Source organism: Pseudomonas fluorescens (assembly GCF_001902145.1).
GTDB classification, from domain to species: Bacteria; Pseudomonadota; Gammaproteobacteria; order Pseudomonadales; family Pseudomonadaceae; genus Aquipseudomonas; species Aquipseudomonas fluorescens_BV.
The window spans coordinates 57672-114622 of sequence record NZ_MRST01000016.1; the positions used below are offsets into that span (position 1 = coordinate 57672).

Consider the following 56951-nt stretch of genomic DNA (forward strand, 5'->3'; position numbering starts at 1 on the left):
CTGGCCTCGGCCCCCACGCGCAAGGTGCCGGACGGGTGCCCGAAGCGCACGGCATTGCGCTCTACGCCGCCCGCCGCCAGGTTGACCAAGGTGCCGGAAATCGCCGCCGCGGTGCCAATCGCCACCGCCGCGGTGCCCATCATCGCGTGGTGCAGTTTGCCCATGGACAAGGCGCGCACCAGCAAATCCACATCGCCGGCCTTGATCGCCTTGCCGCTGGAGGCCACGTAATCGGCAGGCTTGGCGACGAACGCCACCTTGGGCGTGTGCTGGCGCTGGGCGGCGTCGTCCAGGTGTTTGATCAGGCCCATGCGCAACGCGCCATACGCCCGTACGGTCTCGAACATCGCCAGGGCCTTGGGGTCGCTGTTGATTGCGCCTTGCAGCTCGGTACCGGTGTAGCCCAGGTCTTGGGCATTGATGAAAATCGTCGGGATACCGGCGTTGATCAACGTGGCCTTGAAGGTACCGACGCCGGGTACCTCCAGGTCGTCGACGAGGTTGCCGGTGGGAAACATCGAACCCCCACCGCCCTCTTCTTCCGCCGCCGGGTCCATGAATTCCAACTGCACTTCGGCGGCCGGGAAGGTCACGCCGTCCAGTTCAAAGTCGCCGGTTTCCTGCACCGCGCCGTCAGTGATCGGCACGTGGGCGATGATGGTCTTGCCGATATTGGCCTGCCACACCCGCACCACGGCCACGCCGTTATGGGGTACGCGGGCCGCATCGACCAGGCCGGCGCTGATGGCGAACGAACCCACCGCCGCCGACAGGTTGCCGCAGTTGCCGCTCCAATCGACAAATGGCTTGTCGATGGAGACCTGGCCGAACAGGTAATCCACGTCGTGATCGGCGCGGCTGCTTTTGGCCAGGATCACGGTCTTGCTGGTGCTCGAGGTGGCCCCACCCATGCCGTCGATCTGCTTGTCATAGGGGTCGGGGCTGCCAATCACCCGCAGCAACAAGGCGTCGCGTGCAGGGCCCGGCACCTGTGCCGCTGCGGGCAGGTCCTGGAGGCTGAAGAACACGCCCTTGCTGGTGCCGCCACGCATGTAGGTGGCGGGGATCTTGATTTGCGCTACGTGTGCCATGGTTATCCTCTTCAGGCGGTCGCCTTTGATTCCAGGAAGTCCTGGGCGAAACGTTGCAACACGCCACCGGCCTCGTAGATCGACACTTCTTCGGCGGTGTCCAGGCGGCAGGTCACTGGCACCTCGACACGTTCGCCATTCTTGCGGTTGATCACCAGGGTCAGTTGCGCACGCGGGGTGCGCTCGCCGACCACGTCATAGGTTTCACTGCCGTCGATCTTGAGGGTGTGGCGGTCGGTGCCTGGCAGGAATTCCAGCGGCAACACGCCCATGCCCACCAGGTTGGTGCGGTGGATGCGCTCGAAGCCTTCGGCGGCAATCGCTTCCACGCCGGCCAGGCGTACGCCCTTGGCCGCCCAGTCACGGGACGAACCTTGGCCATAGTCGGCGCCGGCGATGATGATCAGCGGTTGCTTGCGCTCCATGTAGGTTTCAATGGCTTCCCACATCCGCGTGACCTTGCCTTCCGGCTCGATACGCGCAAGAGAGCCCTGCTTGACCTTGCCGTTTTCCTGCACCATTTCGTTGAACAGTTTCGGGTTGGCGAAGGTGGCGCGCTGCGCCGTCAAATGGTCGCCCCTGTGGGTTGCGTAGGAGTTGAAGTCGACCTCGGGCAAGCCCATTTTCGCCAGGTACTCACCGGCGGCGCTGTCGAGCATGATGGCGTTGGACGGCGACAGGTGGTCGGTGGTGATGTTGTCCGGCAGCACCGCCAGCGGGCGCATGCCCTTGAGTGGCCGTGCTCCGGCCAGCGCGCCTTCCCAGTAAGGTGGGCGGCGGATATAGGTGCTCTGCGGGCGCCAGTCATACAGCGGCGTGACTTTGGGGCCGGTGTCTTCGTGGATGGCGAACATCGGGATATACACCGCACGGAATTGCTCTGGCTTTACCGATGCCTTGACCACCGCGTCGATCTCTTCGTCGCTCGGCCAGATGTCTTGCAGGCGGATTTCCTTGCCGTCGGCGTCCAGGCCGAGCACGTCCTTTTCGATGTCGAAACGAATGGTGCCGGCAATCGCATAGGCCACCACCAGCGGCGGCGACGCCAGGAACGCTTGCTTGGCGTAAGGGTGAATGCGCCCGTCAAAGTTGCGGTTACCCGACAACACTGCGGTGGCGTACAGGTCGCGGTCGATGATCTCTTGCTGGATCACCGGGTCGAGCGCGCCCGACATGCCGTTGCAGGTGGTGCAGGCAAAGGCCACCACGCCGAAGCCGAGTTTTTCCAGCTCATGGCCCAGCCCGGCTTCTTCCAGGTACATGGCCACGGTTTTCGAGCCCGGCGCCAGGGACGACTTGACCCACGGTTTGCGGGTCAGCCCCAGCTTGTTGGCGTTGCGTGCCAACAGGCCGGCGGCGATCACGTTGCGCGGGTTGCTGGTGTTGGTGCAACTGGTGATGGCGGCGATGATCACTGCGCCGTCGGGCATTTGCCCTGGCACGTCATCCCAGTGGCCGGCGATGCCTTTTGACGCCAGGTCGCGGGTGGCCAGACGGGCATGCGGGTTGCTCGGGCCCGCCATGTTGCGCACGACGCTGGAGAGGTCGAAGCTCAGGCTGCGCTCGTACTGCGCGCCTTTCAAGTCGTCGGCCCACAGGCCGGTGTGACGTGCGTATTGCTCGACCAGGGCGACTTGTTCGTCTTCGCGACCGGTGAGTTTGAGGTAGGCAATGGTTTGCGCGTCGATGTAGAACATCGCGGCGGTGGCGCCGTACTCCGGGGCCATGTTGGAGATGGTCGCACGGTCACCCAAGGTCAGTGCCGAAGCCCCTTCGCCGAAGAACTCCAGCCAGGCGCCGACCACCTTCTGCTGGCGCAGGAATTCGGTGAGCGCCAGCACCATATCGGTGGCGGTGATGCCCGGTTGCAGCTTGCCGGTCAATTCCACGCCCACGCTTTCCGGCAGGCGCATCCACGACGCACGGCCGAGCATCACGCTCTCGGCCTCCAGGCCGCCAACGCCGATGGCGATCACACCCAAGGCATCCACGTGGGGCGTATGGCTGTCGGTGCCGACACAGGTATCCGGGAAGGCCACGCCATCACGCACTTGAATCACCGGGGACATTTTCTCCAGGTTGATCTGGTGCATGATGCCGTTGCCCGGCGGGATCACATCGACGTTCTTGAAGGCCTTTTTGGTCCACTCGATAAAGTGGAAACGGTCTTCGTTGCGACGGTCTTCAATGGCGCGGTTTTTTTCGAACGCTTGCGGGTCAAAGCCACCGGCCTCGACGGCCAGGGAATGGTCGACGATCAGTTGGGTGGGCACCACCGGGTTGACCTGCGCCGGGTCGCCGCCCTGCTGGGCGATGGCATCACGCAGGCCGGCAAGGTCGACCAAGGCGGTCTGGCCGAGGATGTCATGGCACACCACGCGGGCCGGGAACCATGGGAAGTCGAGGTCGCGCTTGCGCTCGATCAGTTGGCTCAGGGACGCGTCGAGGGTGGCCGGGTCGCAACGGCGCACCAGGTTCTCCGCGAGGACGCGCGAGGTGTAGGGCAACGTGGCGTAGGCGCCGGGGGTGATTGCCTCGACAGCCGCACGGGCGTCGAAGAAATCCAGGCGGCTGCCGGGGAGTGGTTTGCGAAAATCAGTGTTCATCGTCAGGACTCGGTCACGGTAAGTGCAAAAGAAGCCGGATCCAGAGTTGGAATGAGACCTAAATGTGGGAGCGGGCTTGCTCGCGAAAGCGGCGTGTCATTCAACACACTCGGCGACTGTTACACCGCATTCGCGAGCAAGCCCGCTCCCACACTTTGATCGGGTTTCCAGCCCGAGATAGTAGTTTTTCAGCGACGTTCGATTGGCACGAACTTGCGCTGCTCAACGCCGGTGTACTCGGCGCTCGGACGGATGATGCGGTTGTTGGCGCGCTGCTCGAACACATGCGCAGCCCAGCCGGTCAGGCGCGAGCATACGAAGATCGGCGTGAACAACTTGGTCGGGATGCCCATGAAGTGGTACGCCGAGGCATGGTAGAAATCGGCGTTAGGAAACAGCTTCTTCTGTTCCCACATGGTCTTGTCGATGGCTTCGGAGACCGGGAACAACACGGTGTCGCCCACTTCGTCAGCGAGTTTTTTCGACCAGCCTTTGATCACCTCATTGCGAGGATCGCTGTCTTTATAGATCGCGTGGCCAAAGCCCATGATCTTGTCTTTGCGCGCCAACATGCCAAGGGTGCCTTCAACCGCTTCCTGGGCCGAGGAGAAACGCTCGATCATTTCCATCGCCGCTTCGTTGGCACCGCCATGCAGCGGGCCGCGCAGGGAGCCGATGGCAGCGGTGACGCAGGAATACAGGTCGGACAATGTCGATGCACACACCCGTGCGGTGAAGGTCGAAGCGTTGAATTCGTGTTCGGCGTAGAGGATCAGTGACACGTTCATCACTTTGACGTGCAACTCGCTCGGCTTCTTGCCATGCAGCAGGTGCAGGAAGTGGCCACCGATGCTCGGCTCGTCGGTCACGCAGTCGATGCGCTGGCCGTCGTGGCTGAAGCGATACCAGTAGCACATGATCGCCGGGAACGCGGCGAGCAGGCGGTCGGTGACATCGCGCTGCACGCTGAAGTCTTTCTCCGGCTCGATATTGCCCAGGAACGAGCAACCGGTGCGCATCACGTCCATCGGGTGGGCGTCGGCGGGGATGCGTTCGAGCACTTCTTTCAGGGCCTGGGGCAGGTCACGCAGTTTGCCCAGCTTGTTGCTGTAGGTGGCCAGTTCGGCCTGGGTTGGCAATTCGCCGTACAGCAGCAGGTAGGCGACTTCTTCAAATTGTGCGTCGGCGGCCAGCTCACGCACGTCGTAGCCACGATAGGTCAGGCCGGCGCCGGCCTGGCCCACAGTGGACAGTGCAGTCTGCCCGGCGACCTGGCCACGCAGGCCAGCACCACTCAATACTTTTGCTTGTGCCATGGTTCTTCTCCAATTTTGTAATTATTCAGGGAGCCGTCCAGCTCACACCCTGTAGGAGCGAGCTTGCTCGCGAAAAACGCAAGGGCATCGCGTTTCTCCAGGTTTCCCGCGTTATCGTTGGCGATCTTCGCGAGCAAGCTCGCTCCTACAGTGCAATTACTTTTTCGCGGCGAACAGCGCGTCGAGCTTCTGCTCGAAGGTGTGGTAGTCGATGCGATCGTAAAGCTCCATGCGCGTTTGCATGGTGTCGATCACGTTCTGCTGGGTACCGTCGCGACGAATCGCGGTGTAGACATTCTCGGCAGCCTTGTTCATGGCACGGAAGGCCGAGAGCGGGTACAGCACAATGGAAACATCCGCAGATTTCAACTGTTCGGTGGTGTACAGCGGTGTGGCGCCGAACTCGGTGATGTTCGCCAGGATCGGCGCCTTTACGCGGGAGGCGAACAGCTTGTACATCTCCAGTTCAGTGATAGCTTCCGGGAACACCATGTCGGCACCGGCCTCGATGCACGCAGCGGCACGCTCCAGGGCGGACTCCAGTCCCTCGACCGCCAGGGCGTCGGTGCGCGCCATGATCACGAAGCTGTCATCGGTGCGCGCATCCACGGCGGCCTTGATGCGGTCGACCATTTCCTGCTGGGACACGATTTCTTTGTTCGGGCGATGACCACAGCGCTTGGCGCCGACCTGATCTTCGATATGGATGGCGGCGGCACCGAACTTGATCATCGACTTGACGGTACGCGCCACGTTGAACGCCGAGGAGCCGAAACCGGTGTCCACGTCCACCAGCAGCGGCAGGTCGCATACATCGGTGATGCGGCGCACGTCGGTGAGCACGTCATCCAGGCCGGTGATGCCCAGGTCCGGCACGCCGAGAGAGCCGGCGGCTACACCACCACCTGACAGATAAATCGCCTTGAAGCCGGCGCGCTTGGCCAACAGTGCGTGGTTGGCGTTGATGGCACCCACCACTTGCAGGGGCTGTTCGTTGGCAACGGCGTCACGGAAACGCTGGCCGGGAGTGCTGTTGTTTTTGGAACTCATGACTCACCTCGTGATGAAGGAGCACCGTCCGGGAAGTGACGGGCAATGTTGCGTTTGGAGGCGCCGATATGCCGGCGCATCAACAGTTCGGCCAGTTCACCGTCGCGATCGGCAATCGCGTCCAGAATGCGGTGATGCTCGGCAAAGGCCTGGCGTGGACGATTGGGGGTGGCGGAGAACTGGATGCGGTACATGCGCACCAATTGGTACAGCTCGCCGCAGAGCATTTGGGTGAGGGTGCGGTTACCAGCGCCTTGAATGATGCGGTAATGAAAATCGAAGTCGCCTTCCTGTTGGTAATAGCCGACACCTGCCTGGAACGCCGCGTCCCGTTCGTGGGTGTGCAACACCTGACGCAGCTCCTCGATCTCTGCGTCAGTCATGCGCTCGGCGGCCAGGCGACAGGCCATGCCCTCCAGTGACTCGCGGATCTCATACAGTTCGACCAGCTCGGCGTGGCTCAAAGACACCACCCGCGCGCCGACATGAGGCACCCGCACCAGCAGGCGCTGGCCTTCCAGGCGGTGGATCGCTTCGCGCAGCGGGCCGCGACTGATGCCGTAGGTGCGCGCCAGCTCCGGCTCGGAAATCTTGCTGCCGGGGGCAATTTCGCCTTTGACGATGGCGGCCTGGATACGCCGGAAGACGTTCTCCGACATGGTCTGGGAATCGTCTGATGCCACCGCTGGTTTTTCCAGTTGCCCCAACATATTGTCGACACCTTTAAAATCAATGCCGCAAAAACTAGCCAATAAGCCGCTCGCAGTCAAAGAATAAATACACATTGTCGACAATCGTCTAATAACCCCCTCATTCGCTTGCCAAGGCATGGCCGCCTGCCAGCGCTGGCGCCAAAAAAGCATCATGTTAGAATGCCCGCCGCTTTTGCCTGACATCAGATGATGAAAGGGCGCACCCGAGATTGCGCAGCAATGCCAGTCGCCTTGAAATGAACAGTGCACTGCCCTGCCTCAGGATTTATGAGACTCAAGCCTTACCTACTAGTGATGTGCCTGCTGTGCATACCGAGCCTTGGCGCTGGCGCCGAGAAGACCGTGTACGGCCTGAACGAATACGCCAAGCTTGCGGGTATCGACCTGGAAGTGGCGGCCAAACTCGACACCGGCGCCAAGACCGCCTCGTTGAGTGCCCGCGATATCAAGCGCTTCAAGCGCAATGGCGAATCCTGGGTACGCTTCTACCTGGCCATCGACACCGCCCATTCCCACCCCATCGAACTGCCCCTGGCGCGTGTCAGCAAGATCAAGCGCCGCGCCGGCGACTACGACCCCGATGAGGACAAGAACTACACCGCCCGCCCAGTGATTGCGCTGGATATCTGCATGGGCAGTGCTTTACGCAGCATCGAAGTGAACTTGACTGACCGCAGCGCATTCCAATACCCGCTGCTGATTGGCTCCGAAGCCTTGAAACGCTTTGATGCGCTGGTCGACCCCAGTCTTAAATATGCAGCAGGCAAACCCGCCTGCGCCGCCGACGCTTAATACCGCCGAGTAAACCGAATGCGCTCTCTGACCCTGCACCTGAAAATCCTGATCACCTTGCTGGTGGTGCTGGGCATTTCGGTCACCGCTTATCAGATCTTCGTGCTGGGAATTCCCGTCACCGAAGATGCCACCGACGACTTGTGGAACATCGACGCCAAGGTCGAGTTCGTCGCCAACCCGAAAGACCCGGTCAAGATCCAGATGTTCGTGCCGCCCTTGAGCCGCGACTTCGTCAGCCTCAATGAGAGCTTTATCTCGAACAACTACGGGGTGAGCGTCAACCGCATCGACGGCAACCGCAAGGTCACCTGGTCGGCGCGTCGGGCCAAGGGCAACCAGACCCTCTATTACCGCCTGGTGCTGACCAAGCGCTACAGCGGCGAAAAGGTCAAGATCAAAGGCCCGACCTTCCGCGACAGCATTGCCGTGGAAGGCCCCGAGAAGATCGCCGCCGAAGCCTTGCTGGCCCCGATTCGCCAGCACTCGGCCGACGTCGAGACCTTTATCAGTGAAGCCATCAAGCGCACCAACAACCTCAACGACGACAATGTGAAGTTGCTGCTGGCCGGCGACCCCTCGACGCCGCACAAAGCCAAGATCGTCGAACTGCTGCTGTCCATCGCCCACGTGCCGGTAGAGAAAGTCCACACCATCCGCCTGGTGGCCGACCAACCGCAAACCCCGGAACTGTGGCTGCGCAGTTTCAACGGCAACGACTGGCTGTACTTCAACCCGGAGACTGGCGAACAGGGCCTGCCCGCCGACCGCCTGCTGTGGTGGACCGGCGATGAAAACCTGATCACCGTCGATGGCGGCAAGAAAGCCATGGTGACCTTCAGCCTGAACAACAGCGAGATGAACGCCATCCGCCTGGCCAAGCTGACGGACGAAAACACCGACGCCAACTTCCTCGAATACTCGCTGTACGGCCTGCCGCTGCAAACCCAGCAGACCTTCATGATCATGGTGATGATCCCGATAGGCGTGCTGGTGATCTTGATCCTGCGCAACCTGATCGGCCTGCAGACCCTGGGCACCTTCACGCCGGTGCTGATCGCCCTGGCGTTCCGCGAGACCCAGTTGGGCTTCGGGATCGTGCTGTTCACGGTTATCACGGCCTTGGGCCTCTCGCTCAGGTCGTACCTGGAACACTTGAAACTGCAGATGCTGCCGAGGCTGTCGGTGGTGCTGACCTTCGTGGTGGTGCTGATTGCCGCCATCAGCCTGTTCAGCCACAAGCTGGGGCTGGAACGGGGCTTGTCGGTGGCGCTGTTCCCGATGGTGATCCTGACCATGACCATCGAACGCCTGTCGATCACCTGGGAGGAGCGTGGCGCCAACCATGCGCTGAAAGTGGCGATTGGCACGCTGTTCGCTGCGTCCCTGGCGCACCTGATCATGAGCGTGCCGGAGTTGGTCTACTTCGTGTTCACCTTCCCGGCGATCCTGTTGATCCTGGTGGGCTTCATGCTGGCCATGGGTCGCTACCGCGGCTATCGCCTCACCGAGCTGGTGCGTTTCAAGGCGTTCCTGAAGGCTGACTCTTGATGTTCGGCTTCTGGAAGACCTGGAAGGCCCTGGAAGCGCGGGGGATCATGGGCATTAACCGGCGTAATGCCGACTACGTGCTCAAGTACAACAAGCGCAGCCTGTACCCCATCGTGGATGACAAGATCATCACCAAGGAACGGGCCGTGGCGGCCGGCATCCACGTGCCGGAAATGTACGGGGTGATCTCCACCGAAAAGGAAATCGACAAGCTCGACGAGATTATCGGTGGGCGCAGCGACTTCGTGATCAAGCCCGCCCAGGGTGCAGGTGGTGACGGCATCCTGGTGGTGGCCGACCGGTTCGAGGGGCGCTACCGCACGGTGTCCGGCAAAATCATCAGCCATGAGGAGATCGAGCACCAGATTTCCAGCATCCTCACCGGCCTGTATTCCCTGGGCGGCCACCGCGACCGGGCGTTGATCGAGTACCGCGTGGTACCCGACCAGATCTTCAAGAGCATCAGCTATGAAGGCGTGCCGGACATCCGCATCATCGTGCTGATGGGCTACCCGGTGATGGCGATGTTGCGCTTGCCCACCCGCCAGTCCGGCGGCAAGGCCAACCTGCACCAGGGCGCGATCGGCGTGGGTGTAGACCTGGCCACCGGCCTGACCCTGCGCGGCACCTGGCTGAACAACATCATCACCAAGCACCCCGACACCACCAACGCGGTGGATGGCGTGCAACTGCCCAACTGGGACGGTTTCATGAAGCTCGCCGCCGGCTGCTACGAGCTGTGCGGGCTGGGTTATATCGGCGTGGACATGGTGCTGGACCAGGAAAAAGGCCCTTTGATCCTTGAGCTGAACGCTCGGCCTGGGCTGAACATCCAGATTGCCAACGATTGCGGCCTGACGTTGCGCACCCATGCGGTGGAGGCACGGTTGGAAGAGTTGAAGGCTGCCGGCGTGACAGAAACGCCGGAAGAGCGTGTGAAGTTCGTGCAGGAAATGTTCGGCCATATACCGCCCGTGGAAGGCTGATCCGGTCTTCGAACTGTCTATCCCCGACATCCCCTCTAGGAGCAAATCCTACGGGGGACTACAATCCCCCTCCCCCGCGCCACTGGCTGATCCACCCCCGCATGTCGACCTGCTCCGTATACCCGTTGCCCTACCGGGCCAATCCCGCCGAGTTCTTTGCGGTCATTCGCCACGCCCCTGGTGCGGTACTGCTCGACAGCGGCCGCCCGATGGCTGTTCGCGGCCGGTATGACCTGCTCAGTGCCTGGCCCGAAGCGACCCTGACGGTAGGGCCGGACGAAAGTGGCGGTGATTTCCTGCAACGCTTGCGCAAGAACCTGACGCAGTTGGGTCAAGCGACATTGCCTGACGGCTATGAATTACCGTTTGCCGGTGGTTTGATCGGTTACCTGAGCTATGACTTTGGTCGGCACCTGGAGCAGGTTTCACACCTGGCCGTGGACGATTTGCATCTGCCGGATGCACGCTTCGGGCTCTATGCCTGGGCGCTGGTCAGCGATCACCAAGTGCAAACCAGCCAGTTGGTCTTTCACCCTGCGCTGGCCGACAGCGAGCGGCAACGCTTGATCAACGTGTTCAGTCAGGCAGAAAGCAATGCGCCGACGACCTTCAAGCTTCAAGGCCCCATGATCCCGGACCTCAGCGCCGAGGCTTATCACCAGGCCATCATTCGCATCCAGGATTACATCCAGGCCGGCGACTGCTACCAGGTCAACTTTGCCCAACGCTTTCGTGCGCCGTGCATCGGCGATCCATGGGCAGCCTACTGCGCGCTGCGCGAAGCCTGCCCGACGCCGTTTTCCGGGTTCCAGAACTTGCCCGATAACGGCGCGGTGCTGAGCCTGTCGCCGGAACGCTTTGTGCGCATCAGCGAGCGCCAGGTGGAAACCCGCCCGATCAAGGGCACCCGCCCTCGCGGTTTAACACCGGAAGAGGACGCTGCCAACGCCGCTGAGTTGCTCGCCAGCCCCAAGGACCGCGCAGAAAACCTGATGATCGTTGACCTGCTGCGCAACGACCTCGGCCGCAGTTGCCGAATCGGCTCAGTGAACGTGCCGGAGCTGTTCAGCCTGGAAAGCTACCCCAACGTGCACCACCTGGTGAGCAGTGTCACTGGCATATTGGCCGACGACAAAGACGCCCTCGACCTGATCGCCGGCAGCTTCCCCGGCGGCTCCATCACCGGCGCGCCAAAGATTCGCGCCATGCAGATCATCGACGAGCTTGAGCCCACCCGCCGCGGGTTGTATTGCGGCTCGCTGGTGTACCTGGACGTGCGCGGCGAGATGGACAGCTCCATCGCGATTCGCAGCTTGCTGGTCAAGGACGGGCAAGTGTGTTGCTGGGGCGGCGGCGGGATTGTGGCGGATTCGCAGTGGCAGGCTGAGTATCAGGAGTCGCTGACGAAGGTGCGGGTGTTGTTGCAGACGCTGGAAAATCTGTAGGGCACAGCCCCTTCCTAGCGTTCGAGTAGAACGCCATGCGATAGAAAAAGCCTGAATCAGAACCGCTGTGGACGGGATAGACGCTTGCAGATAGCGTCCGGATCGACCGTCCACCCGCCACCTGTGAAGGATCACATGAAGCGACTACCTCCTCGTCTGGAAATATTTCCGAGATTGCCTATCCACGCAATCGCACCTATGATCTCCCAAAACGGGAGGTCGAAGCGATGCGGATAATCGCTCTATCTACCCTACGAATATTCTGGGAAAGCCATTCAGCTTATAGCGACGCCAGAACACCGCTGGTCGAGTTGTATCGGCACATGGAAAAGGCCAATTATCCAACACCGCAAGCACTCAAGGCCGAACTCAGAACAGCGAGCATTCTTAAGGGCGGCAGGGTCGTGTTCAACGTCGGCGGCAACAAGTATCGAGTGATCATGGCGATCGACTACCAGCGACAACTAGGGTTTATACGGTTCGTGGGGACCCACGCTCAGTACGACCAGATCAACGCGGAGACTGCGTGATGAACATCAAACCTATTCACTCCCAGGAAGACCTGACTGCGGCACTCGTACGAGTCGAGCAGATATGGGGAGCACCACCCGGCTCGCCTGAAGGTGATGAGCTGGAAATCCTGGCAATCCTCATCGAGAAGTACGAAGCCGAGCATTACCCCATGCCCCCTTCGGATCCTGTAGAGGCTATCAAGTTTCGCATGGAGCAATTGGGCATGACCGCCCGCGATCTGGAGCCGTTTATCGGCACCAGTGGGCGGGTGTCAGAGGTGCTGAACCACAAGCGCAAGCTGAGCCTGTCGATGATCAAGCGTCTGCATGAAGGCTTGCGTATTCCTTATGAGCGCTTGCTGGCTGAGGGTTAGGCGGTGACGGCGCCGACGCCATCGCAGGCAAGCTCGGCTCCCACAGTTGACCGCGTCGTTTGACGTTACATGATCGAAGGTGGGAGCTGGCTTGCCTGCGATGAGGCAATCAGCCGCGCCGCATAACTTACAGGCTCAACTGCCGATTCGACGCCTTGATAAACTCTTTCTTCAAGTCTTCAAACGTATGCACCGCCGGGAACTGCGGGAATTGGCGAATCACATTGTCCGGCGCATGGAACAGAATCCCGCGGTCCGCTTCACCCAGCATGCTGGTGTCGTTGTAGGAATCACCGGCAGCGATCACGCGGTAGTAGAGGGTCTTGAATGCCAGCACCGACTGGCGCTTGGGGTCTTTCTGGCGCAGTTGGTAGCTCACCACCCGGTCGTTTTCATCGGTGATCAAGCGGTGGCAAAGCAAGGTCGGGAAGCCCAGCTGACGCATCAGCGGCTGGGAGAACTCATAGAAGGTGTCGGACAGGATCACCACCTGGAAGCGCTCGCGCAGCCAATTGACGAACTCAATGGCGCCGTCCAGCGGCTTGAGCGTGGCGATTACGGCCTGGATATCGGCCAGTTTGAGCCCATGCTCGTCGAGGATGCGCAGGCGCTGTTGCATCAGCACGTCGTAGTCGGGAATGTCACGAGTGGTGGCCCGCAGGGACTCAATGCCGGTTTTCTCGGCAAAGGCGATCCAGATTTCCGGCACCAACACCCCTTCCAGGTCAAGGCAGGCAATTTCCACACGACACTCCTATTAGATGTTGTTGGTTGAGCGAGCAAAAGGACTGCCGACTCTAGCGACTCAAGCACGCCGCCGCAACGCGGGACAGATTTTGATACCATCGCCCCCCTATAGAGCGCTCAGCGCCACTGACCTGTAGGAACCGTCCTGATGAACCAAGCCTTCGACGTCGTTGAACTCGCCACGACTTATGCCAACAAGTCTGCCCAGGACATTCTCAAGCTGGCGTTCAGCCAGTTCGGCGATGACCTGTGGATTTCCTTCAGCGGTGCCGAGGATGTGGTCCTGGTGGACATGGCCTGGAAGCTGAACAAGAACGTCAAGGTGTTCAGCCTCGACACCGGCCGCCTGCACCCGGAGACCTACCGGTTTATCGAGCAGGTACGTGAGTTCTACAAGATCGACATCGAACTGATCTCGCCAGACCCGAGCAAGCTGGAGCCGTTCGTCAAAGAGAAAGGCCTGTTCAGCTTTTATAAGGACGGCCATGGAGAATGCTGCGGCATCCGCAAGATCGAACCGCTGCGCCGCAAACTCGCCGGTGTCAGCGCCTGGGCCACCGGCCAGCGCCGCGACCAGAGCCCCGGCACTCGCAGCCAGGTAGCGGCGCTGGAAATCGACACGGCGTTCTCCACGCCGGAACGCACCCTGTACAAGTTCAACCCGCTGGCGCAGATGACCAGCGAAGAGGTATGGGGCTACATCCGCATGCTGGAGCTGCCGTACAACAGCCTGCATGAGCGCGGTTTTATCAGCATCGGCTGCGAGCCCTGCACTCGGCCGGTACTACCCCGCCAACATGAGCGTGAAGGCCGCTGGTGGTGGGAAGAAGCCACGCAGAAGGAATGTGGGCTGCATGCGGGGAATATCATCAGTAAGGCTTGAGGCCTTTAAGTTCATGTGGCAACAAAAATGTGGGAGGGGGCTTGCCCCCGATAGCGGTAGGTCAGTTGCAGATTTCTTGACTGATACACCGCAATCGGGGGCAAGCCCCCTCCCACATTTGCTTTGTGGTGAGCCGAAAATCTTGTACACAACCATGTAACTATAGGTGCCATTTTTGTGTGCAACTTAAACTATAGCGCACCAAAACGTAACATCCCTCTTTGCTGATTTGCTCGTACGCAAATTGCTCTATTCTCGATTAAAAAATAAATACCTGTTCAAATGGTCAATTTATAGTGCTTTAGATTCAGTAAGTTATTCTAAAACTATATAAAAACAAAATTAGCCAAGATTTTCACATGTCGAAAATTGGCACGCATATGGCTTAGGTAGAAGTACGCTTTGTATACAATCAATACAAAACCTACATACATTTTGCCATCCGCCGTTTTGCTGCAGATGCGCTGGAGCCTGCCGGAATGCGTACAAGCCTCTCGAACACCCTCGCACTGGATCTGCCCTCCTCCCCACTGAACCCTGCGGCCGCAGGCCCCGGCCCGCTGGTGCTCAGCCCGCGCCTGCACAACAAGGACCTGGCGCCCACCAAGGTCGAAGGCCGACGCTGGGGGCGCTATAGCATCTTTGCGTTGTGGACCAATGACGTGCACAACATCGCCAACTATTCATTCGCCATTGGGCTCTATGCACTGGGCTTGGGCGGCTGGCAAATATTGCTGTCCCTGGGGATCGGCGCGGCGTTGGTGTACTTCTTCATGAATTTGTCGGGCTACATGGGGCAGAAGACCGGTGTGCCGTTTCCGGTTATCAGCCGCATCAGTTTTGGCATTCACGGGGCGCAGATTCCGGCGTTGATCAGGGCGGTGATTGCAATTGCCTGGTTTGGGATCCAGACCTACCTGGCCTCGGTGGTTTTCCGCGTACTGCTGACGGCCATTCATCCAGGGTTTGCCGATTATGATCACAACTCGATCCTTGGCCTGTCGACCCTCGGCTGGGCGTGCTTTGTTGCGATCTGGCTGGTGCAGTTGGTGATCCTCGCCTACGGCATGGAAATGGTACGTCGCTATGAAGGCTTCGCCGGGCCGGTGATTCTGCTGACCGTGGCCGCACTGGCCGGGTGGATGTACTTCCAGGCGAACGGGCAGATTGCCTGGTCGATCCGCGAGCCCCTGAGTGGCGGCGAGATGTGGCGCAATATCTTTGCCGGCGGCGCGCTGTGGCTAGCCATCTACGGCACCCTGATCCTTAACTTCTGCGACTTCGCGCGTTCGTCGCCGTGCCGCAAGACCATCCAGGTCGGCAATTTCTGGGGCCTGCCGGTCAATATCCTGGTGTTCGCCGCGATTACCGTGCTGCTATGCGGCGGGCAGTTCCAGCTCAATGGCCGCGTGATCGAAAGCCCGACCGAAATCATCGCGGCGATCCCCAACACATTTTTTCTGGTGCTCGGCTGCCTGGCCTTCCTCATCGTCACCGTGGCGGTGAACATCATGGCCAACTTCGTCGCCCCGGCCTTTGTACTGAGCAACCTGGCGCCCAAGTACCTGAACTTCCGGCGCGCCGGGTTGATCAGCGCCTTCGTTGCCGTGCTGATCCTGCCGTGGAACCTCTATAACAGCCCATTGGTCATCGTGTATTTCCTCTCTGGGCTCGGCGCGCTGCTGGGGCCGTTGTACGGGGTGATCATGGTCGATTACTGGCTGATCCGTAAAAGCCAGGTGGATGTGCCGCAGTTGTACAGCGAAGACCCCCAAGGCATTTATTACTACAGCCGTGGGGTGAATATGCGTGCGGTGGCGGCGTTCATTCCGGCGGCGGTGATCGCCATCCTGCTGGCGCTGTTGCCGGGGTTTGCCAGCGTCTCGCCGTTTTCCTGGTTGTTTGGCGCAGGCATTGCCGGGTTGCTGTACCTGCTGATTGCCAAGCGTCAACCGCACTACGCCGATGTCAGCGGCGAAAGCATTGCCGTCGATAACGTCAGTCATTAAACAAGGACTTTCCATGCGTATCCTCGTGGTTAACGTCAACACCACCGAATCCATCACCGACACCATTGCCCAGCAAGCACGGGCCGTGGCTTCACCGGGCACCGAAATTGTCGGGCTCACCCCGTACTTCGGCGCAGAATCAGTGGAGGGCAATTTTGAAAGCTACCTGGCGGCCATCGCCGTGATGGACCGGGTGATGGCCTACGATCAGCCCTTTGATGCGGTGATCCAGGCCGGCTATGGCGAACATGGCCGTGAAGGCCTGCAGGAACTGCTCAATGTGCCGGTGGTGGATATCACCGAGGCGGCGGCCAGCACCGCGATGTTCCTGGGGCACGCCTACTCGGTGGTGACCACCCTGGACCGCACTGTGCCGCTGATTGAAGACCGGCTGAAACTCGCCGGCCTCTACCAGCGTTGCGCTTCGGTGCGCGCCAGCGGCATGGCGGTGCTGGAGCTGGAAGAAGACCCGCTGGGCGCCATGGAAGCCATCGTGCACCAGGCGGAACTGGCCATTCGCGATGACAAGGCCGAGGTGATCTGCCTGGGCTGCGGCGGCATGGCCGGGCTGGACGAGCAGATTCGCCAGCGCACCGGGGTGCCGGTGGTGGACGGGGTGACGGCGGCGGTGATGGTTGCCGAGTCGTTGGTACGGTTGGGGTTGTCGACGTCGAAGGTCAGGACTTATGCCACACCGCGGCCGAAGAAGGTTATCGGGTGGCCGGGCAAGTTCGGGCGGTAGACCGATGCGCTTGCCCGCGATGGCCACGACTCGATGTAAAGGCGTGCTCAGATAGCACTGAACCGTTGAGCCAGTTTCTGCTCGGCAAACTGCTCAATAATGAAATCCACAAACGCCCGCGTCTTGCCCGGCAGCAATTTATGCTCGGCGTAGTAGATGGAAATATTGCCGTCGTCCACATACCAATCGGGTAACACTCGCACCAACGCACCACTGTCCAGGAACGGCACGGCCATCGGCATGCTCACCAGCGCGATGCCAAGCCCCTGGGCACTGGCGCAGCAAGCGGCTTCGGAGTCGCTCATGGTCATCGCCGGTTTCAGCACTAGAGGGCTGTGCTCGCGCTCACGATTGGTCAGTTGCCATGAACGCACCCGGCCTGTCTGCGGCGAGCGGATCAAAATGCCAAGGCAGTGCGACAGCTCCTCGGGCGCCAGTACCGGCAGGCGGCGCGCCAGGTGATCCGGCGACGCCACCAGCACCCGGTGCGCCGGGGTCAACTTGCGCGCCACCACGCCTTGGGGCAACTCAAACCCGCCGCCGATGGCCGCATCGAAGCCTTGACCGATCAGGTCGACCTGGCGGTTATCGAAATGCCAGTCCGGGCTGATATCCGGACAGCGCCGCATAAATTCGCCCAGCAACGGCACCACGTAGCGGTTACCGAACACTGGCCCCATGCTGACCTTGAGCGTGCCCACCGGCCGCCCTTCGGCACTGGCCAGGTTGGCGACCGCATTCTGAATGGTGGTGAGGCTGCCGCTGACTTCCTCCAAAAACATCTTGCCGGCTTCGGTCAGCGCCAGGCGCCGAGTGCTGCGCTGAAACAGCCGCACACCGAGGCGCGCCTCTAGCTTGGCAACGCTTTTACCCACCGCTGCGGGAGTGAGGCTCAGGTGCCGTGCAGCCTCGGCAAAGCTGCCACCCTCGGCGCTGCGCACAAAGCATTCGATACTGCCAAAGCTTTCCATATCGCCCCACTCTAAACTTTTGGTTTACACAGACTATAGCAACCACGGTCTACCGAGAGGGGCGAGTGAGGTCGATACTCGCTCCATCAACTACCTCGGAGATCGATATGACCACACACAACCTCACCGGCAAAGTCGCCTTGATTCAAGGCGGTTCCCGCGGCATCGGCGCCGCCATCGTCAAGCGCCTCGCCGCCCAGGGGGCAGCGGTTGCCTTTACCTACGTCAGCTCGGCCGCCAAGGCTCGAACACTGCAGAACGAGGTGATCAGCGCAGGTGGTCAGGCTCTGGCGATTCACGCCGACAGCGCCAATGCCACGGCGATTCGCGCTGCGGTCAACGCCACGGTGGAGGCGTTTGGACGCCTGGATATCCTGGTGAACAACGCTGGCGTGCTGGCCATCGCGCCGCTGGAAGAATTCAAGCTGGAAGACTTCGACCAGACCTTGGCGATCAATGTACGCAGCGTATTTATCGCTACCCAGGAAGCGGCCAAGCATATGGGCGAAGGTGGCCGCGTGATCAATATCGGCAGCACCAACGCCGAACGCATGCCCTTTGGCGGCGGCGGGCCCTACGCCATGAGCAAGGCGGCGCTGGTGGGGTTGACCAAGGGATTGGCGCGGGACCTGGGACCACGGGGCATCACCATCAACAACGTGCAGCCTGGGCCGGTGGACACCGACATGAACCCGGCGAACAGTGATTTTGCCGAAAGCCTGATCGGGTTGATGGCGGTAGGTCGGTATGGGCATGTGGAGGAGATTGCCAGTTTTGTGGCCTATCTGGCCGGGCCGGAAGCCGGCTATATCACGGGCGCCAGCCTGACCATCGATGGTGGTTTCAGCGCCTGATTTTGCAACACCGCAAACCAAATGCAGGAGCGGGCTTGCCCGCGGAGGCGGTGTGTCAGTGCCACATCTGTTACTGCACTACCGCTTTCGCAGGCAAGCCAGCTCCCACATTTTTGACCGCGCGGGGTCAGGCCATGGGGGGCAAGCCGTAGGCGGCCAAATCAAAGTCGGCGAGCTTGCGAATAATCTGGTCAGCATGCTGGTACTTGCTGTCAGCCATCGCCTCATCGGGCACCGCAATAGCGGTCATGTGCGCAGCCTTCGCGGCCGTCACGCCGAACGGCGAATCTTCGAACACCAGACAATCCTCAGGGGCTACACCCAACCGGCGCGCGGCAGTGAGGAAGATATCCGGCGCGGGCTTGGCAGCGCCTACTTCCGGGTCGTCCGCGGTGACGATGGTGTCGAACAGGCCAAACCATTCACGGTGCAGGGTGGTCTTGTGGCCAAACGAGTTACGCGATGAACTGGTGCCCACCGCAATCGGAATATTGTGCGCCTTCAAGTGCCGCACCAACGCCTCGGCGCCGGGCATGCCCAGGGCCTTGGGAAAGCGCTCGCTCATCAGCGGTTCGCGTATTTCCAGAAACTCGGCGGGCGTGATCGGCAGGTCCAGCGCCTTGACCACGTAATCGGCCAAATCCTGGGCACCCCGCCCGATGATGTGCTGCTTGATACCCCAGTCGTAGGTACGGCCATAGCGTTCGGCAATGATCTGCGTGACTTCGGTGTAGATGCCTTCGGTATCCAGCAACAACCCGTCCATATCGAAAATCACGGCCTTGATCGGGACAGCGTTACGCGGTGCATTCATCACAACACAACCTTGGGGCGAGGACTAAAAGGATTCAGCACAATAACGGCCACGCTTACCGGCGAGCAACCCTTTAGACTGTCTGCCCCTCTTTTCGAAGTGCTCCCAATGCTCTACCGACTCGCCGCCGACGGCCTCGTGCTGTTTCACCTGACCTTCATCCTGTTCGTGTTGTTCGGTGGCCTGCTCGCCCTGAAATGGCCCCGGATGATATGGCTGCATCTGCCTGCCGTTGCCTGGGGCATTGCGGTAGAGGTGCTGCACCTGCCCTGCCCGCTTACCCGTTGGGAAAACCTGTTTCGCCACTTGGCTGGCCAAGACGGTTATGGCGGCGGGTTTATCGAGCACTACATCCTGACGCTGATCTACCCCGCCGGGCTGACTGCCAATATCCAATTGCTGCTGGGGGCCGTGGTGGTGGTGATCAACCTCGCGGTGTATGGGCGGGTTATCCGGCGTTACGTACAGGCTTGAGACAGCTGCGCTGGTGAAGAATCAGCGCACCTCATTCCGTCGTGGTCGCCCCATGTCCGAAGCCTTCGAAGTCCCCAGCCCCCACGAAAAACACCTTGACACGCCGAAAAGCAAATGTGGGAGCTGTCGAGCCCCAGCGAGGCTGCGATGGGATCACCGCCCAGTACCCGCCAGACTGAGTCATCTGCATCCCTGCCTCGCTGATTGATTTCAATCTGCCAGCTGAGCGCTTAGAGTGTCGCCCCCGAGAATTGAATCTCGAGATTGAATCTATGGAGTTATAAGTGAAATACCTCAGTAAAGTCGTTGCAGCAGCCATACTTGGTTTCACCCTGGCAGGTTGCACCGGCACCGCCATGAAAACCCAGCAATACGACGCCAGCCAATACACCGTGCTGGGCCACAGCGAAGCCAGCGCCACCGGCATCATGCTGCTGGGTGTTATCCCCATCGGCCAGAACAACCGCTTCGTGCGCGCCCAGGATGCGGCCATCAAGGCCAAGGGCGGCGACGCGTTGATCAACACACAAGTGCAGGAAAAGTGGTTCTGGGCTTGGGTATTGAACGGCTACACCACCAAGATCTCCGGTGATGTGATCAAGCTGAAAACCGCGCAGTAAGTATGAAACTGCCAGGGCGCTGACCCCGGCAAGCGGCGTATCATGGGCCTGACCTTCGAGGATGGCCCATGAATCTCAGTATCGCTTACGCACTCGCCGCCGCCGCCCTGTTCGGCGCCAGCACCCCGCTGGCCAAAAGCCTTGGCCTGAGCCTCTCGCCCATCCTGCTCGCCGGCCTGCTCTACCTCGGCAGCGGCATCGGCCTTGCCGGTGTGCGCTTGATCCGTGATCGCGGCTGGAAACCTACCGGGCTAACCCCATCGGAGTGGCCCTGGCTACTCGGCGCCATCGCCTTCGGCGGCATCCTCGGCCCCGTTGCATTGATGTTCGGCCTGACCCGCACCACCAGCGCCAGCGCCTCCCTGATGCTCAACCTTGAGTCGGTACTGACCGCCGTGATCGCCTGGGTCGTGTTCCGCGAAAACGCCGACCGCCGCATCGTCCTCGGCATGCTCGCCATTGTGCTGGGCGGCGTGGTGTTGTCATGGTCCGGTGCTGACGGCAGCCGCCAGGACTGGGTCGGACCGCTCGCCGTTGCGCTGGCATGTTTGTGCTGGGGGATCGATAACAACCTCACGCGCAAGGTGTCCGCGTCTGACGCGTTGTTTATCGCAGGTGCCAAAGGCTTGATTGCGGGGCTGGTCAATTGCAGCCTGGCACTTTACCTCGGAGCGCAGATTCCCGGCATGGCGCAACTGGCGCCGATTCTACTGGTAGGTTTCCTCGGCTATGGCATCAGCCTGGTGATGTTCGTGCTGGCCCTGCGCGGGCTGGGCAGCGCGCGCACCGGCGCTTACTTCTCCACGGCACCTTTTCTCGGTGCCGCAGTGGCGTTGTTGGTATTTGACGAGTCGGTGACCGTGGCGTTCTGGATTGCCTCGGCACTGATGGCCTTGGGCGTGTGGCTGCATCTGACGGAGCGGCATGCCCATGAGCATCTGCATGAGGCAACGGAGCATGGGCATTGGCATGTGCATGATGAGCATCATCAACATGAGCATGGGTTTGAGTGGGACTCGAAAGTGCCTCATAGCCATGTGCATGCACATGGCGTGATGAGGCATAGCCATGCGCATTTTCCGGATGTGCATCATCGGCATAGGCATTGAGGGCGGGCTTACGCATAAGTAGTGATGCGGTGGTGCTGAGTGACTTTGCACTGCTCTGCTCAATTCCGCTGCGGGACGGATGCGATTTGCTCGATGTCATCGGGCGACGAATGGATATGCCGTGCGCATGACCTAACAGCAGGTCTCAAACTCAAAAATTACAAACCTCAGGTTTCTTTCGAAACCTGGGGTTTTGTTTGCTGTGAACGTGGTGAAACGAAAATCAAATCAACCTGTGCCTTTTCCAACTTCTGTTACGAGTGCGATATCGGGCTCAGTTGACGATTCATCGCAACGATATCCGCGTGACTAGGGTTAGGTCCCAGCTTCGCGAAATTCTCTATCATGCGATCCCGAGTTTTTGGCGCCTCACCTTTAACTGCCGCATCAAGGGCCCGGCGCATATCAACGGCGGTGTAGTCGCAGCAGTACGCAGGGGTTGCAGGTTGTTGCCGCCACGACTGCTCAAGTGAACCCGCATTGACTGGATCGAAACCTGATTCGCTCACCAGCTCCATGACTGTCTGCACACCGACCTGATCGTCCCCAGCGACCGCAGCCGCCAATCGTCCGGGCGTGCCCTCGGGCTGGCCGAGTTCAGCGAGCGAATAGGCTAACAAATTGTTGAACGCCTTAATCACCGGCCTCCCAATCTGTTTCGAAACCCAAACGCTTTCGGCCATGCCTTCATCTATTTCCGGAATTTTTGGGTCCCTCAAGCCTGGGTAGTAATTACCGGTATCCACGACAGGGACGTCCAATGGAACAGATACGAACAACTCAGCAGGCAGATCAGCCACTGCAGGTAAAGGGACAGATAAAAATATGACTTCGGCATCTCGGACAACGCCCGAAACATCTGCAGGTACCGCCCCTATCTCGTTGGCGAATGCACGAACCCCCTCAATGCCTTTGGAGTTAGCCACCTGCACTTCATGGCCTGCGGCAATCATCTTCCGGGCAAGGGTTCCGCCAATGTTTCCTGTCCCAATCACTCCAATTTTCATGAGTTCTCGCTCGTATAGTTTCGGGTAGGCGCCTACCTTAGGAGAATAGTGAGATAATGGTAAGTACACACCAAAAGGTAAGTAACGAACCAAATTATGAACAGTGAACGAGAATGGAACTGTGACGACCCAAAAAATCGAGTGAAATGGGCTGAAGCCACCATGGAGACCCTCCGTGTACTGGAGGGAAAATGGAAGATCATCATCCTTTGCCAGTTGTTCGCAGCCAAAGGTCCTCTGCGCTTTTCTGATCTTGAAAAGCTCATAGAGGGCATCAACCAGAAAATGCTTATCCAGCAGCTTAAGCAGCTCGAAAAAGACGCAATTGTTCGCCGCACGGTTTACCCGCAGGTTCCACCGAAAGTTGAGTATGAGTTGACCGAGGATGGATACGCGTTGGGACCGTCGATGCAGGCGTTGATTGAATGGGCCGAACAGAGGCGCAGCCCTTTTGACCAGGCCTGAAACCACAAACCCCCGGCTTCCACGAGCATCAGCATGCACCTCAGTACGCGTGCGCATCACACGTAATAGGGGCTGAAATTATAATCTTCATCGACAACGGCAAGGTCCGCTGCAGCGACCCTCTCTTTTGGATCCAAATTGGGTACCAGGTTCCAAAAGAACAACGCCAGCGAATGGATAGTGCCTGATGACAAGTAAACTCGAAGCCCTTGAGACCGGGGCTTCCGGCCAGCTGGAGCAACTCCAGCCAGGCGCCCGCAATCAGCTTGCGCGCTCCATCGGCCTGGAATTACGACGTAGCCATCGACAGCGGGTTAAAGCCCGAGGCGATAGCAACACCGTGACCGTGGGTTTCACCGGGCGCACTGCCCGAATCGCCAGGGTTCACCAATTCGGTCTAAAGGACCGTGCTGAGCGCAGTGCAGTGCACCAGAGATTCGTTACGAGCAACGTGAATTATTAGATTTCACAGACATGGACCTTGATATAATTCGCGACGCTGCACTGACAAAGTTAACTCAATAAACCCTTTTTGATCGAGAACTAAAATGCAAGGAAAGCAAAACTTGGCAAAGCCAAACTACAAAATGATCGTAGGCTTGTGGGTGGCCGCTTTCATACTAGCGTTTGTATCACCTATCACAGCTGGCATATTCGGCAAACCAGAAATAGCTATATCAACATTAATCCTCGGAGTCTTTTTGACTCTCATCATGATACTTGACCTCAAGCAGGATAGAGTGATCAAGGGGTTATTCATTATAATGTTTGGCGTGTTATTTCAAACTCTATACTTAAAAATAATTTACGTATTTGTTCCTTTTGATACTATTCCGCAAAATTATAAAGATTACCTAGATATCTATTCGCAGGTATTATTATTTGCTTGCTCAGGAGCAGGCGGAAGTATCATTGCAGCTCACGCAGACAAAAGCTCTTTAGATAATGACTCAACAGCCTCCAGCGAAAAACATACCTGTCATGACGTAGAAATCAAAAAACTAACCACCACAATTGAAAAACTCCATAAAAAACTTAATTCTATTATCATGGCGATCGCCTCATTAGGCATGATTACTATAATTCTGGCGGCAGCTATTTTTATTCGATAGTTCGCTATGCTTCACCGCATTAATTTTTTGATAATTTAGCGACTTGTAAAAACGCCCGCTTACAACTCCCACAAGCTGCACCTCCTCACACATGGCGCCCACTTCGGCGCCATGAACGACTTAGCCGCCCTCGCCCGCCCGCTCAAAACCTCATCCGCTCAGTCAGGCGATCATCGACATTCTGACCACACGCATTGGCACGCGTGTAATGCACTGCGAATACGGCAGCCTGGTGCCAGAGCTGGTGGATCACCCCTTCAACGACGTCAACCGTCTGCGCGTACGAATGGATATGCCGTGCGCATAATCTAAGAACAGTAGGTTTTCAAGCTCAAGATTACAAACCCCGGTTTCTTTCGAAACCTGGGATTTTTTTGCTTTGAACGAGGTGGAACGAAAATCAAAAAAAATTCGTCCCCTTCTCCTTGCATTTTCCCGTCTGTAGGCTTGACTGTGAAAGCAGGCAGAACAATATACCCATGCAATAAATTATATTTTACTTGGCGTCCAGCCTTGAGCGCCTCCAGTATCACTTGGATATGGTTTAGCCAGCGAGTTAACCTAACTACGGCTTTTTGTAGCAGTGGCAAGTCTGCAGCTTTATTCTAAATAGGGAGCCAACTCATGGAATTCAAAATCCAAAAGGAATGTACGTATGACTATCACAATCACAAACGGCGCAAGCAGAATTATCAAAGTTGCAGTAAGTTCATGGAAGACTGATAGCAACCCCAGTGAGGACTACTTCCCAATAGAGCAAGGCAGTAGCGACACGTGGTCGCGTAGCGATTCAAGAGGCTATTTAATGCTCGTCCAAGGTCTAGCACAGACGAGCGAGTACTACGTCTCCTCCAGCAGCAAAATCGTTATCGAGGATGACCGTGTCAAAGATCATGGCCAAACTATTAGACCACTAACCTCAATAATTCAGTAATCGGTGTCGGCAATACGTATGTAGAGGCCACTCAAAACAGGGGACAGCCAAGAACATTTATGTCCGGGTCGGAGCTATTGCCAACCCGGAAAAATAGAAAGCATTGGTACGTCCACTTTAGTGTTTTGGTACTTTTATAGTTTCAATCCGGCTATAAAAAACTCCGTAGACGTCAATCTACGGAGTTTTTAAAAGTTGAGGCCAAGGTCGCAATCGAACCGGCATAGGCTTATTTGCAATCCGTTAATCCTTTGCCATTTCATTAGGCCTCAGCCCTCAATACCCGTACCGCCACCAAATCCTTTCGCAGATTTTTCCCTGGTAGCTCATTGGGCTGAAATCAATAGAGATCAGCTCAACGAGCTGCGCACAGACGCCAGCGTGGATTGCTAATACCAAAAAAGCGCCCCATCGAGAGCCACCTGGCGAGGCTACTTTTCCAAAATCCGAATGGAGAACAAATGGTGAGACAAAATCACCAGGCACAAAAAAGCCCCGTAAAACGGGGCTTTTTCATAACAATGTGGCGGTGAAGGAGAGATTCGAACTCTCGATACAATTTCTTGTATACACACTTTCCAGGCGTGCTCCTTAAGCCACTCGGACACTTCACCGTATCTCGTCAAACCAGTTCAGTCTGTCGAGGCGCGCTAATGTAGTCGAAAGCCTTTCTGATGGCAAAGGTTTTTTTCAGAATTTTCATGCGGTTAGACCGTTATGCCATTCCCCGCCCGGCAAGGGGTGGTGATTGTGCCATTCTCAGGCATCGGCGGGACGCGTCTGGAGTGCTTGCTGCGCCCCGCTCCGGGGCGTCTACCCTTGGGCGTGGCGGGAAAGGCTGACTGGGTAGTCAGTCACGGCGCTTTACCCGCGGGGGCGTGGTGAGTAACGTCTGCGCATCTATCTCTATAACAAGCCCTACAAGGAACCGCGTCATGAGTGAGTTGATTGCCTACCACTTCGAAGACGGTATCGCGACCCTGACCCTGAGCAACGGCAAGGTGAATGCCATTTCTCCGGCGGTGGTCAGTGAGTTTAATGCGGCGCTGGATCAGGCCGAGAAGGATCGGGCGGTGGTGATCATCACGGGCACGCCGGGGATTTTGTCGGGTGGTTATGATTTGAAGGTGATGACCGCCGGCCCTAAAGAGGCAATCAGCCTGGTGACCTCGGGTTCGACCCTGGCGCGGCGGATGTTGGCGCATCCGTTCCCGGTGATTGTGGCCTGCCCTGGGCATGCGGTGGCCAAGGGCGCGTTCCTGTTGTTGTCGGCCGATTATCGGATTGGCGTCGAAGGCCCGTTCAGCATTGGCCTGAATGAAGTGGCGATTGGCATGACCATGCACCACGCCGGTATCGAGTTGGCACGGGACCGCCTGCGTAAGTCGGCGTTTCAGCGTTCGGTGATCAATGCCGAGATGTTTGATCCGCAAGGCGCCTTGCACGCCGGTTTCCTCGACAAGGTGGTGGCACCGGAAGAACTGCACGCCGCCGCACTGGAAGCGGCACGGCAGTTGAAGAAGATCAATATGAACGCCCACAAGCACACCAAGTTGAAAGTGCGCCGCGCACTGCTCGAAGCCCTGGACGATGCAATCATCCAGGATCAGGGCCATAGCCTGAGCTAAGTCCTACACTTGCAGTGCCTGAGCCCGATCTTGAGTCGGGCTTTTTCTTACCTATAAATGTGAAATGTCCGTAGCCGCTCTAGCTAGCCGTTATCGGCCCATGTGGAAACATGCGCTTAAACATCGCCTATCTCCCACATCTGTAGGGGCAATTGCCGAATACAGTGCACATCCGTACACTGCGCCACCTTTTGTCCCGATGGGCTGTGTCGATGCTTTTTCTGTTACGTATGTTGTTGATGGGCCTGCATTTTATGATCGCCGGCGTGCTGGGTGTGCTGGTCGGTGTGTGCCGGCCGTTCAATCCGGACAACAGCCGTCTCTGCGCTCGCCTCTATGCGTTGCCGGCCATGCGAATCTTGGGCTTGAACGTGAAGACCAACGTCGACTCGCTACGCAACAAGCCCGGTACCTGCGTGGTGATCGCCAACCATCAGTCCAACTACGATTTGTTTGTGTTCGGCAATGTGGTACCCCGTCGCACAGTCTGCATCGCCAAGAAGAGCCTGAAATGGGTACCGCTGTTCGGCCAGTTGTTCTGGCTGGCGGGCAATGTGCTGATCGACCGCGGCAATGCGCACAAGGCCCGGCGTGCGATGCTGACCACCACGCATACCTTGCAGCATGAGGACACGTCGATCTGGGTGTTCCCGGAAGGTACGCGCAACCTGGGCAAAGGGTTGTTGCCGTTCAAGAAAGGCGCGTTCCATATGGCGATTGCGGCCGGTGTGCCTATCGTGCAGGTGTGTGTCAGCAATTACGTGACGCAGATGAAGCTCAATCGTTGGGACAGTGGCAGTGTGCTGATACGCTCGTTGCCGCCGATTCCTACCTGTGGGTTGACGGTGGATGACATCCCTCAGTTGCTGCTGACGTGTCAGACGCAGATGGATGAGTGTATTGCGCAGATGGACCGTGAACTTGTAGGAGCGAGCTTGCTCGCGAAAAACCTATAAGCGACGCGGGTCACCTGTGGGCGCTGCGTTATCGTTGACGATTTTCGCGAGCAAGCTCGCTCCTACAAGGGGATAGGGCAACATCAGCCCGCAACAACGGAACGCCATTCAGGCTAAGCTGCCCAACATCTGTCCTCTTGATAAGAAGTGATCAGCACCATGGGTAGAGTTGTTGCGGCTGCCGTCTACAGCGCCGGTAAGAAAGTCTCGGATATCACTCTCGATGAAGGCGCGGCCTGGGCCGCCAAACCTGGGCATTTTGTGTGGATCGGCCTGGAAGAACCCAGCGCCCAGGAATTGAACAACCTGCAACGCCAGTTCAACCTGCACGAACTGGCGATCGAAGACGCGATGGAAAAACACAGCCGCCCGAAGCTGGAAACCTTCGGCGACGCGCTGTTTATCGTCACCTACTCACCGGTGCGCGAGAACGGCAAGCTGGAGTTTATCGAAACCCATATCTTTGCCGGTAACGGCTACATCATCACCGCACGCAACGGCCACTCGGCGTCCTACGGTTTTGTGCGCCAGCGTTGTGAGGCGCGCCCGTTGTTGCTGGAGCATGGCGAAGATTTCGTACTCTATGCGTTGCTGGATTTTGTCACCGAAAACTATCAGCCGGTGAGCGAGGCGATCCACGCCGAGATTGATGAGCTGGAGCGTAACGTGCTGTGTAGTTCGCTCAACGAGCGCGATATCCAGCATCTCCATGGCCTGCGCCGCGATGTGTTGCGGCTCAAGCGGCACGTGGCGCCGATGGTGGAGATTAGCCAGGAGTTGCAGAAGCTCAGCTTCCCGTTTATCGACAAGAACATGCGCCCGTATTTTCGTGACGTGCAGATCCATGTCACGCGGCAGATGGAAGACCTGACTACGTTGCGCGATATCGCCAGCCAGACCATCGAGATCGGTGTGCTGCTGGAGGCCTCGCGCCAGAGCGTGGTGCAGCGCAAGTTCGCCGCCTGGGCGGCGATCCTGGCGTTCCCCACGGCGGTGGCGGGGATTTACGGGATGAACTTCCAGAACATGCCCGAGCTGCAATGGCACTACGGCTATTTTGCGGTGCTCGGTTTTATTACCTTGGGCTGTACCGGTTTATGGGCCAGCTTCAAGCGTTCGGGCTGGCTTTAAGCCTTGGCTTCAGGCTGGTGCGCGACAAAGCGCATCATCCACTCCGCCACGGTCACGCCGTGGTGGTCGCGCTCCAGGCTGGCCACGCCGTTGCTGTAGACCTTTTCACCCAGGGTTGTCTGAAGTATTTCCAGCAACTCACGGGAATAGTCGTGAACAAACTCCGGATGGCCCTGGAAGCACAGCACCTGGTCGCCGATGTGGTACGCGGCAAACGGGCAAAATTCGCTGGAGGCGATCACGGTGGCGTTTTCCGGCAAGGTGGTGACTTGGTCCTGGTGGCTGATCAATAGCGTCAGCTGCGGCACCTCAGGGCTCATCCATGGCGTCTTGGCATCCAGCTTGTAAGCGTGGGTGCCCATGCCCCAGCCCTGGCTGGCACGTTCGGCCTTGCCGCCCAGCAGCAGCGCGAGCAACTGATGGCCGAAGCACACACCCAGCAGCTTGTCGCCGCGCTCATAACGCGTGAGCAGGTAGGTCTTGAGCGTCTGGATCCAAGGGTCGGTACCAAACGAATCGGCCTTGCTGCCGGTGATCAGGTACGCGTCAAACACTTCGTCATCCGGCGGGTACTCGCCCTGCACCACGTTGTAGACGACAAACTCGGCGGCAATCGGTTGCTTGGCGAACAGGCGCTTGAACATCTGCCCATAGCCTTGGTACTCATCGATCAAAGCGGGACGCAGAATATCGGTTTCCAGGATGCAGACGCGTAGCGACATAAAAAATACCTGACACGGCGATGGGAATATTGCACACCCCAGAGCCTGCCCTGAAATACACCCCCAAAGCAAGCCCTCAATGGGCGCCCACACTCACTGTAGGAGCGAGCTTGCTCGCGAAGAACGTCAACGATAACGCAGGTATCCTGGATAAAAGCGTTGCCTGTGCGTTTTTCGCGAGCAAGCTCGCTCCTACAGTGAAACGTCTAAAACAGCGCGCCTTTTGCGGCCTTCTCCAGCAACAACGCCGGTGGCGAGAAGCGCTCCCCGTACTCCTCGGCCAGGTAGCGGGCGCGGGCGATGAAGTCGTTCAGCCCGTACTGGTTGATAAACTGCAACGCGCCACCACTCCAAGCGGCAAAACCGATGCCGAAGATTGAACCAACGTTGGCATCCGCCGTGGACATCAACACGCCCTCCTCCACACAGCGCACGGTTTCGATGGCTTGGATAAACAGCAAGCGGTCGCGCACATCCTGAGGGGAGATTTGCTTGCCGGGCTGTTCGAACCGGTTTTTCAGCTCAGGCCACAGGTGCTTCTGGCCGCCAGCGGGATAGTCGTAGAAACCACCGCCGGCCGCCTTGCCCGTGCGCTTGTATTCGTTCACCAACAGATCAATCACCGCCGTCGCCGGATGGTTCGGCATAGCCTTGCCTTCGGCCTGCAGGTCCTTGGCCGTTTGCTGTCGGATATGGCTCATCAGGTTGAGGGACACTTCATCGGACACCGCCAACGGCCCCACTGGCATCCCGGCCTTGCGCGCTTCGGTCTCGATCATCGGCGCCGCCACGCCTTCGCCGAGCATGGCGATGCCTTCGTTGGTAAAGGTGCCGAATACCCGCGAGGTAAAGAAACCGCGACTGTCATTGACCACAATCGGGGTTTTCTTGATTTGCAGTACGAAGTCAAAACCTCGGGCCAGGGTCTCGTCACTGGTGCGCGCCCCCTTGATGATTTCCACCAAGGGCATCTTGTCCACGGGGCTGAAGAAGTGCAGCCCGATGAACCTGGCTTGATCGGGCACCGCCGTGGCCAGGCCGCTGATGGGCAAGGTGGAGGTGTTGGAGGCGATCACCGCGTCAGCGCCCACCACGCTTTGTGCTGCGGCCGAGACCTTGGCCTTGAGTGCGCGGTCTTCGAATACGGCCTCAATGATCAGGTCGCAGCCGGCCAGGTCGGCTTCATCCTGGGTAGGATGAATGCGCGCCAGGGTGATTTCACGCTGTTCGGCGGTCAATTGCCCACGACTGACTTTCTTGTCCAGCAATGCGGCCGAATGGGCTTTGCCTTTTTCGGCGGCAGCCAGAGTGATGTCTTTGAGCACCACCTCGATACCCGCACAGGCACTGACATAGGCGATGCCCGCGCCCATCATCCCGGCGCCGAGCACACCGACCTTACGCGTGACGTAAGGAGCAAAGCCCTGGGGCCGCGAACTGCCGGCGTTGATTTGATTGAGCTGGAACCAGAAGGTGCCGATCATGTTCTTCGCCACTTGCCCGGTTACCAGTTCGGTGAAGTAGCGGGTTTCAATCAGGTGCGCGGTGTCGAAGTCCACCTGGGCGCCCTCGACCGCCGCACACAGGATTTTCTCCGGCGCAGGGAAGCAGCCCTGGGTCTTGCTACGCAAAATCGATGGGGCAATGGCGAGCATCTGCGCGACTTTAGGGTGGGACGGCATGCCGCCGGGAATCGCGTAGCCCTTGTTGTCCCAGGGTTGCCTTACTTCGGGGTTAGCCATAATCCAGGCGCGGGCCTGGGCCAGCAATGCATCGCGGTCTGCCGCCAACTCATCAATCAAGCCGGCCTGCAACGCCTGGGCGGGCCGGACTTTTTTACCTTCGAGCAAATACGGCAAGGCTTTTTCCAGGCCGAGCATGCGCACCATACGCACCACGCCGCCGCCCCCGGGCAACAGGCCAAGGGTGACTTCCGGCAAGCCCAGTTGCACGGACTTGTCGTCCAGCACGACCCGGTGATGGCAGGCCAGGCAAATCTCCCAACCACCGCCCAGGGCCGCACCATTAATCGCGGCCACCACCGGTTTGCCGAGGGTTTCCAGGCGGCGTAATTGCGCTTTCAATACCAAGACACTGTCGTAGAACGCCTTGGCGTGGGCTTTATCGACCTTGATCAGCTCATTGAGGTCGCCCCCGGCAAAAAAGGTTTTCTTGGCCGAGGTGATCACCACGCCGGCGATCTCGTCCTTTTCCGCTTCCAGGCGCGTGAGGGTGGCCGCCATGGCCTCACGGTAGGCGGCGTTCATGGTGTTGGCGCTCTGGCCGGGCATGTCGAGGGTCAGCACCACGATCTGGTCCTGGCCTTTTTCGTAACGAATGGCATCGGTCATGACAAATTCCTTAGGCTCAGAGGCGCTCGATAATGGTGGCGATCCCCATGCCACCGCCGACACACAAGGTGGCCAGGCCGTAGCGTTGCTGGCGCACCTCGAGCTCGTCGAGCAAGGTGCCGAGAATCGCGCAGCCGGTGGCGCCCAAGGGGTGGCCCATGGCGATGGAGCCGCCGTTGACATTGACCCGTGCGGCGTCGATGCCCATGTCCTTGATGAACTTGAGCACGACCGAAGCAAAGGCTTCGTTGACTTCGAACAGATCGATGTCTTCAACCCGCAGGCCGGCTTTGGCCAGTGCTTTGCGAGTGGCCGGCGCGGGGCCGGTGAGCATGATGGTCGGGTCGGTACTAGTCACCGCCGTGGCGACAATACGCGCCCGCGGTTGCAGGCCCAGTTCACGGCCTTTGGCCTCGGAGCCGATCAGCATCAGCGCGGCGCCATCCACGATGCCGGAACTGTTGCCCGGCGTGTGCACATGGTGGATGCGCTCCACGTGGCTATAGACCCGCAACGCGGTGGCGTCGAAGCCCATCTGGCCCATCATTTCGAAGCTGGGCTTGAGCTTGCCCAAGCCCTCGAGGGTTGAGTCGCCGCGGATAAATTCGTCATGGTCCAGCAGCACGATGCCGTTCTGGTCGTGCACCGCGATTAGCGACTTATTGAAGGAACCGTCTGCCCGCGCCCTGGCGGCTTTCTGCTGGGACTGTAGGGCAAAGGTGTCGACATCCTGGCGCGTGAAGCCTTCCAGGGTGGCGATCAGGTCGGCGCCAATGCCTTGCGGCGTGAAGTGGCTGTGCATATTGGTTTGCGGGTCGAGCACCCAGGCGCCGCCATCGCTGCCCATGGGCACGCGGGACATGGACTCGACGCCGCCGACGACCACCAGATCTTCGAAGCCGGAACGCACTTTCATCGCCCCCAGGTTGACCGCTTCCAGGCCCGACGCGCAGAAGCGATTGACCTGCACACCGGCAACACTGACATCCCAGTCGGCCACCAGCGCGGCGGTCTTGGCGATATCGGCGCCCTGGTCGCCCACGGGGGTGACGCAGCCCAGGACGATATCATCCACTTGGCGGGTGTCGAGGTCGCTGCGTTGCGCCAGCGCCGTGAGCAAGCCGGCCACCAGGTTTACCGGCTTGACGCTGTGCAGGGCGCCGTCGGCCTTGCCTTTACCCCGGGGCGTGCGTATCGCATCAAAGATCAAAGCTTGGGTCATGACATCCTCGAACCGCTATGGGTGTGTGCCCCTACCTTAGGCCCGATTGACACGGTTTCAATGACGGATGCGCTCATTGCTTTTGACCCCCTCGCTCGGACGAACGGTAGGTACCTACGGGAAATGCCTGATTAATCGTTTTAGCTGTCTAGCCCTAGGGCTGGCGCCAAGATGGCAATAAGCCTCATGCCGTTTTTAGCGCAAATGCTGATTAGCTGATATGAAATGGATCTAAGCCAAGAAGAATGGGCGCTCTAAGGTTGAATCTGTAAGACGCTGCTGCCGGGTTTTGCTGGAGCAGGTGTAAGAAAAGTGCAACGTCACTTCGCGATACTGAAATAAACCAGCACGCATTTGACGCTTAGGAATAACAACAAAAGAAAGGGCAGTCAGCCATGTTCAAACAATCGAAAGTACGTCAGGCGGGACTTATTCTGTTCGCCACCACACTGATTCTGATCTTGCCCAATTTAACCAAGGTTATCGGGTGACCATCGCGCTCCCAGCTTCCGTGCACACACCGCATCAGGCCTGCAGCTTTTGGCAGCACCTGCCAGGACATTGCGCTTAGCGCTCCTGTTGCAGGGGCTGTCTTTTTACCTGCCGTTTTCCGTTATCGTGTGCGCCCTCACTCTCTCGCAACGGGCCTGTGCCTTGAAACCGATCCTCGCCCTTTTTGCCCTGCTGCTGAGCCTGCCTGCGGCGGCGGCACAGTTGACCATCGAGTTGGACCACACCCACAAAACCTGGGAGACCGCCGAGCTGCTCAAGCATCCCGACGCTCAGACGGTGCAGATCGTTGATGATGTGTCCTACAAGCGCAACATGACCTATCGTGCGGTGCCCCTCGCGGTGCTCTTGCCGGGCCTTAAACCTGCGAACCACCTGCAAGCCGTTGCCCTTGATGGTTTTGCCGCCGAACTTGCCGCCGCTCCGTTGCTGGAAAAAAACGGCGCCCGCGCCTGGCTGGCCGTGGAAGACCCGGCCCATCCATGGCCACCACTGGCACAGGGCAAGCCCAGCGCCGGACCGTTCTATCTGGTCTGGAGCAACCCTCAAGCCGGACGTATCAGCCCGGAACAGTGGCCGTTCCAGGTCTCCAGGTTCAAACAGTTGCAGACGGTTGGCGAGCGTTTCCCGGCGTTATTGCCCGACCCGAAGCTGGCGGCGAACGACCCGATCAACCAAGGCTTCGCGTTGTTCCAGAAGAACTGCCTGGCGTGCCATCGCCTCAATGGCGGCGGTGATGCCCAGATGGGGCCGGACTTGAATGTGCCCTACAACCCCACCGAGTATTTCAGCGGCGATTTCCTCAAGCGTTACATCCGCGACCCGCAAAGCCTGAGGCATTGGCCACAGGCGAAGATGCCGGCGTTTACAGCCAGTGTATTGCCAGACAATGAGTTGGATTTGCTGTTGGATTATCTGCGGCATATGGCAGGCCGCAAGCTGTAGGAGCGAGCTTGCTCGCGAAAACCCTGAGAGCACCGTTGGGTATCAGGCTCCCCGCGTAATCGTTAACGTTTTTCGCGAGCAAACTCGCTCCTCCCGTTATCGGTCATTGCTGCGGCGCCACGAATACCTTGGCATGCATCTGCTCATGCCCACCGCCACGGCGCATGCCGCGTACCGGGCAGGCGTCGAGGTAGTCCAGGCCGACGGCCAGCTTCAAGTGCCTCTCCGGCCGCGCCAGTTGGTTGGTCACGTCAAAGCTGTACCAGGCGTCATCCAGCCAGGCTTCGGCCCAGGCATGGCTGGCCAGGTGCGCGCTGTCTTCGGTGTACAAATACCCCGACACATACCGCGCCGGGATCCCCAGGCTGCGTGCGCAGGCCAGGAACGCATGGGTATGGTCCTGGCACACGCCAGCGGCACCTACGAAGGCTTGGGCGGCGCAGGTATCGACGTCGGTCGCGCCGGGTGTGTAGACCATGGTGTGGTTGAGCGCCTGCATCAAGTCGATAAGCGCCGTGCGGTCGCGACGCTGATGGCAGTGTTGCTCGGCAAACCCGCGCAGGGCGTCGTCGGGCTCGGTGAGGCGCGTGGAGCGCAGGAACGGAAAGGCAGACTGGCTTTCGTGTTCGGCCTCGCGCAATTCATCGATCTCCACCACGCCCCGGGCGCCAATGATGATGGCGTCATGGGGTTCGTCCAGCGTGAGCACATGCAGGATGTTGCCGAAGGGGTCCACCTGCGCCCGCACCGGGCGCGGCAGGTCGAGTTGCCAGCTCAGCACGTGCTGGCGCTCGCTGTCATGGGGCGTCAGGCGCAGGTACTGGATGCTGGCCCGCACCTGGTCTTCGTAGTGGTAGGTGGTGTCGTAGCTGATGGAGAGTCTCATGCCGCCTCCAGGTAGGAACTGTAGATGGCGTCGCCCAACTGGCGGACCAAGGGGATAAAGTCGGTCAGCCAGGCATGCAGGCCTTCCTCGAGGATTTCATCGATGGCGGTAAAGCGCAGGCGCGCATCCATTTCGGCGGCCAGACGCTGGGCCGGGCGGCCATTGAGGCCTGGCAGGCTCGCGAGGATCTGGTCGATCTCTTCGCTGCAAGCGCGCAGCGAACGCGGCACATCCGCACGTAACAGCAGCAGCTCGGCCACTTGCCGAGCGCCTGGCGCATCGCGATAAATCTCGGTGTACGCCTCGAACGACGACAGTGCGCGCAGCAACGCACTCCATTGGTAATACGCGTGAGCCGTGCCATCGCTGACCGCCGCCGCCTGTTCGCCGGCCATTTCGTAGCGGGCATCCAGCAGGCGCAGGGTGTTATCGGCGCGCTCGATAAAGGTGCCCAGGCGAATAAAGCGGAAGGCATCGTTGCGCATGATGGTGCCGTACGTGGCGCCCCGAAACAGATGGGAACGCTCCTTGACCCACTCACAAAACCGGCTCATGCCGTAATGGCCGAGCCCCTGCTGGGCGATATCGCGTATGTCCAGCCAGGTGGCATTGATGTTTTCCCACATGTCGGCGGTGATTCGCCCACGCACCGCGTGAGCGCTGGCCCGCGCCGCACCCAGGCAGCTGTAGATGCTCGCCGGGTTGGCAGCGTCCAGGGCAAAAAAGTGCAGCAAGCGTTCAGCGTGCAATGGGCCATGGCGCTCGTGGTAATCGTCCAGGGTGCCGGTGATCAGCAGCGGCATGGCCAATTCGTGCAGGCCATCGCCGCGCCCGTCCTGGGGCATCAGCGACAGCGAGTAGCTGACATCGAGCATGCGCGCGAGGTTTTCGGCGCGCTCCAGGTAGCGCGACATCCAGTACAAATCCGAGGCAGTTCTACTCAACATGGCATCAGTCCTCGACCACCCAGGTGTCTTTGGTTCCGCCACCCTGGGACGAGTTGACCACCAGCGAGCCTTCGCGCAGCGCCACACGGGTCAGGCCACCCGGCACCACGCGGGTCTCCTTGCCGGACAACACGAAGGGGCGCAGGTCGATATGGCGCGGGGCAATGCCGTTTTCGACAAAGGTCGGGCAGGTAGACAAGCACAGGGTCGGCTGCGCGATATAGGCCTGTGGCTTGGCCTTGATACGCGCCCGGAACGCTTCGATTTCTGCGGTTGTAGACGCCGGGCCAACCAACATGCCGTAACCACCGGAGCCCTGGGTTTCCTTGACCACAAGGTCAGGCAGGTTGGCCAGTACGTGGGACAACTCGTCAGGCTTACGGCATTGAAAAGTCGGAACGTTCTGCAGGATCGGCTCTTCATCGAGGTAGAAGCGGATCATCTCGGTGACGAACGGGTAAACCGATTTGTCGTCCGCGACTCCGGTGCCAATGGCGTTGGCCAGCACCACATTGCCGCAACGGTAGGCGGCGAGCAGGCCGGGTACACCAAGCATCGAGTCGGGGTTGAATGCCAAGGGATCGAGAAATGCATCATCGAGGCGACGGTAGATCACATCGACAGCCTTGGGCCCGTCGGTGGTGCGCATGAACACACGGTCATCGCGCACGAACAAATCCGCGCCTTCCACCAATTCCACACCCATTTCCCGAGCCAGGAAGGCATGCTCGAAGAACGCGCTGTTGAAACGCCCGGGCGTCAGTACCACCACACTGGGGTTATCCAGGGGGCTGGCGCTTTTCAGGGTGTCGAGCAGCAGGTTGGGGTAATGGTCGATGGGCGCGATGCGTTGGGCCGCGAACAGTTCAGGGAACAGACGCATCATCATTTTGCGGTCTTCAAGCATGTAGCTGACACCGCTGGGCGTGCGCAGGTTGTCTTCGAGCACGTAGTACGTGCCGTCGCCATCGCGCACGAGGTCCACCCCGGAGATGTGCGAATAGATATCGCGGTGCAAATCCAGGCCCTGCATTGCCAGTTGGTATTGCTCGTTGGCCAGTACCTGCTCGGCGGGGATGATGCCGGCCTTGATGATGCGTTGGTCGTGGTACAGGTCGGTGAGGAACAGGTTCAGCGCCTTGACCCGCTGGATGCAACCGCGCTCGACAACCCGCCATTCACTCGCCGGAATGCTGCGGGGGATGGTGTCGAAGGGGATCAGGCGCTCGGTGCCTTGTTCGTCCCCGTAGAGGGTGAAGGTGATGCCGGCGCGATGGAACAGCAAATCGGCTTCACGCCGGCGCTGGGCCAGCAGTTCGGCAGGGGTGTCGGCCAGCCAACGGGCGAACTCGCGATAATGGGGGCGAACCTGCCCTGCCCCATCGTACATTTCATCGTAATAAGTGCGGATCATGCCGTACTCCTTGTCACCCGGACGCAAGAACCTTCGCAAGGCCCGTGCCAGCGGCATAAACACTTAATAATCAATCAGTTGAATAACCAAAGCGCATTTGCCGCACCGTCCTGGTGCGTGCAATTGCCCAAGTCACGCCGTGCGCCTCATTGCAATGCGGTCTTTGGCTATCAACAGCATAGTCAGAGTTGATTTCACTGCCCGCCTGCACATGCGGATAATCGCCCACATCGGTTGAACAGGACACGTCCTACAGCCAAACCCTTTGCACATTCAGTAACGTATTGACTCGTGTACTGATGACTCCTCGGTCTTCCCTTTCCGCCACCCTATTCGGGTGGCTTTTTTTTGCGCCCAAACAAAATCGGCCGACCCAAAGGTCAGCCGATACGCTGTGCTGCTCATAAATACCAACTACATGGGTAACCCACGCACCTCCTGCTTGACGCCCCATCCTTCGATGATTCCTCCCAGGGGCTCGACCACTGCTTCAAAGTCTTGCTCGAAGTCTCCTATGCCGTCGTAGGTTGCGAACATGATTTTGCTCAGTTCCAGGTACCAGGCGCCATCGTCGCGCGCGCTGACCTGAGCGTTGAGGGACTCCCCACGAAAACGACCCGCAGCCCTGCGCGCCCGTTCCTCATCCGGGAAAATGGCGTAGAACTCGATGGGGTGAAAACGCGAGAAATCAAAGCCGCCTTCTTTCATGCGGCGCAGTACGTTGGTGCTGATGTCTTCTTGATAGGCTGTGCTCATGAAACGTCCTCCTCACACCGATGGATAGACTTTCCGTGCTTCCTGAAGCCCCGCGCCCTGCTGGCGCGGGCACCACGGCATAGCAACACCGCAGGAAAACAAGCATGTAGCTGACAAGACCAGACCTTAGCGATTCATTCGCTGATCTCGATTGCAGAGTAGCGCGAAGCTATCATCGCCACCAGAGGGGCGTGAAGGGTCTATAGAAAATGTTCAGGCCGCGGGTTCGACCTTGAGTTCCTTGATACCATTTTGATCGTGCAGGCTCTTGACCGTAGGATCGGGGACACGGTCGGCAAGATCGTTAAGGTCCAGCTTTTCTAACACCGGCGACACACGCACGCGCACCATTTGTGCGGCTTCTTCCAGCGTCGGCTCATGCTCGCAGTCGAATTGCTCGACTACCGGCTCGCCGCGGTCATTGATGAAAGAAACATTCCACTTCGGCATCGGTGCCTCCTCGATAAAACCCATAGGTGGGCTTACTTGTATCTGGACCGTGAGGGCTCGCCAAACGTTCCGCTCAAGCCCGGAGGCACCGGATCAACTGCACTTATTTTTCAGCGTGATCTTTCAAGGCTTTCAAGGTGTTGAACGGGGCGTCCACCACGAACTTGTTGGCCAGCCACGAGGGTACGCTGCCACCTGGCTCGGTGTGTACCTGGTAGGTGACTTCGGTCTGGTTATCACCCTTTGGCACCAGCTTCCAGAAACCCTCCACCTGGGCGACCCGCACGTAGCCTTTTGCTTCAGGCTTGTAGGTCGGCACACCTTCCAGCTTGCGCGTGACGGTGCCGTCAGCCGCTTTGGTGGTGGTGACGTGAATGTACGAGTCACGGTCCGTCACGGGGAATGGGGCCTTGAACTGGGTGTAGGTCCAAGCCTCATCGCCTTTCTTGTCGACGAGTTTCTGGGATTTGCATTCATGGATCCATGCGCAAGCACCGACCACATCTTCCTGCAGCGCCTGGACCTTGGCCAAAGGCGCCTTGATCACGGTCACGCCGCGATACGCCTTGTACTTGGAACCGGCAATCTCGCTCAGGGACACCTTGATACCGTCTTCGTCCTTGGCGACTTGCCAATCCTCAGCCTGGGCAGTGGCCGCAAACAACAGCGTAAAACCGCACAGCACAGCCACTCGTTTCAGCGAACCCATCGTTGTATTCCTTATTGTTGAAGTTCCGATAGTAAAGCCCATCAAGCCGCCGTCATCTGTTCCCACCAGCCGATCAGGCGGATGGCATCGGCCTGGTCGTTGCCACAGACTTCGATATCTGCCTTGAAATCACTGCACACGGCTGGCCGCTGCGGTTGACCGAACAACTGGCACAGTTGTTCCACCGACAGGTGCACGCAGCGAACGCCAGCGGGTTTGCCCTGAGGCATTCCCGGTAATGGCGAACTGATGGAGGGGGCAATGCAGCAGGCGCCACAGCCTTCACGGCATTTCATGACCAGCAGGTCCTCGACGACTCAATAGGGATGGCCGGGCTAGAGTACGCCCTTAAACAGCCGTTTTAAAATGGGCCAACAGGGGGTTTTTCGCACAAAACAAAAATGACCGACCAGTCTGCGACAGATGGTCGGCAACCTGGGTCACCTGTGGCCCGAAAGTTTATTGCTTGAATTCGAAATCCAGCGCAGCGCCTTCAACATCACGGCGCTCTTCGTTACGCAGTTGCAGCTTCATCTCATTGCTGAGCAAGCGGCCATTGATCTGGAACGCGCTGTTGTCGGTGGGCTTTTCGCCAAACATCGGCGGCAACAGAGGCACGCTCTTGGGTTTGGGCATGGTGCCGATGGGTTGCAAGTGCCTGACCATCTCCGAAGGCAGGGACAGGTCCAACTGTGCCGGTGGCAGTTTGGTCTGGGCGACCTCATGGGCCGACTTGGACTTGCTCGCCACGGGTGCACGCTTTTTGGTCGAAGCGGCTTTCTTTTGCGCGGCGGGGGATTTTTTCGCAGGCGTTGGCTGCTTGGCTGAGGTCTTTTGCTCGGCACCGACAACAGGCTTGCCTTCAGCCACCGGCGCTGCAGCCAGCACGCTACCGGCATTGCACAGGCTCAGCAGACCAAGCATCAACGTAACGCGAAAAATAGAAGTCATATCGCCAACAGCATTAACGGCAGAAGGCCATATGCTCGCTTGTTGTGCGCGGCATGACAAGGGCACAGATCAGTCTTGTCCCCTTTGCTCGCCTCAAAAACCCGCTGCGGCCTCCTGGCACAGCTGGCTGGCAAGCATTCCCAGGGTCATCAACGCCCGCTCCGCCTCGCGGTTCCACGGCGTGCCGCAATTGAGGCGAATACAGTGGTTGAACTGTTCGGTATTACTGAAAATCAGCCCTGGCGCAATGCTGATGCCTTGTTGCAGGGCACGCACATGCAGTTCCTGAGTATTGACCCGCCCCGGCAAACTGACCCACAAGATAAAGCCGCCGGTCGGGCGGGTCATCTGGGTGCCCTCGGGGAAATACTGCTGCACCGCCAATTGGAAGGCGCTGAGGTTCTTGCGGTATTCCTGGCGGATGTAGCGCAAATGACGGTCGTAGCCACCGTTTTCCAGATAGGCCGCGACGCCCATCTGGGTGACGCTGCATGCCGAGTGCGTACTGAACATCTGCAGGCGCTGGATTTCCTGCTGGTATTTACCGGCAATCATCCAGCCAATGCGCACGCCCGGCGACAAGGTCTTGGAAAAGCTTGAGCAATAGATCACCCGGTCGAGGCGGTCATAGGCCTTGAGGGCTTTGGTGCGGCCAAGTTCGAACATCAGCTCGCCGTAAATGTCATCCTCGACGATCTGGATATCGAAGTCCGACGCCAGGCGCAGCAACTGTTTCTGCCGCTCCTCGGGCATGGTGCCGCCCAGCGGATTACTCAGGCGCGTGGTCAGCACCAGCGCCTTGATCGACCATTGGTTGGCGGCCAATTGCAGGGCTTCCAGGCTCATGCCCGTGGCAGGGTCGCTGGGGATCTCGATAACCTTGAGGCCCAGCAGATCAGCCAATTGCAGCAAGCCGTAATAGGTCGGCGACTCAGCCGCGATCAAGTCGCCAGGGCGCGTCAGCACCCGCAGCGACATCTGTAATGCATCGACACAGCCGTGGGTGATCACCACTTCGCAAGGGTCCACTACCACCCCGGCATCGCGCATGCGGATCGCCACTTGGCGGCGCAGTGGTTCAAAGCCAGGGCTGAACATGTAGCTGAACGCCCGTGGGCTCTGGAAACGCGTGACCTTGGCCAACTGTTGATGCAGTGCCCGCACTGGCAGGTAGTCCACACTCGGCACCGCCGCGCCCAAGGGAAACACCCCTTCACGGCGCGACTCGACCAGCACCTGCTGGATGATACTGCTACGGGTGACCAACCCTGGGCGCTCGACCCGTGCGATATCAGGCGTAGGCGCCGTGAGTGCTGGCGTCTGGTGCACGTAGTAGCCCGACTGCGGCCGCGCCCGGATCAGCCCCTGGTCTTCCAGGTTGGCATAGGCCTGCAGCACCGTGGCATGGCTCACATTGAGCTGGGAACTCATCTTGCGCACCGATGGCACGCGCTCCCCCGGTTGGTAGACACCGCGGCGGATGTCCTCAGCCAGTTGCTGGGCGATACGTTGGTAAAGCAACAGATTGGTCATGACGCAGCACTCGATTTCACGGGTATTTTATTTTTGTGTGAAACATACCGGCACAGTTTAGAAGTGTACGGGGACAGTTGCCACAATAGTCGAGCGTGGGCGGGAGTGACAGTAAAAACTGCCGGGGGAGCTGGGGTGGGCATCGCCGAAACGAAATGTGGGAGCGGGCTTGCTCGCGAAGGCGGTGTGTCAGTCAGCACATCCTGTACTGAGCCACCGCATTCGCGAGCAAGCCCGCTCCCACAATTTGGAGCTGCGTCAGCTGTTAGCGCGCAGCGCCCAATTGGCCCTTCTCGTCAGAGAAAACAATTTCCACCCGACGGTTCTGTGCACGACCACGCTCGGAGGCATTGGCTTCCACCGGGTATTGGTCACCATAGCCCTCGACTTCGATGCGCTTGTCATCGATGCCCAGGTCCATCAACAGGTCGGCCACCGATTGAGCACGGTCGCGGGACAGTTTCAGGTTTTCCTGCTCGCCACCGGTGTTGTCGGTATAGCCCTCGACGCGCACCCGACGCTTGGGGTTCAGTTGCAGGAATTGCACGATCTTGAGCACCGTGCGGTTGGCCGAGTTCTGCAGCTCAGCTTCGCCGGTGTCGAACAGTACGTCCCCCAGGGTCATCACCAGGCCACGGTCGGTCTGGGTGGTAAGGCTGGCGATTTGCGCTTCAACCCACTTGCCCTGCTGTTGCACGCTGGCCAGCTTGTTTTCGCGCAAGGCCAGTTGCAGGCGCTGACGTTCCAACTCCAGTTGGGTACCGCGCTCGGCATTCAGGCCCTGCTGGGTGTGCTCTCGGGCGATGGCGCTGTAACGCTGGCTCAGGTAGGCGTAATGCACCACATCGGAGCCGCTGCCCCAGTAGCTGGACAGGCGATCGGCGCGGGCCAGGGACTCTCCGGCGCGGATCACGTCCTTGGGCGCGAAGCGCAGCACGTTGGCGTCTTCCTTGACCTTTTGAAAGTCATCGCCGGCCTGCTGCAACGCCTGCTCACTCGTGGGTTGGCTGGCACAGCCGCCCAGGGCCACGCTGCCCAGCAGCAGTACACAGCTCAGGCCACGGATCATCGGGCTCATTGTGCTTCTCCCAACTGCAGCTGCTTACGCAGGCGAGTGATACGGGTATTGAGCACGTTCAATTGTTCCTGGCTCTTGCCGGTCAGCACTTTGGCTTCGGCCAGGCGTGCGTCCAGCTCAGCCTGCTCGGCGCGCATCCGCGCTCGCTTGTAGGATTGGTCGGCCATGTTGCCCTTGGCCCGGGCGAATTTTTCTTCGGCCAGCTTCAGTTCGGGGGATTCATCGGTGTTGGCCCCGACCGCGGTGGCTTGTTCCAAGGCTTGCTGGGTCAGGCGCATTTGTTCGATCGGCGCAGGATCGGTTGCGCATCCCGCCAGCGCGACAACGGCAAGGGCCGCGAAAAGAGCTCGAAAAATCACTGTAAATCCCTACTTTGTTGGGGTGCCGACAGGTTGTTGCAGTTGCGCTTTCCAACGCTCCAGATTGCGCTGCAGCGCGGCTTGAGCGGCACCGGAGGCGGGCAATTCTGTCATCTTTTTCGTCAGCTGTCCGCGAAGCCAAGGATCATTGCAGGCCGAGTTGTGGGAAATCGCCAAGTACAGGCCAGGCTGATCGACAGGCACCTCATGGGCCACCAGGTCATTACTCATGCCCAGGGTCTGGGCCATGGCCATGCCGGAATAGCGCCCAGCCAGCACGTAGTCCACCTCACCCAACAGCAGTTTCTGGAAGGCCGGCGTCAAGTTGGGCAGGCGTTGCAGGTTGAGTTGCTGGCCGGCAAAGGTCTCGAATTCCGCGCTCAAGCGCGCACGCTCCGATACTGCGCCTTTGTGGCCGTGCAAATCGGCGGCAGTGGAATAGACCAGGGCGGAATCCTTGCGCGTCCATACCAGGTAGTCGGTCTGCATCAGCGCCGGATGGATGTAGTCGAAGTGGTCCAGTTCACCCAGGTTCAGCGGTGCGTCGGCGAGAATGTCCATGCGCCCGCTGCGTGCTTCATCAAGGGCCAGGGAGCGTTTGCCGCCGTAGAGCAGGTCGATTTTCAGCCCGAGCTCCTTGCCCACTTGTTGCAGCACGTCAGCGGTCGCGCCGATCAGGCGCGTGGGGTCCTGAGGGTCGCGCCAGAGTAACGGCGGTGCGTCCGGGCTGCCGGTGATCACCAGGCGCTCGCATTTGCTGGCGGCGAGCGCCAGGCTTGGCAGCAGCGTAAGGCCCAGCAGTACAGTCCAGGGGCGCAGCGCCATGGCATGTTCCTTCCTAAAGTGCTTGGTAGGAGCGAGCTTGCTCGCGAAAAACGTCAACGATAACGCGTGCTTTCTGAATAAATGCGGCGCCTGTGAGTTTTTCGCGAGCAAGCTCGCTCCTACAGGGAATAAAAAAACCCGGTCATAAGACCGGGCTCTTTATAAGTGAAGCGGCTGGATTAGACCAGCTTCGAAAGCTCTGGTACGGCTTCGAACAAGTCCGCCACCAGGCCGTAATCGGCTACCTGGAAGATCGGCGCTTCTTCGTCCTTGTTGATCGCAACGATCACTTTGGAGTCTTTCATACCGGCCAGGTGCTGGATCGCGCCGGAGATACCGACGGCGATGTACAGCTGTGGCGCAACGATCTTGCCGGTCTGGCCGACCTGCATGTCGTTGGGTACGAAACCTGCGTCAACGGCTGCGCGGGAAGCGCCGACCGCAGCACCCAGCTTGTCGGCCAGGGCGTACAGGTGCTTGAAGTTGTCGCCGTTCTGCATGCCACGGCCGCCCGATACGACGATCTTGGCAGCGGTCAGTTCAGGACGGTCCGACTTGGCCAGCTCTTCGCCGACGAAGCTGGAAGTGCCAGCGTCGTGGGCAGCGCAGACGGCTTCAACGGCAGCCGAGCCACCTTCGGCAGCAACCGGGTCGAAACCGGTGGCGCGTACGGTGATGACCTTGACCGAGGCGTTGGACTGCACGGTAGCGATGGCGTTACCGGCGTAGATCGGGCGCTTGAAGGTGTCGGCGCTTTCTACCGAGATGATCTCGGAGATCTGGTCAACGTCCAGCTGCGCGGCAACGCGTGGCAGGATGTTTTTGCCGTTGGAGGTAGCGGCGGCCAGGATGTGGCTGTAGCCAGCGCCAAGCTCGGCGACCAGCGGTGCAACGTTTTCCGGCAGCTGATGCGCATAAGCGGCATTGTCAGCGTTCAGGACTTTGCTCACGCCTGCGATTTTTGCAGCCGCTTCAGCCACGGCGCCAGCGCCCTGCCCTGCTACCAGGACGTGGATGTCACCACCGATTTTGGCGGCAGCGGCCACGGTGTTCAGGGTGGCCGGGGCCAGCACCTTGTTATCGTGTTCGGCGATTACGAGGATAGTCATGATCAGATCACCTTCGCTTCGTTTTTCAGTTTCTCGACCAGTTCAGCCACCGACTTGACCTTGATACCCGCGCTGCGTGCAGCCGGCGCTTCGACTTTGACGGTCTTGTTGGTAGAGGCGGTGGAAACGCCCAACGCGTCCGGAGTCAGCGTCTCCAGAGGCTTCTTCTTGGCTTTCATGATGTTTGGCAGGGACGCATAACGCGGCTCGTTCAAACGCAGGTCGGTGGTGACGATGGCCGGCAGTTTCAGGGATACCGTCTGCGCGCCGCCGTCGATTTCACGGGTGACCGCAACGCTGTCGCCGCTCACTTCGACTTTCGAAGCGAAGGTGCCCTGGCCGTAACCGGTCAGTGCAGCCAACATCTGGCCAGTCTGGTTGTTGTCGCTGTCGATGGCTTGTTTGCCCAGGATCACCAGTTGTGGCTGTTCCTTGTCGACAACGGCCTTGAGCAGCTTGGCAACGGCCAGGGAGGTCAGCTCTTCAGCGGACTCCACCAGAATGGCGCGGTCGGCGCCCAGGGCCAAAGCGGTACGCAACTGCTCTTGAGCAGTGGCAGGGCCGATGGACACCACGACGATTTCCGTCGCCACGCCTTTCTCTTTCAGGCGTACGGCTTCTTCCACAGCGATTTCGCAGAAAGGGTTCATCGACATCTTGACGTTAGCAAGGTCGACGCCGGAATTGTCCGCCTTGACGCGAACTTTCACGTTGTAATCGACAACGCGTTTGACAGCTACAAGAACCTTCATGGATTCCTCGTTACTCTCCGGTGAAAAGAAAGTCGCCTAGGCGAACCTGGCGGTTGATGCTCATCGGCACACAAGGGCACCTCCAAAGACCTCGGCAGTGGCCTTGCACACGGGAAATGACGACCGTTCGTCAGTGGTGACTGAGAGGTCATTCTTTATCGCGGCGTGTAAACTGCGCTCCAACGTTTGGGTGCGCATCACCTTCATTGCCTTCGGCCTGTCTTTGGACGTGCTCTTGAAACCTGCAGTCTGCCTACGGGAAGCGCAAAACCGACCGTATCTTGACCGGAACGCCTATTCTGGTCAATACGGCAAAATGGTCAGTCATAAGCCCCGTTGCTTTGATTTATCTAGGCTGCAGGCAATTCAAACAAACGTTTGTATTGGACGCTGTCAGTGGTCTATATATAATGCGCCACCTAGAGAGACAGGTGGGTGCTGCCTTCGCGCAGAACCACACCGAACCTCCACCCATTAGAAAAAAAAGCCTGTTGAGCCTTGAGTAGGAGATAGCCTGTGGAACGCGAATACATGGAATTCGACGTGGTCATCGTCGGCGCTGGCCCGGCTGGCCTGTCTGCCGCCTGCCGACTGAAGCAGAAGGCCGCCGAAGCCGGTAAGGAAATCAGCGTCTGCGTGGTCGAGAAAGGCTCCGAAGTCGGCGCCCACATCCTCTCCGGTGCCGTGTTTGAACCACGTGCCCTGAATGAACTGTTCCCGGACTGGAAAGCACTCGGCGCCCCGCTCAACACGCCCGTGGTGCGCGATGACATCTATGTACTGCGCAGCCCGGAAGCCTCCACCAAGGTGCCCGACTTCTTTGTGCCCAAGACCATGCACAACGAAGGCAACTACATCATTTCCCTGGGCAACCTGTGCCGCTGGCTGGCCCAGCAGGCCGAGAACCTGGGCGTAGAAATCTACCCAGGCTTCGCCGCCCAGGAAGCGCTGTTCGACGAGAACGGCGTGGTACGCGGGATCATCACGGGCGACCTCGGCGTCGACCGTGAAGGCAAGCCAAAAGACGGCCTGTACACCCCCGGCATGGAGCTGCGTGGCAAGTACACGCTGTTCGCCGAAGGTTGCCGTGGCCACATCGGCAAGCAATTGATCCAGCGCTTCAACCTAGACAGCGACGCCGACGCCCAGCACTACGGCATCGGCCTGAAGGAAATCTGGGAAATCGACCCAGCCAAGCACCAGCCGGGCCTGGTGGTGCACACCGCCGGTTGGCCGCTGGACATCATGGGTAACGAGAACACCGGTGGCTCGTTCCTTTATCACCTGGAAAACAATCAAGTCGTGGTCGGCCTGATTGTCGACCTGTCCTACAGCAACACCTTCCTGTCGCCGTTCGATGAATTCCAGCGCCTCAAGCATCACCCGGTGCTGGCCCAGTACCTGGAAGGCGGTAAGCGCATCAGTTACGGCGCCCGCGCGATTTGCAAAGGTGGCCTGAACTCGCTGCCGAAGATGGTCTTCAAGGGCGGCGCGCTGATCGGTTGCGATCTGGGCACCCTGAACTTCGCCAAGATCAAAGGCAGTCACACCGCGATGAAGTCCGGCATGCTCGCCGCCGACGCCGTGGCCGACCGTCTGTTTGCCGAATCCGAGGGCGGTGATGAGCTGACCACGTATGTCGACAGCTTCAAAGCCAGCTGGCTGTACGAAGAACTGTTCGCCAGCCGTAATTTCGGCCCGGCCGTGCACAAGTTCGGCGCAATCATCGGCGGCGGTTTCAACTGGCTCGACCAGAACATTTTCGGCGGCAAGATCCCTTTCACCCTGCACGACACCAAGCCGGACTACGCCTGCCTGAAGCTGGCCAAAGACAGCCAGAAGATCGACTACCCCAAACCCGACGGCAAGCTGAGCTTCGACAAACTGAGCTCGGTGTTCATCTCCGGCACCAACCATGAAGAAGAGCAGCCGTGCCACTTGAAGCTCAAAGACCCAAGCATCCCGATCGGCACCAACCTGCCGCTCTACGATGAACCGGCGCAGCGCTACTGCCCGGCTGGCGTATATGAAGTGGTGACCAAGGAAGACGGCGAGAAACGCTTCCAGATCAACGCCCAGAACTGCGTGCACTGCAAGACCTGTGACATCAAGGACCCTTCGCAGAACATCACCTGGGTGACGCCGGAAGGTGCGGGCGGGCCGACTTACCCGAATATGTAAGTCGTTCGCTTAACCAGAAAAGGCTCCCGAAATGGGAGCCTTTTTTGTGGGCGACATCGATCAAAATGTAGGAGCGAGCTTGCTCGCGAAAAACGTCAACGATAACGCGCGCAGTCTGAATGAACGCGGCGCCTGTTAGTTTTTCGCGAGCAAGCTCGCTCCTACCGTGTGGTGTCAGGCGGCCCGCTCTTCGCCAGGGTTGCGCAGGAAATAGCGCTTGTACTCCCGACTGAACTGCGACGTACTCTGGTACCCCACCTTGTGCGCCGCCTGCGCCACGCTCATGCCTTCCACCAGCAGCAACTGCTGAGCCTTCAATAACCGCAAGCGCTTGAGGTACTGCACTGGCGACAACAAGGTGCAGCGTTTGAAATGCTCATGAAAGGTCGACGCACTCATGTGCGCATACCCGGCCAACGTCTCGATATTCAGCGGTTCGGCGTAATAGGCATGCAGGTGATTCAAGGCCGTGGCGATCCGGGAAAACTGCCCCTGCTGTTCCACCAGCGCACGCAGCACATCCGCCTGGGGCCCGCGCAAGGCGGTGAACAACAATTCGCGCACACGCGCCGGGCCCATGATCCGGCTTTCCAGCGGATCGTGCAGGCACTGCAACAACCGCTCGACGCAACCGCGCATCGTATCGTCCAGCACCACCGAACTCATCGACTCCAAGGTCTGCGCGGTCGGCGGCGGCCCGGCTTGCATGCCCATGGCAATCACCAACTCGCCCAACACCACGCGGTCGATGCCCACCGTCACGCCATACAGCGGCGCCTCAGGGGCCATGGCAAAGGTCTCGCATTCGAACGGCACCGGCATCGCCTGGATCAGGTAATGCCCGGCGCCATACTCCAACGTGCGCGGGCCGAGGTAGGCGACCTTGCTGCCTTGGGCCACGAACATCAGGCTTGGCTCATAGATCTGCGGCCCACGCGCTACATCGCAGCTGGCACGTAACACCTGCACTCCAGGCAGGTGAGTCGGGGAAAAACCGTCGCGGGGCGTGAGCCCTTCGATCAAGGAAACCAACGTGGCATTGGCGTCCAAATGGCGGGTCAACAGCATGGCAAAAAACTTCGCGAATAAGGGATGACAGCATCATCGCAGGTCTGGCGGCCAATATATCCAAACCTGAGGCACGGCCGGACGAATAGGCATGAGACTCGGAGCATTTGCCATGTTCGCGCCAAAGGCCTGCGCGCAGAATTTGCCGCCTCTGCAGTCCAAGCTTTTGTGAGGTTTACTATGTACACCGCCATCGGTTACGCCGCCCAGTCGGCCACCACGCCCCTCGCCCCGATGTCATTTGAACGCCGCAGCCCGCGTGTCGATGACGTGGCCATCGAGATTCTCTACTGCGGCGTGTGCCACTCCGATATCCACCAGGCGCGCAACGAATGGGGCATCGCCGTGTACCCGCTGATGCCGGGCCACGAGATTGTCGGCAAGGTCACCGCCGTCGGCGCCAACGTCACTGCGCATAAAGTCGGTGACCTGGTGGGCGTAGGCTGCATGGTCGACTCGTGCCGTCACTGCGAAGCCTGCCAATCAGACCTTGAGCAATACTGCCTCGAAGGCCCGACCATGACCTATGCCACGCCGGACCGCGTGGATGGCAGCAACACCATGGGTGGCTACTCCGACAGCATCGTGGTCAGCGAGCATTTCGTGGTGAAGATCCCGGCCAAGCTCGACCTGGCCAGCGCTGCGCCGATCCTGTGCGCAGGCATCACCACCTATTCGCCCCTCAAGCACTACGGCGTGAAAGCCGGCGATAAAGTCGGGATCCTCGGCATGGGTGGCCTGGGCCACATGGGCATCAAGTTCGCCAAAGCCATGGGCGCCGAAGTCACGTTGTTCACGCGCTCGGCCAGCAAGGCCGAGGAAGGCCGTCGCCAGGGCGCCGACCATGTGATCGTCTCCACTGATGCCGAGCAGATGAAAGCTGCTGCCGGGCACTTCGACTTCCTGCTCGACACCATCCCGGTGCAGCACGATCTGAACCCCTACCTCGATGTGCTGCGCTTTGACGGCGTGCATATCCTGGTCGGCCTGATCGAGCCGGTGGACCCGCCCGTCAACGCCGCCAAGCTGGTGCTGGGCCGTAAAGTCTTGGCCGGTTCGCTGATCGGTGGCATTGCCGAAACCCAGGAAGTCCTGGATTTCTGCGCCGAGCATGGCATTACCTGCGACATCGAGATGCTCGACATCCGGCAGATCAACGAAGCTTACGCACGCATGATTGCCGGTGATGTGAAGTACCGCTTTGTCATCGACATGGCGAGCCTGAAAGCCTGATCAGGCCTTGGCGCCCAACTCCGCTGACAGCCGGGCTGCGACCTGTTTGATCACAGGGATCAGCTCGGCCATTTTCTCCAGCGGCATGTAGGGCACGGTACTGGCGATGCTGATGCCGGCGACAATGCGCCCGCTGGCATCGCGCACTGGTGCGGCCACGCAGCGGATCGAAGGCTCGTTGTCTTCGAGGTCAAACGCGTAGCCACCCTCGACATACTCATGCATGCGTTGTTCGAACTGCGCCCAGGATTGCTCCGGGTGCTGCGGCCATTGCAGGCTTCTGCCCGTCGTCGGCAAGCTCGCCTCGTACAAGCGCTGCCACTCCTGCGGCGAATCATCCAGCATTAACGCCTTGCCGATACCGGTGCGCGCCAGCGGCATGCGATGGCCGACCCGCGAGCGCATTTCCGGCCCATTGCGACCGGGGTTCTTGTGCAGGTAAAGCACCTCGTCGTACTCACGAATCGCCAGGTGAATGGTATCGCCGGTCAGCGCCGACAACTCATCCAGGTAGGGCACCGCCAGGTTCACCAAGGGCAACTCTTCACGGGCCTGGAACCCCAATTCGATCAGCTTGGGCCCCAGCAGATAACCGACCTGGGGCACCACACGCAGGTAACGCTCGTCCACCAGGCAACTGGCCAGGCGGTGCGTCGTGCTGCGCGTGGTGCCGATGCGCCGGGCGATCTCCTTGAGATCCCGCGCACCAGCCGCCACCGCTTGCACCACGCCCAGGCCGCGCAACAGGGTCTGGGTGCCGGTGGGGGCGGCGTCTTTGACGGGGATGTGGGCGTTTTCCTGCATATCGGGCCTATAAGTATGAAAGCGGGGGCATTATGGCAAATACCAACTCCCAATACAGCGCAGATCCAAATGTGGGAGCGGGCTTGCTCGCGAATGCTGTGTGTCAATCAGCACATTCATCAGCTGATACTCCGCATTCGCGAGCAAGCCCGCTCCCACATTGGTTTCTGGGTGTTCTTGAGGGGTACTCAACGTTGTTTCATGCGGTCGATTATCACCGCCAGCAACAGGATCGAGCCACGAATCACATACTGGTAAAACGTATCGATGTTCTTCAGGTTCATCGCATTCTCGATGATCGCCAGAATCAACACCCCGGCAATCACATGGCGGATCATGCCGATGCCGCCGCTCAACGACACCCCGCCCAGCACACAGGCCGAGATCACGGTCAGTTCGAACCCCTGGCCAATCATCGGCTGGCCCGAGGTCATGCGTGACGCGAGGATCACCCCGGCCAATGCGCCGATCAAACCGTGCACGGCAAAAATGATGATCTTGGTGCGATCGACATTGACCCCGGCGAGCAACGCGGCTTCCTGGTTGCCGCCAATGGCCATGGTGTTGCGCCCATAGGTGGTGTAATTGAGCAGCCAGCCAAAGAACACAAAGCACAGTACGGTGATGATGATCGGCACCGGCACGCCCAGCAGTTGGCCGTTGCCGAACACGAAGAACCCTTCATTCATCACCCCCACCGCCTTGCCGTTGGAGAAGATGTAGGCCAGGCCGCGCACGATCTGCATGGTCGCCAGGGTGGCAATCAGCGCATTGATGCGCAGCTTGGCGATCACGATGCCGTTGATCAGCCCTACCACCAGGCCCATGGCCAAGGCCGCCGACACGCCGAGTACCACGCTGTCGGTGTCGCGCATCACGATGCCCGCCACCACCCCGGCGCAGGCGATCACCGAGCCTACCGACAAGTCGAAGTGCCCTGAGGCCAGGCAGAACAACATGGTGCACGCAGCAATACCGACAGTCGAAATCGCCAGGCCCAGACCGCGCATGTTCAGCGGCGAGAGGAAGTTGTCGATGAACACCGCGCTGAGCACAAAAATGCCCAGTGCCGCCAGCAGCATCACCCAGTCATCGAGAAATTTGCGCTGATTGAAACCCGGCCAGAAACCCTTTGCAGTTTTTACCTCAGACATAGCCAAACCCTCTTATTCTTGTTCAAGCCCGTGACTGTGGCAGCGCCAGTTGCAGCAGGCGCGCTTCATCCGCTTGGGCGCGGGGCAACTCACCGGTCAAGGCGCCTTCACTCATGACCAGGATGCGGTCGGAGATGCCCATCACTTCCATCAGGTCGCTGGACACCACGATTACCGCAATGCCACTGGCCGCCAGGTTATGGATGATCTGGTAGATCTCCGACTTGGCGCCGATGTCGATACCCCGGGTGGGCTCGTCCAGCAGCAGGACCTTCATCGGCATCGACAGCCAGCGGCCAAGGATGGCTTTCTGTTGGTTGCCACCGGACAGGTACAGGATTTTCTGCTCGGCATTCGGCGTCTTGACCTTCATGGCCTGGATCTGCCGTTCGGCGTTGCCCTTCTCCCAGCCGTCACGCAGCAACCAGCCGAACGAGGCATGGGCACTACGAGCGCTGATGTTGATATTTTCCGCCACGCTGGACAGCGGGATGATGCCTTCCTTCTTGCGGTCTTCCGGGCACAGCAGCACGCCAGCGGCGATGGCGTCGCGGGGTGAGCGCAACTGCAGCGGCTCACCGCAGAGCGCCAGGCTGCCGGCGCTGGCGCGTTCCAGGCCGCTGAGCAGGCGCAATAGCTCTGTGCGTCCTGCCCCCACCAGCCCGAACAGACCCAGGATCTCGCCTTTGCGTACCTGGAAACTCACGGGTTCACGCAGGCCGGGGCCGAGCAAGCCCTCGACCTTGAGCGCCACCTCACCTTGCTCGCGCGGTCGGTAATCGTAGATATCCTGGATATCGCGACCGACCATGCAGGTCACCAACTGGTCGTGGGTCAGCGTGCTCATGTCCTCGAAAGTACGCACGTAGCGGCCGTCCTTGAACACCGTCACCGCATCGCAAATGCGGAACACCTCTTCCATGCGGTGGGACACATAGAGCACCACTTTGCCCTCGTCGCGCAGGCGCGTGATGATGGCCATCAAGCGCTCTATTTCCCGCGCCGAGAGGCTGCTGGTCGGCTCGTCAAAGGCGATCACATGGGCGCCACGGGACAGCGCCTTGGCGATTTCCACCAGTTGGCGCTGGCCCAGGGACAGGCGCCCGAGTTTTTCGTCGGGGTCGATTTCATCGGCCAGGCCCTTGAGGCAAGCCAGGGCCTGCTTGCGCAGCAGGCTCCGGTTGACCACGCCAAAGCGCGTGGGCAAATGCCCGAGGAACAGGTTCTCGGCCACGCTCATTTCCGGCACCAGGTGCAGCTCTTGGTGAATCACCGCCACGCCACTGGCAATGCTGTCGGCAGCGCATTTGAAGGCCATGGTCTGCGCGCCGATCTGCACCGTGCCGCTGGACGGAATGTAGGCGCCGCCGAGGATTTTCAGCAGGGTCGACTTGCCTGCGCCGTTCTCGCCCATCAGCGCGTGCACCGAATGCGGCCGCGCTTCAAAGCTGATCTGCGCCAGGGCTTTCACACCGGGAAACTCCTTGCCGATGCCATTGAAACGCAGGGCTGCGCCGCTCATTTCCACAGGCCGATCTTGGTCAGTTCTTCCTGGAAATTGGCGCGGGTGATCAAGGTCACTTCGTCCATGGCGGTGTATTTGGCCGGTTCCTTGCCGGTGGTGACCCATTCGTACATCGCCAGCGCGGTGTTATAGCCCTCGATATGCGGGCTGGGCAGCATGGAGCCGAAGAAACCGCTGTCGGCTTTCTTCAATTCGCCAATGGCGTCGGTGCCATTGATGCCGATGCCGATCACGTTGGCGGCCTTGAAGCCGGCGCTCTCAGTAGCGCGCACGCCGCCGAGCACGGTGTTGTCATTCATGCCGCCGATGATCAGGTTCTTCGCACCGCCGGGCAGCTTGACCAGGGCCGAGTTGGTGGCGTCCATGCTGCCGGGAACGTCGAGGGTTTTCAGCGCGGCGGTGAGGATGTGGTCCTTGGGAATACCGGCCTCCTCCAGGGATTTGATCGAGCCGTCTGTGCGTTTCTTGCCGGTGTCGAGCTCGTTGAAGGTGTTGATCACCGCATAGGTGTCCTTCCAGTCCCAACCGCGTTTTTTCGCTTCGGCGGCCATGGCGGCGCCCTGCTTCTGGCCCACTTCAAACGCGGCCATGCCCAGGTACGGCACGTCTTCCATGAAGTTGCCCTTGGCATCGACAAAGCGATCATCCACGGCCATCACTTTCAAGCCGTTGGCCTTGGCCTTAGCGACGATGGCCGGGCCCAGGGACACGTCCGGCGGGCAGATCACAAAACCCTTGGCGCCGTTCGCGGCCAGGCTGTCGATGGCCGACAAGGTCTTTTCGCCATCGGGCACGGCGATCTTGATCACGGTAAAACCATGCTCCTTGCCGGCTTTTTCCGCGAATGCCCACTCCGTTTGAAACCAGGGTTCCTCAGCCTGCTTGACCAGGAAACCGATCTTCACTTCTTCAGCCGATACCCAGCCGCAGAACGCCATCGCCAGTGCCACGGCACCGAGTGTTTGCTTGAACATGGACCACCTCCTTCTTGTTATTGAAAAACGCTTTAGTCGTGGTACATCACAGACCGCCCGCCATCGATCATCAGGCAAGTGGCGTTGATAAAGGGCGCCTCGTCGGTCGCCAGGAACAGTGCTGTCATGGCCACTTCGATGGGCTGGCCAATGCGTTTGGGCGGGTGCAGGTCGAACGCGCGCTGGCGTTCGGCGTAGGGGTCTGGGAAACCGTTCCAGTAATCGACGTTGAGCTGGGTTTCGATATAGCCGGGGGCGATGGCATTCACGCGGATGCCCTTGGGCGCGTACTCGATGCCCAGGGCACGGGTGAGGCCGAGCAAGCCGTGCTTGGCGACAGGGTAAGGAAAGCAACCGGGAATGATGTGGCTGGAGTGGGTGGACGCGATATTGATGATGTTGCCGATGCCCTGCTCGATCATGTGCGGCAACACCGAGCGGCAGCCGTACCAGGCACCGTCGAGGTCGATGGCGAAACAGCGGCGCCAGTCCTCGTCGCTCATCTCCAGCGGGTCACGGAACACGTTGACTCCGGCACAGTTGACCAGCACATCCACGCGGCCAAAGCGCTCGATGGCCAGGTTGACCAATGTCTGCCATTGATCCTTGGAAGTGATATCAACCGGTTGGGCGTAAACCTGCGCACCGTGTTCGCGCCAATGGGCGGCGATTTTTTCGACTTTGTCACCCTGGATATCGGCAATGATCAACCGCGCCTGCTGGGCCTGGAAACAGGCAACGATGGCTTCGCCAATGCCTTGGGCGGCGCCGGTGATGATCACCACCTTGTTCTTCAGCCGCTCGCCATAAGTCGGCTCGGGCACGGCGGGTAGGGACAACGGTTGCGCCTGCATCGCTTCACCTTTTTATTTTTTGTAGTGAGTGCTGATGCTGGCGACTATAAACCCATCGCCTGAAACATCTCAATATATAAATTATCGTCCCATATAATGAGCAAACCTTAAAAAAGTGTGGGAGCGGGCTTGCTCGCTAATGCGGTGTGTCAGTTAAAGCATGTGCTGACTGATACACCGCATTCGCGAGCAAGCCCGCTCCCACATTCGATCTTTAGTGACTATACGAAAGAGGCTTCAGCCCAGGGCGAAGTCGCGCAGGGCATCGCCTTCCATGCGATAACGCACCCATTCTTCCTGAGGCTGGGCGCCTATGGATTTGTAGAAGGCAATCGCTGGCTCGTTCCAGTCCAGCACGCTCCATTCAAAGCGCCCGCAACCGTTGTCAAAGGCGATCTTGGCCAAGTGGCGCAGCAACTTCTTGCCGGCCCCGCCGCCGCGTTGTTCCGGGTTGATATACAGATCCTCCAGGTACAGGCAGTTACTGCCCAGCCACGTCGAGTAACTGAAAAAGAACACCGCAAAGCCGATCGGCAAGCCGTCGCGCAAGCAGATCAGGCCATGGGCCGTGGCGCCTTCGCTGAACAGGCTGCGTTCGATATCCACCACACTGGCGATCACTTCATGCCGGGCTTTCTCGTACTCGGCAAGTTCAGTGATAAAGGTCAGGATCTGCGCAGCATCGCTGGGCACGGCGGGGCGAATCTCGATGGTCATGGGCGAGCCTTGGGCAAATTCAAAGGCCAC

The 56951-nt window shown here is 59.4% G+C and carries 54 protein-coding genes, 1 tRNA gene and 3 pseudogenes (1 of these 58 only partly in view); 24 read left to right on the plus strand and 34 right to left on the minus strand.

Features of this window, described 5'->3' with window-relative positions; genetic code table 11:
- The 5 genes from prpF to BUE92_RS03605 all read right to left on the minus strand — a co-directional run.
- Positions 1-1091, minus strand: the 5' portion of a protein-coding gene (gene prpF, locus BUE92_RS03585; RefSeq protein WP_073521955.1) for a 2-methylaconitate cis-trans isomerase PrpF. 100 nt of this gene lie to the left of the window's left edge; only the first 1091 of its 1191 coding nucleotides appear in the window; the start codon lies at positions 1089-1091; the stop codon falls past the left edge of the window.
- An 11-nt stretch (positions 1092-1102) separates the two neighbouring features.
- The gene (acnD, locus tag BUE92_RS03590; RefSeq protein WP_073521956.1) at positions 1103-3697 is read right to left on the minus strand and encodes a Fe/S-dependent 2-methylisocitrate dehydratase AcnD; all 2595 of its coding nucleotides are present in this window, start codon (positions 3695-3697) and stop codon (positions 1103-1105) included.
- 188 nt (positions 3698-3885) lie between these two features.
- Entirely contained in the window at positions 3886-5013 is a 1128-nt protein-coding gene (gene prpC / locus BUE92_RS03595) for a bifunctional 2-methylcitrate synthase/citrate synthase (RefSeq protein WP_073521957.1), read from the minus strand.
- A gap of 156 nt (positions 5014-5169) precedes the next feature.
- Positions 5170-6063: a methylisocitrate lyase gene (gene prpB / locus BUE92_RS03600; RefSeq protein WP_073521958.1), complete on the minus strand. Its 894-nt coding sequence runs from the start codon at positions 6061-6063 to the stop codon at positions 5170-5172.
- Positions 6060-6773 (minus strand): GntR family transcriptional regulator, encoded by a 714-nt coding sequence (locus tag BUE92_RS03605; protein WP_073521959.1) that lies wholly within the window; start codon positions 6771-6773, stop codon positions 6060-6062. The genes prpB and BUE92_RS03605 overlap by 4 nt, the downstream gene beginning before the upstream one ends.
- 270 nt (positions 6774-7043) lie before the next feature.
- Between BUE92_RS03605 and rloA the strand changes: the two genes are divergently transcribed.
- The 6 genes from rloA to BUE92_RS03635 all read left to right on the plus strand — a co-directional run bounded on the left by rloA (position 7044) and on the right by BUE92_RS03635 (position 12436).
- Positions 7044-7568 carry a retropepsin-like aspartic peptidase RloA gene (gene rloA, locus BUE92_RS03610; RefSeq protein ID WP_014719501.1) on the plus strand — a complete coding sequence of 175 codons (525 nt, stop codon included), beginning with the start codon at positions 7044-7046 and terminating at the stop codon, positions 7566-7568.
- 18 nt (positions 7569-7586) lie between these two features.
- On the plus strand, positions 7587-9119 hold the full coding sequence (gene rloB / locus BUE92_RS03615; protein ID WP_073521960.1) for an osmotic stress tolerance membrane protein RloB: 1533 nt from the start codon (positions 7587-7589) through the stop codon (positions 9117-9119).
- On the plus strand, positions 9119-10105 hold the full coding sequence (locus BUE92_RS03620) for an alpha-L-glutamate ligase-like protein (RefSeq protein ID WP_073521961.1): 987 nt from the start codon (positions 9119-9121) through the stop codon (positions 10103-10105). The genes rloB and BUE92_RS03620 overlap by 1 nt, the downstream gene beginning before the upstream one ends.
- 101 nt (positions 10106-10206) lie before the next feature.
- Positions 10207-11550, plus strand: a complete 1344-nt coding sequence (pabB, locus tag BUE92_RS03625) for an aminodeoxychorismate synthase component I (RefSeq protein WP_073521962.1) — start codon at positions 10207-10209, stop codon at positions 11548-11550.
- Positions 11551-11777: 227 nt separating this feature from the next.
- Positions 11778-12080 (plus strand): type II toxin-antitoxin system HigB family toxin, encoded by a 303-nt coding sequence (locus BUE92_RS03630; RefSeq protein ID WP_034128346.1) that lies wholly within the window; start codon positions 11778-11780, stop codon positions 12078-12080.
- A complete protein-coding gene (locus BUE92_RS03635) occupies positions 12080-12436 on the plus strand; it encodes a helix-turn-helix domain-containing protein (protein ID WP_073521963.1) in 357 nt (118 codons plus the stop codon). The genes BUE92_RS03630 and BUE92_RS03635 overlap by 1 nt, the downstream gene beginning before the upstream one ends.
- Before the next feature lie 127 nt (positions 12437-12563).
- On the opposite strand, the gene thrH is transcribed toward BUE92_RS03635, so the two are convergent.
- Positions 12564-13181, minus strand: coding sequence for a bifunctional phosphoserine phosphatase/homoserine phosphotransferase ThrH (gene thrH, locus BUE92_RS03640; protein WP_073521964.1), 618 nt, complete (start codon positions 13179-13181; stop codon positions 12564-12566).
- Between the two features lie 150 nt (positions 13182-13331).
- On the opposite strand from thrH, the gene BUE92_RS03645 reads away from it, so the two are divergent.
- From BUE92_RS03645 to BUE92_RS03655, 3 genes are all read left to right on the plus strand, one after another.
- On the plus strand, positions 13332-14066 hold the full coding sequence (locus tag BUE92_RS03645; RefSeq protein ID WP_014719506.1) for a phosphoadenylyl-sulfate reductase: 735 nt from the start codon (positions 13332-13334) through the stop codon (positions 14064-14066).
- 479 nt (positions 14067-14545) lie between these two features.
- Positions 14546-16075 (plus strand): NCS1 family nucleobase:cation symporter-1, encoded by a 1530-nt coding sequence (locus tag BUE92_RS03650; RefSeq protein WP_073521965.1) that lies wholly within the window; start codon positions 14546-14548, stop codon positions 16073-16075.
- Positions 16076-16088: 13 nt separating this feature from the next.
- Entirely contained in the window at positions 16089-16817 is a 729-nt protein-coding gene (locus tag BUE92_RS03655) for an aspartate/glutamate racemase family protein (protein WP_034126767.1), read from the plus strand.
- A 47-nt stretch (positions 16818-16864) separates the two neighbouring features.
- On the opposite strand, the gene BUE92_RS03660 is transcribed toward BUE92_RS03655, so the two are convergent.
- On the minus strand, positions 16865-17788 hold the full coding sequence (locus BUE92_RS03660; protein ID WP_073521966.1) for a LysR family transcriptional regulator: 924 nt from the start codon (positions 17786-17788) through the stop codon (positions 16865-16867).
- 107 nt (positions 17789-17895) lie between these two features.
- On the opposite strand from BUE92_RS03660, the gene BUE92_RS03665 reads away from it, so the two are divergent.
- Positions 17896-18642, plus strand: coding sequence for a 3-oxoacyl-ACP reductase family protein (locus BUE92_RS03665; protein ID WP_073521967.1), 747 nt, complete (start codon positions 17896-17898; stop codon positions 18640-18642).
- A gap of 127 nt (positions 18643-18769) precedes the next feature.
- On the opposite strand, the gene BUE92_RS03670 is transcribed toward BUE92_RS03665, so the two are convergent.
- Complete coding sequence (locus BUE92_RS03670; RefSeq protein WP_054897203.1) at positions 18770-19456, minus strand: HAD-IA family hydrolase; 687 nt, start codon at positions 19454-19456, stop codon at positions 18770-18772.
- A gap of 108 nt (positions 19457-19564) precedes the next feature.
- Between BUE92_RS03670 and BUE92_RS03675 the strand changes: the two genes are divergently transcribed.
- The 4 genes and pseudogenes from BUE92_RS03675 to BUE92_RS28690 form a co-directional block, all read left to right on the plus strand.
- Positions 19565-19930, plus strand: coding sequence for a DUF2784 domain-containing protein (locus BUE92_RS03675; protein WP_073521968.1), 366 nt, complete (start codon positions 19565-19567; stop codon positions 19928-19930).
- Between the two features lie 284 nt (positions 19931-20214).
- Positions 20215-20550, plus strand: a complete 336-nt coding sequence (locus tag BUE92_RS03680; RefSeq protein ID WP_073521969.1) for a hypothetical protein — start codon at positions 20215-20217, stop codon at positions 20548-20550.
- Positions 20551-20618: 68 nt separating this feature from the next.
- Positions 20619-21659, plus strand: coding sequence for a DMT family transporter (locus BUE92_RS03685; RefSeq protein WP_073521970.1), 1041 nt, complete (start codon positions 20619-20621; stop codon positions 21657-21659).
- A pseudogene (locus BUE92_RS28690) lies at positions 21653-21790 on the plus strand (short-chain dehydrogenase); the annotation flags it as partial. The gene BUE92_RS03685 and the pseudogene BUE92_RS28690, both read left to right, overlap by 7 nt.
- Before the next feature lie 123 nt (positions 21791-21913).
- Here the strand turns inward: BUE92_RS28690 and BUE92_RS03695 are convergent.
- Entirely contained in the window at positions 21914-22666 is a 753-nt protein-coding gene (locus BUE92_RS03695; RefSeq protein ID WP_073521971.1) for an NADPH-dependent F420 reductase, read from the minus strand.
- 96 nt (positions 22667-22762) lie between these two features.
- Between BUE92_RS03695 and BUE92_RS03700 the strand changes: the two genes are divergently transcribed.
- The 4 genes and pseudogenes from BUE92_RS03700 to BUE92_RS28695 form a co-directional block, all read left to right on the plus strand.
- The gene (locus BUE92_RS03700; RefSeq protein WP_073521972.1) at positions 22763-23131 is read left to right on the plus strand and encodes a winged helix-turn-helix transcriptional regulator; all 369 of its coding nucleotides are present in this window, start codon (positions 22763-22765) and stop codon (positions 23129-23131) included.
- Between the two features lie 187 nt (positions 23132-23318).
- A pseudogene (locus BUE92_RS03705) lies at positions 23319-23656 on the plus strand (phage virion morphogenesis protein).
- A gap of 23 nt (positions 23657-23679) precedes the next feature.
- Positions 23680-24243, plus strand: a complete 564-nt coding sequence (locus BUE92_RS03710; protein ID WP_073521973.1) for a hypothetical protein — start codon at positions 23680-23682, stop codon at positions 24241-24243.
- Between the two features lie 169 nt (positions 24244-24412).
- Positions 24413-24526 (plus strand): annotated as a pseudogene (locus tag BUE92_RS28695) (GPW/gp25 family protein); the annotation flags it as partial.
- A gap of 1175 nt (positions 24527-25701) precedes the next feature.
- On the opposite strand, the gene BUE92_RS03725 reads toward BUE92_RS28695, so the two are convergent.
- A tRNA-Ser gene (locus BUE92_RS03725) sits at positions 25702-25791 on the minus strand.
- 321 nt (positions 25792-26112) lie between these two features.
- Here BUE92_RS03725 and BUE92_RS03730 point away from each other — a divergent pair.
- The 3 genes from BUE92_RS03730 (at position 26113) to BUE92_RS03740 (ending at position 28892) form a co-directional block, all read left to right on the plus strand.
- The gene (locus tag BUE92_RS03730; RefSeq protein WP_014719521.1) at positions 26113-26805 is read left to right on the plus strand and encodes a crotonase/enoyl-CoA hydratase family protein; all 693 of its coding nucleotides are present in this window, start codon (positions 26113-26115) and stop codon (positions 26803-26805) included.
- Between the two features lie 212 nt (positions 26806-27017).
- Positions 27018-27761: a 1-acylglycerol-3-phosphate O-acyltransferase gene (locus BUE92_RS03735; RefSeq protein WP_073521975.1), complete on the plus strand. Its 744-nt coding sequence runs from the start codon at positions 27018-27020 to the stop codon at positions 27759-27761.
- 159 nt (positions 27762-27920) lie between these two features.
- A complete protein-coding gene (locus tag BUE92_RS03740; protein WP_003193449.1) occupies positions 27921-28892 on the plus strand; it encodes a magnesium and cobalt transport protein CorA in 972 nt (323 codons plus the stop codon).
- Here the strand turns inward: BUE92_RS03740 and BUE92_RS03745 are convergent.
- From BUE92_RS03745 to BUE92_RS03755, 3 genes are all read right to left on the minus strand, one after another.
- On the minus strand, positions 28889-29614 hold the full coding sequence (locus BUE92_RS03745) for an amidotransferase (protein ID WP_032901593.1): 726 nt from the start codon (positions 29612-29614) through the stop codon (positions 28889-28891). The genes BUE92_RS03740 and BUE92_RS03745 overlap by 4 nt on opposite strands.
- A 206-nt stretch (positions 29615-29820) precedes the next feature.
- On the minus strand, positions 29821-31965 hold the full coding sequence (locus tag BUE92_RS03750) for a 3-hydroxyacyl-CoA dehydrogenase NAD-binding domain-containing protein (RefSeq protein ID WP_073521976.1): 2145 nt from the start codon (positions 31963-31965) through the stop codon (positions 29821-29823).
- A 16-nt stretch (positions 31966-31981) separates the two neighbouring features.
- Positions 31982-33187: an acetyl-CoA C-acetyltransferase gene (locus tag BUE92_RS03755; RefSeq protein ID WP_054920493.1), complete on the minus strand. Its 1206-nt coding sequence runs from the start codon at positions 33185-33187 to the stop codon at positions 31982-31984.
- Between the two features lie 654 nt (positions 33188-33841).
- Here BUE92_RS03755 and BUE92_RS03760 point away from each other — a divergent pair.
- Positions 33842-34642, plus strand: a complete 801-nt coding sequence (locus tag BUE92_RS03760) for a c-type cytochrome (protein ID WP_073522033.1) — start codon at positions 33842-33844, stop codon at positions 34640-34642.
- A gap of 103 nt (positions 34643-34745) precedes the next feature.
- Here the strand turns inward: BUE92_RS03760 and BUE92_RS03765 are convergent, their stop codons facing one another.
- From BUE92_RS03765 to BUE92_RS03830, 14 genes are all read right to left on the minus strand, one after another.
- Entirely contained in the window at positions 34746-35528 is a 783-nt protein-coding gene (locus BUE92_RS03765) for a transglutaminase family protein (protein ID WP_073521977.1), read from the minus strand.
- Positions 35525-36475 carry an alpha-E domain-containing protein gene (locus BUE92_RS03770; protein WP_073521978.1) on the minus strand — a complete coding sequence of 317 codons (951 nt, stop codon included), beginning with the start codon at positions 36473-36475 and terminating at the stop codon, positions 35525-35527. Before BUE92_RS03770 ends, BUE92_RS03765 begins: the two co-directional genes overlap by 4 nt.
- Before the next feature lie 4 nt (positions 36476-36479).
- Positions 36480-37889: a circularly permuted type 2 ATP-grasp protein gene (locus tag BUE92_RS03775; RefSeq protein WP_073521979.1), complete on the minus strand. Its 1410-nt coding sequence runs from the start codon at positions 37887-37889 to the stop codon at positions 36480-36482.
- A 414-nt stretch (positions 37890-38303) separates the two neighbouring features.
- Positions 38304-38645 (minus strand): ribonuclease E inhibitor RraB, encoded by a 342-nt coding sequence (locus tag BUE92_RS03780; protein WP_003193463.1) that lies wholly within the window; start codon positions 38643-38645, stop codon positions 38304-38306.
- A 213-nt stretch (positions 38646-38858) separates the two neighbouring features.
- The gene (locus BUE92_RS03785; RefSeq protein ID WP_073521980.1) at positions 38859-39119 is read right to left on the minus strand and encodes a hypothetical protein; all 261 of its coding nucleotides are present in this window, start codon (positions 39117-39119) and stop codon (positions 38859-38861) included.
- Positions 39120-39198: 79 nt separating this feature from the next.
- Positions 39199-39804, minus strand: a complete 606-nt coding sequence (locus tag BUE92_RS03790; protein ID WP_054897213.1) for an START domain-containing protein — start codon at positions 39802-39804, stop codon at positions 39199-39201.
- A 41-nt stretch (positions 39805-39845) separates the two neighbouring features.
- Positions 39846-40100, minus strand: a complete 255-nt coding sequence (locus BUE92_RS03795; protein ID WP_034126753.1) for a YkgJ family cysteine cluster protein — start codon at positions 40098-40100, stop codon at positions 39846-39848.
- A 163-nt stretch (positions 40101-40263) separates the two neighbouring features.
- Positions 40264-40755, minus strand: a complete 492-nt coding sequence (locus tag BUE92_RS03800) for a translation initiation factor 2 (RefSeq protein WP_073521981.1) — start codon at positions 40753-40755, stop codon at positions 40264-40266.
- A gap of 93 nt (positions 40756-40848) precedes the next feature.
- Complete coding sequence (locus tag BUE92_RS03805; protein WP_073521982.1) at positions 40849-42288, minus strand: aminotransferase-like domain-containing protein; 1440 nt, start codon at positions 42286-42288, stop codon at positions 40849-40851.
- 265 nt (positions 42289-42553) lie between these two features.
- A complete protein-coding gene (locus BUE92_RS03810) occupies positions 42554-43366 on the minus strand; it encodes an OmpA family protein (protein WP_073521983.1) in 813 nt (270 codons plus the stop codon).
- Positions 43363-43725, minus strand: coding sequence for a DUF4398 domain-containing protein (locus BUE92_RS03815; protein ID WP_003193475.1), 363 nt, complete (start codon positions 43723-43725; stop codon positions 43363-43365). The genes BUE92_RS03810 and BUE92_RS03815 overlap by 4 nt, the downstream gene beginning before the upstream one ends.
- A gap of 9 nt (positions 43726-43734) precedes the next feature.
- Complete coding sequence (locus tag BUE92_RS03820; protein ID WP_073521984.1) at positions 43735-44550, minus strand: substrate-binding periplasmic protein; 816 nt, start codon at positions 44548-44550, stop codon at positions 43735-43737.
- A gap of 179 nt (positions 44551-44729) precedes the next feature.
- Complete coding sequence (locus tag BUE92_RS03825; RefSeq protein ID WP_073521985.1) at positions 44730-45659, minus strand: electron transfer flavoprotein subunit alpha/FixB family protein; 930 nt, start codon at positions 45657-45659, stop codon at positions 44730-44732.
- A 2-nt stretch (positions 45660-45661) separates the two neighbouring features.
- On the minus strand, positions 45662-46411 hold the full coding sequence (locus tag BUE92_RS03830; RefSeq protein WP_073521986.1) for an electron transfer flavoprotein subunit beta/FixA family protein: 750 nt from the start codon (positions 46409-46411) through the stop codon (positions 45662-45664).
- A 516-nt stretch (positions 46412-46927) separates the two neighbouring features.
- On the opposite strand from BUE92_RS03830, the gene BUE92_RS03835 reads away from it, so the two are divergent.
- Positions 46928-48592: an electron transfer flavoprotein-ubiquinone oxidoreductase gene (locus tag BUE92_RS03835; protein WP_003193481.1), complete on the plus strand. Its 1665-nt coding sequence runs from the start codon at positions 46928-46930 to the stop codon at positions 48590-48592.
- 174 nt (positions 48593-48766) lie between these two features.
- On the opposite strand, the gene BUE92_RS03840 is transcribed toward BUE92_RS03835, so the two are convergent.
- Positions 48767-49660, minus strand: a complete 894-nt coding sequence (locus BUE92_RS03840) for an AraC family transcriptional regulator (RefSeq protein WP_073521987.1) — start codon at positions 49658-49660, stop codon at positions 48767-48769.
- Positions 49661-49840: 180 nt separating this feature from the next.
- Here BUE92_RS03840 and BUE92_RS03845 point away from each other — a divergent pair, with 180 nt between their 5' ends.
- Positions 49841-50893, plus strand: a complete 1053-nt coding sequence (locus BUE92_RS03845) for an NAD(P)-dependent alcohol dehydrogenase (RefSeq protein WP_054897943.1) — start codon at positions 49841-49843, stop codon at positions 50891-50893.
- On the opposite strand, the gene BUE92_RS03850 is transcribed toward BUE92_RS03845, so the two are convergent.
- The 6 genes from BUE92_RS03850 to BUE92_RS03875 all read right to left on the minus strand — a co-directional run bounded on the left by BUE92_RS03850 (position 50894) and on the right by BUE92_RS03875 (position 56921).
- Positions 50894-51697: an IclR family transcriptional regulator gene (locus tag BUE92_RS03850; protein WP_073521988.1), complete on the minus strand. Its 804-nt coding sequence runs from the start codon at positions 51695-51697 to the stop codon at positions 50894-50896.
- 188 nt (positions 51698-51885) lie between these two features.
- Complete coding sequence (araH, locus tag BUE92_RS03855; protein ID WP_034126745.1) at positions 51886-52851, minus strand: L-arabinose ABC transporter permease AraH; 966 nt, start codon at positions 52849-52851, stop codon at positions 51886-51888.
- Positions 52852-52873: 22 nt separating this feature from the next.
- Positions 52874-54373 carry an L-arabinose ABC transporter ATP-binding protein AraG gene (gene araG, locus BUE92_RS03860; protein ID WP_073521989.1) on the minus strand — a complete coding sequence of 500 codons (1500 nt, stop codon included), beginning with the start codon at positions 54371-54373 and terminating at the stop codon, positions 52874-52876.
- Positions 54370-55350, minus strand: a complete 981-nt coding sequence (locus tag BUE92_RS03865; RefSeq protein ID WP_081372167.1) for a substrate-binding domain-containing protein — start codon at positions 55348-55350, stop codon at positions 54370-54372. The genes araG and BUE92_RS03865 overlap by 4 nt, the downstream gene beginning before the upstream one ends.
- A gap of 32 nt (positions 55351-55382) precedes the next feature.
- Positions 55383-56204: an SDR family oxidoreductase gene (locus tag BUE92_RS03870; RefSeq protein ID WP_073521990.1), complete on the minus strand. Its 822-nt coding sequence runs from the start codon at positions 56202-56204 to the stop codon at positions 55383-55385.
- 237 nt (positions 56205-56441) lie between these two features.
- On the minus strand, positions 56442-56921 hold the full coding sequence (locus BUE92_RS03875) for a GNAT family N-acetyltransferase (RefSeq protein WP_010208407.1): 480 nt from the start codon (positions 56919-56921) through the stop codon (positions 56442-56444).
- Positions 56922-56951: the final 30 nt, after the last annotated feature.

Coding starts and splice junctions, on each gene's coding strand:
- acnD (WP_073521956.1), bottom strand. CDS start 3,697: ATGAACACTGATTTTCGCAAACCACTCCCCGGCAGCCGCCTGGATTTC.
- prpC (WP_073521957.1), bottom strand. CDS start 5,013: ATGGCACAAGCAAAAGTATTGAGTGGTGCTGGCCTGCGTGGCCAGGTC.
- prpB (WP_073521958.1), bottom strand. CDS start 6,063: ATGAGTTCCAAAAACAACAGCACTCCCGGCCAGCGTTTCCGTGACGCC.
- BUE92_RS03605 (WP_073521959.1), bottom strand. CDS start 6,773: ATGTTGGGGCAACTGGAAAAACCAGCGGTGGCATCAGACGATTCCCAG.
- rloA (WP_014719501.1), top strand. CDS start 7,044: ATGAGACTCAAGCCTTACCTACTAGTGATGTGCCTGCTGTGCATACCG.
- rloB (WP_073521960.1), top strand. CDS start 7,587: ATGCGCTCTCTGACCCTGCACCTGAAAATCCTGATCACCTTGCTGGTG.
- BUE92_RS03620 (WP_073521961.1), top strand. CDS start 9,119: ATGTTCGGCTTCTGGAAGACCTGGAAGGCCCTGGAAGCGCGGGGGATC.
- pabB (WP_073521962.1), top strand. CDS start 10,207: ATGTCGACCTGCTCCGTATACCCGTTGCCCTACCGGGCCAATCCCGCC.
- BUE92_RS03630 (WP_034128346.1), top strand. CDS start 11,778: ATGCGGATAATCGCTCTATCTACCCTACGAATATTCTGGGAAAGCCAT.
- BUE92_RS03635 (WP_073521963.1), top strand. CDS start 12,080: ATGAACATCAAACCTATTCACTCCCAGGAAGACCTGACTGCGGCACTC.
- BUE92_RS03645 (WP_014719506.1), top strand. CDS start 13,332: ATGAACCAAGCCTTCGACGTCGTTGAACTCGCCACGACTTATGCCAAC.
- BUE92_RS03650 (WP_073521965.1), top strand. CDS start 14,546: ATGCGTACAAGCCTCTCGAACACCCTCGCACTGGATCTGCCCTCCTCC.
- BUE92_RS03655 (WP_034126767.1), top strand. CDS start 16,089: ATGCGTATCCTCGTGGTTAACGTCAACACCACCGAATCCATCACCGAC.
- BUE92_RS03660 (WP_073521966.1), bottom strand. CDS start 17,788: ATGGAAAGCTTTGGCAGTATCGAATGCTTTGTGCGCAGCGCCGAGGGT.
- BUE92_RS03665 (WP_073521967.1), top strand. CDS start 17,896: ATGACCACACACAACCTCACCGGCAAAGTCGCCTTGATTCAAGGCGGT.
- BUE92_RS03670 (WP_054897203.1), bottom strand. CDS start 19,456: ATGAATGCACCGCGTAACGCTGTCCCGATCAAGGCCGTGATTTTCGAT.
- BUE92_RS03675 (WP_073521968.1), top strand. CDS start 19,565: ATGCTCTACCGACTCGCCGCCGACGGCCTCGTGCTGTTTCACCTGACC.
- BUE92_RS03685 (WP_073521970.1), top strand. CDS start 20,619: ATGAATCTCAGTATCGCTTACGCACTCGCCGCCGCCGCCCTGTTCGGC.
- BUE92_RS03695 (WP_073521971.1), bottom strand. CDS start 22,666: ATGAAAATTGGAGTGATTGGGACAGGAAACATTGGCGGAACCCTTGCC.
- BUE92_RS03700 (WP_073521972.1), top strand. CDS start 22,763: ATGAACAGTGAACGAGAATGGAACTGTGACGACCCAAAAAATCGAGTG.
- BUE92_RS03710 (WP_073521973.1), top strand. CDS start 23,680: ATGCAAGGAAAGCAAAACTTGGCAAAGCCAAACTACAAAATGATCGTA.
- BUE92_RS03730 (WP_014719521.1), top strand. CDS start 26,113: ATGAGTGAGTTGATTGCCTACCACTTCGAAGACGGTATCGCGACCCTG.
- BUE92_RS03735 (WP_073521975.1), top strand. CDS start 27,018: ATGCTTTTTCTGTTACGTATGTTGTTGATGGGCCTGCATTTTATGATC.
- BUE92_RS03740 (WP_003193449.1), top strand. CDS start 27,921: ATGGGTAGAGTTGTTGCGGCTGCCGTCTACAGCGCCGGTAAGAAAGTC.
- BUE92_RS03745 (WP_032901593.1), bottom strand. CDS start 29,614: ATGTCGCTACGCGTCTGCATCCTGGAAACCGATATTCTGCGTCCCGCT.
- BUE92_RS03750 (WP_073521976.1), bottom strand. CDS start 31,965: ATGACCGATGCCATTCGTTACGAAAAAGGCCAGGACCAGATCGTGGTG.
- BUE92_RS03755 (WP_054920493.1), bottom strand. CDS start 33,187: ATGACCCAAGCTTTGATCTTTGATGCGATACGCACGCCCCGGGGTAAA.
- BUE92_RS03765 (WP_073521977.1), bottom strand. CDS start 35,528: ATGAGACTCTCCATCAGCTACGACACCACCTACCACTACGAAGACCAG.
- BUE92_RS03770 (WP_073521978.1), bottom strand. CDS start 36,475: ATGTTGAGTAGAACTGCCTCGGATTTGTACTGGATGTCGCGCTACCTG.
- BUE92_RS03775 (WP_073521979.1), bottom strand. CDS start 37,889: ATGATCCGCACTTATTACGATGAAATGTACGATGGGGCAGGGCAGGTT.
- BUE92_RS03780 (WP_003193463.1), bottom strand. CDS start 38,645: ATGAGCACAGCCTATCAAGAAGACATCAGCACCAACGTACTGCGCCGC.
- BUE92_RS03785 (WP_073521980.1), bottom strand. CDS start 39,119: ATGGGTTTTATCGAGGAGGCACCGATGCCGAAGTGGAATGTTTCTTTC.
- BUE92_RS03790 (WP_054897213.1), bottom strand. CDS start 39,804: ATGGGTTCGCTGAAACGAGTGGCTGTGCTGTGCGGTTTTACGCTGTTG.
- BUE92_RS03795 (WP_034126753.1), bottom strand. CDS start 40,100: ATGAAATGCCGTGAAGGCTGTGGCGCCTGCTGCATTGCCCCCTCCATC.
- BUE92_RS03800 (WP_073521981.1), bottom strand. CDS start 40,755: ATGACTTCTATTTTTCGCGTTACGTTGATGCTTGGTCTGCTGAGCCTG.
- BUE92_RS03805 (WP_073521982.1), bottom strand. CDS start 42,288: ATGACCAATCTGTTGCTTTACCAACGTATCGCCCAGCAACTGGCTGAG.
- BUE92_RS03810 (WP_073521983.1), bottom strand. CDS start 43,366: ATGAGCCCGATGATCCGTGGCCTGAGCTGTGTACTGCTGCTGGGCAGC.
- BUE92_RS03820 (WP_073521984.1), bottom strand. CDS start 44,550: ATGGCGCTGCGCCCCTGGACTGTACTGCTGGGCCTTACGCTGCTGCCA.
- BUE92_RS03825 (WP_073521985.1), bottom strand. CDS start 45,659: ATGACTATCCTCGTAATCGCCGAACACGATAACAAGGTGCTGGCCCCG.
- BUE92_RS03830 (WP_073521986.1), bottom strand. CDS start 46,411: ATGAAGGTTCTTGTAGCTGTCAAACGCGTTGTCGATTACAACGTGAAA.
- BUE92_RS03840 (WP_073521987.1), bottom strand. CDS start 49,660: ATGCTGTTGACCCGCCATTTGGACGCCAATGCCACGTTGGTTTCCTTG.
- BUE92_RS03845 (WP_054897943.1), top strand. CDS start 49,841: ATGTACACCGCCATCGGTTACGCCGCCCAGTCGGCCACCACGCCCCTC.
- BUE92_RS03850 (WP_073521988.1), bottom strand. CDS start 51,697: ATGCAGGAAAACGCCCACATCCCCGTCAAAGACGCCGCCCCCACCGGC.
- araH (WP_034126745.1), bottom strand. CDS start 52,851: ATGTCTGAGGTAAAAACTGCAAAGGGTTTCTGGCCGGGTTTCAATCAG.
- araG (WP_073521989.1), bottom strand. CDS start 54,373: ATGAGCGGCGCAGCCCTGCGTTTCAATGGCATCGGCAAGGAGTTTCCC.
- BUE92_RS03865 (WP_081372167.1), bottom strand. CDS start 55,350: ATGTTCAAGCAAACACTCGGTGCCGTGGCACTGGCGATGGCGTTCTGC.
- BUE92_RS03870 (WP_073521990.1), bottom strand. CDS start 56,204: ATGCAGGCGCAACCGTTGTCCCTACCCGCCGTGCCCGAGCCGACTTAT.
- BUE92_RS03875 (WP_010208407.1), bottom strand. CDS start 56,921: ATGACCATCGAGATTCGCCCCGCCGTGCCCAGCGATGCTGCGCAGATC.